The organism is Leclercia sp. UBA5076 (assembly GCF_002416465.1).
Lineage (GTDB): Bacteria > Pseudomonadota > Gammaproteobacteria > Enterobacterales > Enterobacteriaceae > Enterobacter.
Window position 1 is genome coordinate 1 of record NZ_DIAO01000002.1, and the last position, 56,032, is coordinate 56,032.

Sequence of the window (56,032 nt, forward strand, 5' to 3'; positions counted from 1 at the left end):
GAATGTTGAGCCTTATGAACAACTGGGACTTGATGAAGAGAAATTTAGTGATGAGCAGTTGATTGATTTCATGCTTCAACATCCGATCCTGATTAATCGGCCGATTGTCGTTACGCCGCTTGGCACTCGTCTTTGCCGTCCTTCAGAAATAGTGCTGGATATTCTACCGGAAGGCCAGAAAGGAGTGTTTACCAAAGAGGATGGCGAGAAGGTCATTGACGAAACGGGGAAGCGGGTTAAGTAATCTGCCCACTTCAAAATATCGGACGCCTGTTTACGCTATGCGGGCGTCCGCTTTTCGCTCTTAGCAGACCTCGCGACGCTTCAGGTGGTCAGCTTTGTATCACAAGAAGCCTAAACCACTTGTTTAGGCCAGCGCCTTTTGCGCGACGCTGGAAGGATGGAGCGCGTAGTAAGCCGGGTTCCGCATACAGAACATAACGCACCGTGTGGCAGATTTTGTATGGGATCGAAGGATGTGAAAAAGAACCGGTTACTTCTGCATACAGGACAGAGAAATTTCATAACAGGTATGACCCTCACGGCGCTGGCTGAACTGACATCATACATAGTTTCGTTATAAATAAAGGTGCAATGATTAACATTTCTTAATGTTTTTGTAGCCAGGCTTAAAAGCACTGACTAACAAACATGACCAAATGCAATGAACCAGCAGCGCTCGCAGTTTAGGGTAGAGCCACGCGTCATCCTGAACGAGTTAATGTTGCTCCGGACCGCACCAGATATTTAATAATGCCCGGGAAAGACCGATAAGACCCGACACGATAAGCACAAACAAAACGGCTAACAAAACAACTCCCGCCATCAGAGATTCCTTCTCAAAGTTGTAAAAAATGCCTGCCGATTAAGCAGGCAAATGAAATCAGCACAAACATATAGCTTACCCTGATACAGGTGCCGGGTGTCTCCCGGTGACTCGTTATCAGTCACACGAGCCGCAAGCATATCTGCATTCAGCAGTTAACTGGATTGCCCCGCCGCACAGGGGGATTCAACTTCATTAAATTTAGATGATTTTAAACGAAGCGCTAATGCTATCTACCTAAAGTAATGGCTTATGCTGCCGATACGTTAATAACCTGCGCCCTGAACGCGGGATTGATAACAACACTTAGGGAGTTACGCCCGCTCCCGTGCGGGCTTTTTTTCTATCTTGAGTTGTTCGCAGATACGGCTGATGATAATTATGGCTGAACATCCGGCTGTTCTTCTGGGACTGTTTCAGCCATAGCAGCCGCGGCCTCCAGCTGGCGCTCATTCCAGATGCTGTCCACCGGCATCTCCACGCGGATGGAGACATACTGATCCGCTGGAATGTCGATTGGGTCACCTTCGTTAAAACCTTCCCGTTCGTTACGGGCGAACTCCGGCGCGCCCGGGTGAGTCCGATGATACGTTTTCACCAGCACTGAACCGTCCGGGTTCACTTTGTAATCCAGCCAGATCAGCGGCTGGCGATTGCGGTCTTTGGGGATATCAAACCCGCCATCGATACCACCCCACGCTGCATCAGCATTCAGCCCGAGACAGCCCGTGATGAGATAAACGCCTTCCCCCTGGCGCGTTACGGTCACGCCTTCAGATTCATAGTTCGTTTCCGAAGAGCCATCGGCATAAACTTTGACGATTGGGGATGCTGACTTTAACGTGCCATCGGCTGCTTTGGTGGTATTGGAATCGGTATATACCTTACAGATTTTCCCGTCATACGTTGGAGATGAACTGAGCAGCCGCAGGTATAACTCAGGCGGCACATCAAGGCGTGCCGGGAAGCAAAACTGAAATGCGGTTGAGGCATCAAAGGGCATGCCCAGCACTGCAGTATTGTTGTCGATGCCGCCCAGCAGCATCTTGGCGTTATAAGCCCCAAATCCTTTACGATCACCCTGGTTGATGCTCGCCAAATTACTGCTGCCCAGTCCAAAAGCACCGACCTCCATCACGTTTCCTGAGGACGTTCCGACATCCCGCTGTGCAGCTGACTTCAGCCCAGAGATGTCCGCAGCGGCCAGGCTAATAGTATCTTTTCTGTTTGCCATGTTGTGCTCCTTATGCCCATACCCGGTACGGGCTGTCAGGGAAGACCCCAAAGGCATCTAACGATGCCAGTTCCAGCGAATCGTCTGTCACGCGCAAATTGGCGTGAAATCCGGGCAGGCTGACGTATTTGATAACTTCGTTTTCTTGTCCTGGATTTAGAATTTCTCCGGGCACGGTAATAACTCCAACCACATCCAGACTGATATTCGGGTGATGTAAACCACACTGCCCCTCATCATCCATAACCCCCGCCGCGCTTAATTGCGTTCGCATTTCGTTAGCGTCAGTAAAGCGCAGAAATAAGTCTCTCATTAGCGGAGTCCTTTAATTTGATTAAGGGTTAATAGTCGGTGCCAAATACGGAAGTTGCGAATGTGATAAACAAAAGTAGTGCCTGACGGGCCTGTTGTGTTTGAAATAGCCGATGCCGATGTTGTGTTGCTAACCGGGACTTGCGTTCTAGTAGCAGTACTCCCATTAAAGAACAAGGAATATTCGTCCCCATCTATTTTATGTACGAGAACGCCTGGGGTATTAGCGATGTAAGATACAAATGTCCCCCCTCCATCCCTATATGACGTAAGTCTATTTGCCGAGCTGAGTCGGCAAATAATGTCATTGTTGCTACCAGCCACACGAACTATATCAACGTAGTTACTTGCAGAAGGCCCAAAACCTTTTACTACAACTTCAAAAGCTACAGTACGTTTAAATTTAGTTGCTAACGTTTTATATCCCACATTCTCAGGTAGCAGATTCCAGTAATCTGCCCCTCTGGTGACTGTGGATCCCTCAGTTGGAATATACGAGGTAGGGACAGGTCCAGCTTCTAATTGAGCTCCCCAAATATATAAACCGGATACGCCATCACCGGCATAACTTGCCGTTACTCCATCTTTTGCTAATTGCAGACGGAAAACGCTACTCTGAGTCGCTCCAGCGGTGAGCGACATCCAGACACGATAAAGGCCATTCCCAAGATCATCAAATCCACGGTCCAGGTAATGGGCACCGACAGCACCGCCAACGAATGCTCCTGCAACGGGATCAAAGAAAACTCCAGCAGTGGTTCCAGTTGCAACCCGTAAGTATAAAAGACGAGAATTTGTATGAGCTTTAACAAATACAGAATAACAATATATCGTCCCGGACGTTAAGACGATATTACGGTCTTGCGCATAATGTTCCGCACTAGCCGTATCCTCAACCAATAGCGCCATCGTCTTGTCGCCGCGAGGAGAATCACCGCTGTTATTTGTCGTGGTGACTCGGGAACCCGTCCCCCACTGTTCGGAGTAGGTATATAAGTTAGTGCCAACCCCTTCCATTAACAAACCTTCTCGCTCAAATCGTGGCTCGTTAATAGCGGCGGTCTGCATTACACCGCATTTGTCGATATACGTTCCGGTGGTTAACCGAGTGAAGGTCGCTGACTTTGATGCCAGATCCAGAATCTGCCCGGAAATCGTCAGCCGGTCATAAGGCGCGTACCCCGCCAACAGGCGCATGTCATCATTGAGCGGCAACCAGACGTCAGGAAAAGGAGCCTCTTCGTAAGGTACAGAGGTCAGCAACTGCGCGGCGGCCAGTGATGTTGCGGCGTTAGTTTCGCTGGTTTTGGCGTTATTTTCTGAAGTCTTCGCGTTCGTCTCAGACGTTTTGGCGTTGGTTTCTGAGGTCTTGGTGGCATTCTTCGAAGCGAGTGCGTTACCCTCAGACGTTGCCGCGTTCGTGGCGCTTTGTGCTGCTGCATTTTTTGACGCCAGAGCATTCGTTTCACTGGTTTTGGCTGCAGCGGCGCTGGTTCCTGCCGCGTTAGCTGCGGTGATAAGCTTGGACCAGCTCGGGCCGGTCTTTTTCGAACCGTCAGCCAGCGTTACTGTGACGTCACCGGTACCCGATAAAATCAGGTCCTGGTTGACGATATCAATTTGCGCCTGGCGAAATCCTTCCGTGACGGATTTCGCTAAATCGTCATCAATCGTTGCCATTCGTGATGTCCTTAAAATGAAAAACCCAGCCGGAGCCGGGTTATTGAGGTGAAGTTATGAGGATCAGGAGGAGAAAGAGCCGGTGCCGCGCGTTACCGTCATTGTCGGGGCAGTAACACCGACCGACGCATTACTGGAAGTAACGGTGATGCTGGCGTCGATACGCTGGCCGCCCATGCCGGACGCCGCATGTCGGGCGGTGAGCCATACCCCACCAATGGGGACATCGTAGTTAATCGTGCGGATGTTGCCTGCAATGACCATCTGCACGGTGGCCGTGACCGCACCTGTAATCCCCCGCACGTAGATCATCGCCTCCACAACGGCGTTTTTGCCGAGTCCGTTATTGCTGGAATCGGTGTAATACATGTTCACGGTCGCAGTTGCGATGCCGTTTGATCTGCCGGTGGCGTCGGGGAATACCCCAGTGTTGGCTACATCTCCAATGAAAGATGTCGCTTCAACCGTGCCCCTGAAGCTCCCGCTGGTCGCCTCAACTCTGCCTTTAAAACTCCCGTCAGTGGCATAGATCGTCCCGCGAACGGTCACGCCGTTGAACGTGGCATACCCGGATTTATTGATATGCCAGCCAACGTTGCCGGTCCCGTCCCAGTTACTGGACTGGAGGTAATTGCCGATCTTGGCGTTATCCATAGAACCATCCTGGATGAACACCGATCGCAAAAACATCTGCCCGCCGGTCGCCGCAAACACCAGTTCCTGTCCGGTAGTCGTCGGGTTATACACCGCGAACGTGTCGGCGCTGACGAGGAAGTTAGAAGAGCCCGAGGCATCAATGCCCAACTGGATACCCGCGATACGTTTGATGCCGTTCGCTTCGACCTGGACTTTTACGCCCCACTGAGCACTCAGCTTACCGTTGATATCAGCAACAGCCTGACTTGTCGTCTGGACGTTGGCGTTGGTTTGCCCAATCGATGCCGTGACCTGCTGAATGCTGGTCGCCGTGGCGCTCTCCAGATCCGTAACGGCTTTATCAATGCGCGTAATGGCGGCAGCGTTGGTCTGGCCGTTCTGCTCAACCGTGGCCTTAAGCGAGGTGACCTGCTCCGCAACGGCGCTTGTGGCGTCTGCAGAGGTCTTCCTGACGTCGGTGATCTCGGCCATCGTTTTCGTTTCGCCAACAGCGAACGTGACGCGCTGATCCGAGAACGCTGTGAAGTTGGCGAGCGCATTGGTGACGTTGCCGATAATCCCGGCGTCCCGGCTGGCCGTGTTGCCGTCCACATCAACTTTCAGACTGTCAATACGGCGGCCCAGCGCGCTGTCACTATCCGTGCGGGCCGTGGTTTCCGTGCTGATATCCGTCTTATTCTGGTCAGTCGTGGCCTTAACCGCAGCCAGCGCGGTGGTCTGCGCCTTATTGTTATCAGCAACGGCTTTGGTGACCGTAGTGATATCAGCGGTGTTTTTGCCGACGGTAACCTGCAGTCCCGAAAGCGTAGTGGCCTGAGCATCCTGCTCAGTTGTCAGCGTCGCCAGCTCCTGTGTAACGGAAGCCTGGTTAGCGTTGACGGTCGACTCCAGCTTCTTCCGCTCTGTCACCTCTGCTTCCTGCGCGGTGATGCGCGCCTGGCGTTCGGTATACAGCAGCCCCGATGCCAGTTTTGACGGGTCGTCACCGGTATAGCCGCCCCGGATCTGCGTCGCCAGTGTCTCGCGCGCCGTGGCTTCCGCCTGGTCACCTGATACGCGCGCCGCCGTTTCCTGCTGCAGCGCCGCCATCCCGGCTCCCGGCGTTGGCCGCCCGACTGCCACCCAGTCAATCAGAAAGTAGTTCGTCGCGTCCTGTTTCGTGGACAGGTCCAGTCGAATCTGGTTGATCGTCGTGTCGGCCAGCCAGGGGATATCGTCACACTCAAGTGTGGCGACGCCGTCAGAGTTATAAGCGGGCTCCGCCACGGTGAACCGGTTAGTGTCGTTGAAACCAGCCGTGTTGCGCCAGCGAATTTCCCCCACCCAGGCGGGAGTACCCACTTTCTTGATGCGCAGCTTCAGAAAGCGATAAGCAGCAGCTGTTATGCCCAGCGAGCCCGGTGATGACACCCAAGGATCAGATGCATGGTTAGCAGGACGAAGCCAGCCATCGACAATGGTCGGTGTCCCGTTCCCGGACCAGCCCTCGACTGATGTATCGAAATACCAGATTTTGGCCGGATCGAACTGCGAGCCGGTGCCAGCTGATACCTGGGCGATCTGCTGCGCCAGCGATTCGGTGCTGGTCTGAATCGTCTGGTTGACGTTGCTGATATCCGCCAGACGCTCGTTCTTCTCGGTCAGCAGCGCCTGCCCGCGCGCGGCGGCCTCGTCGGTGATGGCTTTCTTTCGGTCCGTGACTTCCTGCGCCAGACCTGCTTTCGTCGTCGCCGATTCCGTCGTAACCGTCTTGATGTCGTCATGCGCAGACTTTAGATCATCACCCAGATCCGTGATGTCCGAAACAAGGTTCTTATAGGCGTCGGTCTGTTTGATCTGGTTATCGATATCCACCAGGTAATCAGCGGCAACCGAGCTGCTGCTGCCCTGAATGAAGTCAGTCCAGGCAGACTTGTTGCCGGTGCGATCGACCAGCCGCGCCCGGTACCAGAACCCTACCCCGGCTTTCAGGCCCAACTGCTGGTATATTTGCTGGGGATACGGCACGCCAGCCAGCAGCATGGGATTCGCACCGGTTGATGCCGTGGAATACTGAATTTCTGTCTGCAGCGTATCGCCGGTGCCCGCAGGGAAATCCCAATCCAGTTGCACGCCCCAGAGCAATGGCGTAGTGCGGAAATTCACTGGCTTTGGAACATCACCCACCCGGCCTTTGAGATGGGTCAGCGTTGACGTTGCCCACAGGCTGGACGCCCCGCCTGAGTTTATCGCCCGGACCCGCACCAGGTAATCACCTTCAAAAATGCCGGGTACCTCAATATTGCGAAGGCCTGTCTGAGGGACGTTTATCCACTCGCTGTCGTTCCGGCGCCACTGAGCCTGATAGGCGATCACATCGGCCTGAGGCTTACCTGCTTTATCCAGCGGAACATCCCAGGATGCGGTCAGCGTCGCTATGCGCTGGCCCTGGCGCACCGACTCGTAACTCGACACCACGATATTGCCGGGCTGTGATACAACCCCCGTGGGTATGAGGCTGATCGGCGGAATATCCAGCCGGGCATTGTGGTCCACAGCATCATATTTAGATGCGTTGTATTCTGCGCCGGTGATCGAATAGGTGTTCTCCTCGTCGTTAAAAGCCAGGTTCGTGACGCGGAAATACTGGAGGCGCAACTGACCGGCATCAATAACGAAGACGGCATTTGGCGCTGGCGCTGCTGTGAAGGCCCTATCCACAATCAACTGCGTACCGTTGACCGCCTGGATCACCCGGCTTTCAACAATGCCGCCCAGGGTGCGGATCATCAGTGTATCGCCCGCCACTGCGCTGGTACCGCGGTCAGTTGTTACCGCTTTTAGCCCGGCGTTATAGTCCATGACGCGCCCGCCATAAACCCGCCCTGAGACGCGCTCATCAGCAAAGGCAAACACCGTACCCGGCACATAGGCAAAGCCGTCCAGTCCGGTCTGCAGCGTGATGATGCGGTCCAGTGAATTAGAATAAACTGCCCATCCACCGCGGCGCTGAGCCTCGCTCTCACGTGTGCAGCCGATGGCCGTGAGCTGCGTCTGCTTGAATTTGAACTGCTTCACCAGGTCAGGAAACATTACCGCGGTAGTGCGGTCCTGATAATGGTTATCCGGGTCGCTGAAGTTAATCAGTGCGCTCGAGAATCGCGTCTTTTCGCTGCCGCTGGAATAGGTCGGCTTGCCCACCACTGATGCGCGGGTGAGGATCTGCAGTTTCGAGGTATCTGCCGGCATATCAGAGACAACATTGAACATGTTGTTGCCCCAGAACGTCATGCCGTTGAATCCAGCAGCGATATCCTTGATCACCTGCCAGGCGTCGGCCTGCGACTGGATATAGACGTCAAACATAAAGCGCGGCTCTGTACCGGTACCGCCCTTCCCGTCCGGTACCTGCTGGTCACAGCGCTGGGCGATGCGGTAGAGCTCCCATTTATCGAGCATATCCACCGTGACCCGGCGGCCAAGGCCAAAGCGCGGTTCAGTCAGCACGTCAAACCAGATCCACGCCGGGTTATTGGTCCAGCCCCATTTGAATGTGCCGTCCCATGTGCCGCTGTACGTCCGCGCGTCGGGATCGTAGTTCTGCGGAATGCGGATAACCCGGCCTTTCGGCTTGCAGGAAATCTTCGGGATGTTGCTGAACGCCTTGGCGTTGAATGAAACATACAGCAGCGCGGTATGCGGATAGCGCAGGCGAGCGTCGATGACCTCAGTGATGGCCTGCACCTGCGTTTTGTTCTGCAGCATCTGGCTGGTGCTGTCGGCAGTGTCCCGGACCACACGGATCTGCCAGCCAGTGGTGGCTTTCGGCAGGTTGATGCGGTGCGTCAGCTCGTACAGAGAACTGAGCTTTTCCGTTACCGTTTTGGTGAGCATTGTCTTATAGGCCCCGCCATCAACCGCAACATCAATGTGATACGCGACGGTAGTGCCGACGATATCGGCGTCGTTCTCCTGCTGCTGTAACCCAGGGATACCAATACGCACCAGCACCGCATCAATCTGGGTATTGCTGATAGCGCGGGTCCAGGGGGTGGCCTTCGTCAGCGATACGCCGATGCTGGTCTCGTTCTCAACCGCGGGAAAACCGGGGATCGGCATCTGGGTCTGTGTGCCGGGACGAAAATCCCAGGAGACGTTCTCAAAGTTCATTGAGCCGTCGGCATTGCCCAGCGGCGTGCCGTCGAGGAAAATCCGGGTCGCATCCAGCCCACCAGCAAACTCACCCTCGCCAAGCGCCAGCAGCATGCGGCAGCGCGCCATAGACTGAGCTGAATCAGGCTGCTCAACAGGCGTGTGCTGCTTCTGGCTGCCGCCCTTTGCACCAGTAATCGTTGCCATATTGCATCCATAAAAAAAGCACCCGATTGGGTGCTAATTGAAGAGTAAGAAGTCGTCAGATGTCCTCAGCCACGATCCCCGCACTGATAATGGCACCGCCGATCTCGCGCTCGCCATACAGCAGCGCGACCGGGTTACCCATTGCCAGGGTATTCACTGCGCCGCCGAAGGCATAGCTGGGTTTGTTATCGGGATCGTCGCGCCCCTGCAGGCCTTTGGGCTGCGGCGAGAGCATCTGGTAAATGCCGCCGGCCATCATGCCGATACCAGCGGATATCATCGCCCCACCAACTGGCCCAGCCCAACCAGCAGAGAGACCCGATACTACAATGCCCGCAACCACCATCACGGCACCAAGGATGGTTTGAAAAATGCCGGCTTTTTTGGCCCCCTCCATCACTGGTGCGATGCGGATATCGGTGTCCCCTGACAGCCCCTTGAAGTCATTCACGCCGATGTTGCGCTTACCGCGGAACACCGCAAAAGTCATTCCGTTCTTTTTGGCGTTCATCAGGTAGCTTTCCAGCCCGTCCAGGTTGATACAGAGCGCCTTCACTGCCTCTGCTGAAGTCTGGACTGCAAGCCTGTGAACGCGGCCAAACCGGGCTCCCAGCACGCCGTACAATCGAATAGTGGTTAAGCGCGCCATGGCTGTATCTCCTGCGGCAGGTCTTTGTGGCGAACGCAGATCATGGTCCGGTCTTTGAAGTAACCGCGGGCATATGGCGTGATGCAGGATGGCTGCCCGTACAGGTGGTGGAGCAGTTCGCCTTCTTCGGTGATGATCCCCGCGTGGTTCCACTTGGCAGACTCCACCTGCATGATGACCATGCAGCCGGGCGCCGGATCGCATTCGACAAACCCTTCCCGCTCCCAGTTCTCGAAATAAAGGTTGTCCGGGTACTGGCTTTCCCACCACGGGTAATCCACGCGAAAATCGTTAAGCATCACGCCCTGGGTGGCATGCCAGTCCATGACCAGCCCCCAGCAGTCGTGCGAGCCCAGAATGAACGGGCGGCCAATCAGCGGGATGGCGTCCGGCGTTATTTCTGCGTATTCATCGCAGTCCGGCGCATAGATGCCCCAGACCACGCCGGAGTTATTGCACTGCTGGCGATCGAGGTCTGACGGGATAGGTCGTGCGCCGTCGCCTGGGTGGGAGTGAATGACCCGGATGATGGTTCCGACATCCTCAGCGTTCGCCCAGTGCTCGCCGTCAATGCGGAAATGCTCCGTCGGGTTTTCGTGGCTGTTCGGTACCGGGATGTAACGCTGGCGTCGCCCCGACTGGATGACGAAGCCGCAGCACTCGCGCGGGGATTCCTCCAGCGCATGCGCACGGATCGCCGCCATAATGGTTTTGTTCATTTTGATGTCCATAAAAAAACCCGCCGAAGCGGGTTTGGATTTTTAGATGGTTATGGATAGGTCTGGCATAACTTTTTTTCTGAGAATATATTTGCTAATGCCAGTCCGCAGCACAGCTTCCTTGAACTGCATTTTTTCCCCATTCAAAATGACGTAAGGGATTCGGCTGCGTACAGGTTTTGCCAGGGCCTCGTCGACGCTCATCCCGAGGTTCAGCCTGTTATAAAAAGTTGATTCTTTCATGCCGCTTGATTGCCACGCGGCACTCATTGTTACCGACTCACCGTTAACTATAACGGTGTGGTTATTGCGCTTATTGCGACCTTGCTCTTTAGAGATGGCCCACCGGCAATTATATGGAGAATAACCTTTGTCGTTATTTATGCGCTCAATTGAGAATCCTTTAGGCTTCTCACCCATGTCATGCGCAAACTTAACGGGGTCAAGCCACCTATCGCAAACTGTTATTCCCCTTCCGCCGTATTGTCGATAATCCTTATCATTAATATTATTGCACCTATTAAGCATCGCTCTCCAGGAGCGATATCCCGAATATGATGCTATTCCCTTCCCATTGAAAATCTTAGATGCCTGCTCGCGATGGTAACAACCACACGAAACGGTGACGCCAGTTCGGAGAGAGTTCAGCATAATCACTTTTTCCGTTCCGCATTCACACTTGCATAACACGAATCGCCGATTCTTCGATTTGATATGCGAAGGGGGTTCGGTTTCATTAATTATTCTGAGCAGACCATATACATCACCAGGAGTAACGATAACTTTTGACATGCAAACCTCGTAGCAGGCTCCGTAGAAAATGGAGTCCGGCACACAGTCTACGTTCTGCGGATTCGCGAGCTACCCTAGCCGGACAGGTCCATTATAACCTACCTAACGAACAAAATTGTTCCTGGAAACCCGCCAAAGTCGAGGTTCGCCGCGTTAGGCTCTGCCAGCCCGGCACCGAAGCGTTTACGGCAGTCACTGAGGCAGCCGCCGCACACGTCCAGCGCCGGGTCAGCAACCGCATTGCCTTTCGCATCAAAATACGCCGTGCCGTTGTAGGTGCAGCCGTCACCGCTGCGGTATTGCCCGCGCAGCGCCCACTCGCAGAGCGAGGTTATCTGCCGGGTCGGGATCACCTGCCCCTGCAGGTCTGCCGGACTGCTCAGTGACCACGAAACAACCTCATCGTCTTCAGCCGTTTTGGTATCAAGCCAGAAGGTTTGCAGGGAGAAGGCGGTCGGGTCTGCTGTCGGGTTAACGCCGCCAGGGAAGTTCACCGCATCAAGGTATACGGCGTAGGTGTCAATGATGCTAACCTTTGCGTTAACCATATCTTTAAACTGAAGGCACAGTGCGGTGATATGTCCATCGAGATTGGAAACGCTGAGCGTCGGCTCTGCGGCCTGATCCGTTGACAGCTCCAGCCCGGTCATCTGGAAGGGCCAGAACTCATAAGCGTCACCAGCCCAGATTATCGGCTTCGGCCCCAGTCGGGCCTCGTCGCCGTTCGCTGCGTCGATTTCCGCTGGCGTGTGGGGGAAAGGTGCGTAGTGAAAGCGGTAGAGCCCGCCACTGAACTCGGAGGCGTCCACTTCGACCAGGCGGACCCTGCCACCTGGTGCCAGCATCGCCGCCTGATCGACAAGTGCCATTATGCGTAGACTCCGTAGGCCCGTTTGATGGTAAAAATCAGCTCGGCGGCATTGTTACTTAGCTGGTTCTTTCGAATCGAATTCGCAACAACGCGATAAAGCCCTTTTTCTTCTCCCGGCGGGGTGATGATGAAAGCTTTAATAGTGTGGGCCAGCAGGAAGGCGCGTATCTCGTTGACCTCATCGTCTTTACCTGCGTATTTCATCGGCACCTGTATGGCGGTGGAATTAATACCGTTCTCGGCGACCTGTTCGTACCCATCGCCAAACTGGGCTGAGCGGATCGTCTGGTCGTACTCAATAGCCCCGCCGCCCAGCTGGACGGGCCATTTATAAGTTTCGACTGCCATATTTACTCCATAAAAAAACCCACCTTACGGTGGGTTGATAATATAAAGGTGTAATTTAAGAACTGACTACCTCTTCAATTCTGAAGTCGGTTTTACCTTTTTTGTCTTCAATACAAATTGCCTTGAATTTCTGTTCAAGACCAAATTTGTTTTTAGCTTTAAACTCCTGCGTTGCGTACAGCTTTCCATCGCTCCCCTGCAATCTCTCCGCATCAAACATAGACATATCTAAGGTGCTTTTGTTGATGACTGACATTTTAACGTAGGCTTCGCATAGCCCTCTCAGATCATCTAGTTTTTTATCAGAAATCTCCTTTTGTTCTTTTTGCTTTCGCTCCGCTTCAGTTGGTCTATTAACTACAGAGGCAATAACAAGTACAACGAAAAGAAGAATGAGCAAACCAATGGTCTTGAAAATCTTAATACACATTTTTCTGAACACTAACATCCCCTTGATTATTGTTCTTTTAAACATGATAACGAAGGGACGGATGAAACACTAACGACCTTTAACGAAGTTATAAATAAGTCCACCGTTCTTGATGTGCTTCTGCACTATTTGGGTGGCTGCATTCTGCATCTCTGCCGCCAGCGCCCGGCCCATTGCATCGCCAGAGCCTTCTGATTGCGATGAAGCATTGCCGTTGGCATCGACGTGTACGGTGGTTTGTATCACTGGCGCCATACTGGCCGCACCTGCGTTATTGCCTAGGCCGAACATGGGTGCCCGACCGACAACCCCACCGCTGGCATAACCCTGGGCGTTGTGCATCAGGGCGTAGAGGTTATCGACGCCCAGCGCGCTGGTGGCCTCTTTTGTGAAAACAAACTCATCCTTATGGACGATGCCTGCAGGCTCAAATTTGCCGCCAGGTCCGGTATAACCACCAGAGTCATAGAGGCTTACGCCTGAGTTAGCGGCGCTGGTGTAGACACCTGATGGCGTGCTTCCTCCACTGGCGCCTCCGCTGATGCTGCCAGTGACCCATCCCAGTGCGGACTGTACGGCATAGGCCACCAGCAGACGATTGATGACATCAGCAATCATCTTCATCATCGAAGCTGCAAAGCTCTTGAAGCTCGCTTTCCCGGTAGTGACGAGGTTTGTCAGCATGTCAGAAATGCCGCCAAGCGTTGACTGCGCCACGCTTTGCATGGAGGCGTAGACATTCGTCGCGGAATCCAGATATTCAGCCCAGCCCTTTTTAAAGCCAGCCCGCCAGTCACCGCGAAGCTTATCCTCCGCTTCGTAGTAGTCGTTAGCAGCTTTAAGCTCCTTCTGGTAGCCCTCATCCTCAAGGCTGCCGCCAGCATTAATCCAGCCACTGCGCAGCTGAGAGAGCGCCGTCTGGCGGCCTGCCAGCCTGTCGCTCATCGTTGCGCCTGATTCAAGCCCGGCCCGCTTCTCTGCCATCTGCGTGACATATTTGCTGGCCGTGTCCATGCGCTTGTTCAGCTGCTCCTGGGCGGTGATCTGGTCACCCAGCAGCGCCTTCTGGCGCGCCAGCGCCAATACCTGGTCTTTGCTGGCCAGCAGGGATTGTTCCTGCTTGGAGAGCTTGCGCTTACCGGCGGCTTCCTCCAGTACGGCAAACTGCGCCTCGGTTTTCCATAAATCCTTACGCTGCTGACTGATAACGTCATTAATGCCCTGGTGCTCTTTCAGAACCCTGAGCTGCGCCTGAAGGGCCAGCAGATCAGCCTGCGCTTTGTCTTCTGCGCTGTCTCCAGCAGAAACCGCCGCCCCTCTGTTCTTTTTCTGTCGGTCTTTCAGTATTTGCTGCGCTCGGTCAGTAACCTTGCTTTGCTGGTTCGGGCCGCTGTCTACCGTTGTGCTCCTGTCACGGTTTACATAGCCCGTTTCACCTTTACGTACTCGCGCATCGCGTGCAGTGTAGGATTTCTCCAGCTCAGCAATGTCTTTTTTGGTCTGGGCAATAAATGCTTTATTGTCTGTAGCCATATCCCCGAACAAGGACTTCATGCCGGGAATATTTTTGGTTTTCTCATACGCGGAGTTGGCAAACTCGGCAATGAGGACATCACCCTGCTTCAGTAAAATCTGGACCTGCTCAACTGTTCCTGCGACGACATCGATGATCAGATTAAGAGCACCGATAGTATGATCTCCCACCCACTTCCAGGCGTCGGCAGACCATTTTTTTATGCTATCCCACATCTGTTCCAGAGGCGTGCTTGCATCATCAATTTGCTGCATACGCTTTTGCATCGTATCGGCAAAAATCCGCATGCCCTCGCTGACAGCTTCTTGTTTTTTATCTGAGTCCTCCAGCCCGGCGATATAATTTAATTGCGAGACCGACAGAAAGTTATACTGGGAGTTCAGTTCAGCCAGCGCCTTGACCGGCGATTTCATTATTTCGGCAAACGAGGCTTCAATTTTTTCGGCCCCACTACCCATTACCTGTGTCCATTGCTGGGAGGTCTGCGCCACGAGTTGCAGCTGGGCGGTGGTGAACTTCCCTGACTGGGCCAGGCGGGCCAGGGTTTCAGCAACTGAGTTGGTGCTGGCGGTCGTGTTCTCACCTATTTGTTCAGCCATTTTCCATAGCTGGGCTGTAGACGTCGCAGACGCTCCGCCGGTTAACACGATCGCCTGATAAAGCTCGCGATTAGCCTGCTCGGCCTGCCATGCGGCTATAGCCATACCGCCAAGGATCGCAGTAAAACCACCCACAGCCAGCCTGGCTGGTGTCAGAAACCGCAACAGGCCGCTGGCGTGCTCGGCATTCTCTGCCAGTGCGTTGGCATTTTCAGAAAGAGATTCTGAAGAATCATCAGACGCATCTTTAATTCCCAGCAACTCTTCCTTGATGACTTGAAACAACCCACCAATACCACCGAATGAGTCACTGATTTGCCCGCCCTGCTGGATCAGCACCATCCATAACGGCATGCCACCTGCAATGGAAGTGGCAATATCAGTGAACTGTGCGGGAAGCATCCTCAGGGCCTGCTGATATTGCCCGGCGCTGAGTGTGCCTTTATTGAACACCCTTTCCTGCTCGCCAAGCTTTGCGATGAACGGGGCGGCCTGCTCCGACACACCGAGCTGAGCGGCTCTCATCTCCAGCAGCTCGATCCGCGTCTTGCCCATTGCGCTCGCCTGGTCCTGAAGCGAAGAGATGAACGAATCGCGAATGTTCTGGTTACGCCTGAGTTCCGCAGCCTCAGCCCGCTCTGTTGCCTCCAGCTCGGCGATCGCTTCTTTCAGCATGCGCGACTGCTGGGCTGCAATCTGCCGCTGGGCAGCCTCCTGCTGGACGGCGCGCTCCTGCTCCCGCAGTCGAGCAATAACCGGGGCAGCTTCCTCGGCGATCCCCATTTGCGCTGCCCGGTACTCGGCCATATCCGCCTTACTGGCGCGGAAAGTCGCCGCCTGGTCAGTAATGGATCTGAGGAAGTTTTCCTGCGCGGCGGTGGCGCGCTGCGTCTCCTGCGCCTGCTTTAACCGTTCCTGCCCTTCAGCAGTCTCGGCCTCCATGACCCTGCCGAGTTTCTCTCGGGTAGTTTCCAGGACGCTGTTGTAGCGGGAGTAATCCTCATCAGGCACCAGTCCGCTCTTACGGAACCTGCTCAGGCTTTCCTGCAGGTTGTCCAGCTCACCCAGCGCCCTGTTCACCGGACTGATTTTATTCAGCAGGTTCTGCAGCTCCTGCTGCTGCTCTTTCAGGCTCTGGGTATTCTTTTTCTGATCGGATGCACCCGCGCGAAATACCGAGTTCAGATCATCGGCCTTATTTGCGGCGCCGCCAGCCGTCTGTTGGAAATCGTCCAGCGCCTTGTTGCCGCGCTCCAGCTCGGCGGTATTCACCCGGAGCGAAATCGTTGCAATATCAGACATTAAGCCCCCTGATGGACAATCTTCAGCGCCGCGCTTTCCATTACGCGGATATCCGTTAACGCGGTTGCCTCATCCTCCACACCATTAAGCTTCATCAGCCAGGGCAGCACGTTGTAATCCAGCCCGGTGATGCCGCCCATGCCCGTGCGCCACTGGGTGCCCATTGACTGGAAGACAGCGAACGCGGGCCAGACGTCCGGCCATACCTCAACGGTCTGCTCTTCTTCGGTGTAGTCATCAGCACTCAGGCCGAACGCGGCCAGGTCTTCGGTGGAGGGTTCAGGCGTATAAAATGCCGAGGCAACCGCTATTAGTTTTTTTCGCGGTTACCCGTCAGTTCGCGGTAATAGGTGCCGACGATCGCTTTCATTGCGCCCGGATAGTTGTCCAGCAGCACTTCAAGATTTTCCTGGCTGAACGCGTCAGGCAGTGCCCAGCCTTCGGTGATCTCCACCAGAAAATCGATGGCGGTCTTACCTTCCAGCGTCTCCAGTGCGGCCAGCTCCTTAAGCGGCTTGTGGCGGAAAGTAAACGTAAGCATGCCGTCATCTTCACCGGCGCGCGGGATCGTGACGTTGGCTTTAAACGTGGGTTTGGGCTGAAGCTGGAATTTAGTGGCCATGTGTTCCTCGGCAGAAAGAAAGGCCCGCTGACGGGCCTGTTAAAGGGTGAATCAGACAGCCGCCTGCGGAGCGGCGTCTTTGTAGAAGGTGATATCGCGGGACTGGATAGCAAATGCAGGCTGTACCGTTTCGACGTTGTTTACGGCAGTGGTCGGCTGTGGATCAAAAGAAGCTTTTCCGGACCAGTATCGCATCTCTTTTGCCTTTGGTACGTACATGCGCAGCGGCAGTGTATCGCCGGAACGATCGGCAGCTGACAGCACGCTGTAAATCGGCAGCGTGGAGTCGTGCGCCATGGTGAAGGTCTGCGACTTGGCCGCCTTGTAGGTCGCCAGGTTGCGCTGACGGTCATCGGCAAGGAACTGGATCTGCGTGTACTGCTGATCGCCGCCGGACTGTGCAACCTCGGTGATCTGCGGGATTTCAGTCCACTCGGATACTTTGCTGAGTGAACCAGCACCCGAGCCAGCCGGGAAGAAGTTGGTATCGGTGCTGTTAATCACCCCGATCGTCACGCTGGTGGTCGTCTGCGCGGTGACACGCGCCACCAGGCTGTCAATCAGTGCCCAGCCGCTGGAAACCAGCACCACATCGCCAACAGCGAGGCCGTGGCCGTTTGCAACGGTAAAGACGGCGCCTGCGGCATTGCTCACGCCCGTTACCGCCACAGGCGTGGCGAGTTTCGAGCCGACGAATACCGTGGCACCATTGGGTAATGCGAAGCCCATAGGGATTCTCCGTGTAGAAATATAAAACCGGCAGAGCCGGAGGGGATGATCAGGCTGAGATATCAGCCCGGTAGTTGATGCTGACGGGGATGGAGTAGGACACGCCGTCCGGTATGCCGGGGTAGATGGCGGGCGGTGATGTCACCCAGGCGGTAAAGCCGTCGCCGGGAATTTCCTTATTCTCCGGGAACAGCCCGGCGACGCGGCGGGCCAGCGCTCTGACCTGTGATTTGCCGCCACCCGCTGGCGCGACAACAGTGACCTGATACACGCCGGGGTAGACCCGGCAGCCACCAGCCATATCGATGCTGTACGGCTGCGCAGGCAGATCGTGGGAGATCAGATACAGTCCGTCGCCTGGCGGGTCGAACTGAATGTTATCCCACGCTACCGGCACGCCCTCGCCGTCAGACCACAGACCCAGCATCGCCTCAAGCGCCGTTGTGATGTCCGGTATCATTTTTAACCTCGCTGACTGCCTCGCTGAAGTACCGCTGGAACTCGGCGGCGGTGATTCGCACCATGCCGCCAGGCGCCTGACTCGAATGCCCCATCTCCAGCGGGTAGGCGTACGGGACGTTGTTGCAGAAATAGACCGCTGTGGTACCGACTTTGAACTGCTCCAGCACCAGGTTACCTGCGGCGATCGTCTCGTGGCCAGCCTTATCGATGCGCCCTGTCTCGCCCGTTGCCCGCTGGTCAAACGACACCTGCCAGTTGCCGCGAAAACGCCCGCCCGTATAGCCCGGCGGTGCCTTTAGGTCCATGCTGTCGTTAACCTTACGACCCGGCCGCAGCCGCCCTGCTTTAGTCAGGTTGCCCGGATTCTGCCGCAGTTGGCTGTTGTGCTCGGAGACCGCCGCGTTATAGGCCGCCGCCGTCTGGTTGACTGCCCACAGCTCTGGATTGCCGACAGGGGACATCTGCACCAGCCGCGCCAGGATTTTGATGCCGACCACGCGCACCACTTCCTCCTGTCGCTCCTTTGCCTGGCTAACGAACGCATTAATGGACACCATAAACGCCTGGTTATCTGACATGCTATGCCCTCAGCTGGGCCCGGTAGCACAGCAGCAGTTTGCCAGGCTTAACCGGGTTGGGCTTTTCAATGCGGTACCATTTGCCGTCCACATCCACCATGTCACCGGTGCGCAGCTCGGTATCAGCAGTAAACACAATGCGCGTGTCGCCGTTTATGATGACCGTGCCGTCAATTTCGCCGGGTTTATACTCAGTCCGCACGCCGATAGCAGTGAAGCTCTTATCCGGCTCGCGATGTTCAACTCCGCCGGTGACCGTCATGACGCCCTTGCGCTTTACCGGGTACGCCGCGCCGTTTTCAGTGAGCAGGCGCGTGCTGGTGGTTCTCATGCGGGTGTAGTTAACAGGCATGTTATGCACGCTCCGCAAAAGTATTTACTGCATAGCCACGACCACCCGCCAGATCGCCGAGCAGGGCCATCACCGCCGGGTAAGAAGGTCTGAACACCTCACCATCAGCGACGGCATAGGTCGTGGTTACGGCACCCTCCACGCGCTCGGACTTCACCGCAGCCTCACGCACACTGCCCAGCAGATCGCCATCCATCGCCTCGACCGCCAGCATGCACTGCGCAGTAACAACCTGACGCGGTACCTCACCGGCAGGCAGCTCGTACCCGTCAAGGATGATCCCGGCGCGCGGCCACGCCAGCGCCTGATTCGGTTTGATCCGCCAGCCAGACCAGTCCAGCCCTTCAAGGTAATCCATCGCTCTGATGAGCAACGGCGCGATCTTTTCCGGCAGCGTAATGTCGCGCAGTTCTGCAAAGGCTCTCAAATCCGCCTCGCCCGCGTAGCTGTTCATGGCTGGTGAAGTGGTATCGGTAATGATCATCGTTGCACCCAAAGAAACGGGGCTTTCGCCCCGTCAGTTACTCTCCGGCAGCGGCAGTGAAAGTGATTTCTTCACTGGTTTGTGCCACACCTTCGACCGTACCCGTTACGGTGAACGTTCCGGCAGTATCAGAGGTGAGTTTCACCGTGGCGCCACCGGCAGAGCCGGTCTGCGATCCCGCAGTGCTCAGCGTGCCGCCAGTAGACGACCAGGCGACAGCCGCTCCGGACACGCCCGCGCCGTTACGCGTATATTTCAGGGAAAGGGTAACCGCATCGGTACTGTCAGCAGTTGCGGAAGTTTTATCCGCTGACAGTGTTACTCCCCCGGGGCGGTTCCCAGCTTGATCAGCACGCCTGCAGTGGACTTGTTGCTGGTGAAATGCTTCTTCCAGTTACCGGCCGTGCCGATGGCGGTCAGATCCGGGTTCTCACCTTTGGCCGTATCCCAGCTGTAGCCCAGCAGTTCAACATTCACCGTACCCTCCGCACGGTAGCCAACCGCGAGGTTTTCCTGATCATTGATGTCGTAGGAGCGGAAGCCCGGCGCCTGCGATTCGGTCACGGTCACCGCACCGGCCACCAGCCCCAGAATGGCGGCGGCATCCATGGTATCGGTCACCAGCACCGGCTTACCCAGGGTGCCCGGCTGGCCGCCGTACACCACCACGCCCGCTTCTTCGTAAATCTTGCTGGCGATCGCCTCGTCCACGATGTCGAAGTAGGTAGCGGAGTGCATGACGAACAGCACCACGCGGTTAAATTTGTCGCCGTATTTGCGCAGCCCGCGCGTAAGGGTTTTCTTTCCGTCGGTTTCGATATCGGCGGTAACAACCATATCGGCATTAGCTCCGATTGCAGCCGTTAGCGCCTTCAGGCCATATTTCACGTAGCCTTCCAGGGTGGCATCAGCCACATCAACGCCGATCACCTCGGAGAACTCATCCACCGTGCGGCCACGGCGTTTGAATGCCTCTTCAGTGGTTTCGTACGGACCGTATTTCCACGGCGCCTTAACAGATACCGCTTCGCCTGCACCGATTTTTTTGCCGTTCACTTTGCCGACGGAGTTCACGTCACGCGACTCGATGGAGCCACCTACCTTGTAGAAAGCGCGCTTGCGGAAGTCGCCTTCAATCAGCTCGTTATCCAGCAGGATCGCACCATTGGAAGAGGTGTTAAACACTTCCAGATTATCCTGGCGGCGCTCGAGGAAAGCGGTCTGTGCCAAATCGTCATAGATGACCAGATCGTTATTAACAGTTGTAGCCATTGAGTAAGTCTCTTATTTCGGGAGTTTGAGGAAGGCCTGCTGGCCATGCTTGCGGATATAGTCCGCCTTTTCGCTGGCGCTCATTTCTGAACGTTTCTGGCTGCCACCACCGCCTGGTTTGTGTCCACCCGCACCGGTACCTTCTGCACGCGGGAACAGGTGCGGTGCCGTCTCCTTGAGCGACTCCGCCCATTCAAGCGGGCTTAGTGGGGTTTTGCCGTCCTTACCGAACAGAACGTCGCCATTCGCATCAACTGCTACGGCCTCGCCTTCGTCGTTGAGCTGGAATGTGCCTCTGGCACGCAGGATCAGGTCATCGGATGCTTCCGCCAGTGCGCCAGCTTTTGACGCTGCCGCCCGGATGGCATCACCCAGTACACGATCCCGGAACTTGCCGGAGAAGGCTTCGGCCTTTTCCGCGCGTTCATTGGCCGCTTTGATCTGCTTATCGACATCAGCGCGCAGGCGCTCGGTGCGCTTATCCAGCACCTCGTCAATTTTCCCGGCGGCGATCAGCTTTGCCTCTTCGTCGTCGGAAAAACGCTGCAGGATGCCGCGCACGGCATCAGGGTCGATGCCTTCATAGCGGGACAGGTTGTCTTTCTGCTGCTTGATCGTACCCAGCAGCTCAGAGTTTTTGGTTTTCAGGCCGGTCACCTGAGCTGCGACCTGATCATCAATCAGCTTCTGAATTTCTGGGGTGATTTCGGTACCGCCCCCCCCGCTGCCCTGGCCATCGTCTTCAGGTGCGTAGTATTTCAGGAGCATATTTCGGATTAACATGGTTTCCCCTTGGGATGTTATGGGCCTAGCCCAATAAAAAAGGCCGCCCGGAGGCAGCCATGTGTAAAAAGGTTTTGGGGTCAACTGAGCGCTTTCAGTCGGGCCAGGCTTATCCATTCGCCTTTGTCCGTGAACATCTCCCCGAACTTTACCTCGCCAGCGCGGTAAAGCGCGGCCCGCTCCGGCCCGAGGATCTCATCCTGTCGCTGCGGCGACTGCCGGGCCAGCCATTCAAGATAGGTGGTATCCGCCGGCACCTGCCCGTCCATGCTGGCGCGGATGCCTTCATCCAGCTCTTCGCTGTCGATCCCGAGCTCACGCCATGATTTGGTAATCAGCGTCTCCGTGGAACGGCAGCAAAAGTGAATTTTTCCCGGCCCCTGCAGGTAAGGCACCTTGTGACCAATCGGTTTGTTGTTCAGGGTGTAACGCAGGCGATCACGGATGATGCACGTCGGCGTGGTTTTATTGTCCAGCGTGGAGAGCCACTGCTTACCCTTCAGGATATCGCTGTTGGCCTCTGCAAAGTTAGTCCGTGCCGTGGCCGCCAGGTGATTCACAGCCGTTTTGGTAATGCTGGTGGCATTGGTCCGGCTGACCTGCAGCGCCCCGTCCTTATAGCCTTTGCTGGCGATCCCGCGCACCTGCCGGGCAATGGTCTCCGTGGTATCACCCATCAGGTAGCCGCGGCGCACTGCATTAACAACGCGTGCCATGCGGTCGGCTTCCAGATTATCGACCCACTCGCTCAGTAACCGCCCGTGAAAGGGCTGGGCCATGGCTGCCGCGTATAGCTGCTCAGGCGTGATACCCTGCAGCGGGTACCGCTCTTTCACCCGCTGCGGCAGCAGCGTATCAAAAAGGCTCAGCTGATAGCCCGCTTCGTGCCCGGCCAGTTGCAGAAGCTCATCCGCCAGGCTGGTCTGCATGCCCGCGATGGCCTGCTGGTTAAGCTCACGTACGCTGCCAAGCAAACTTTCGAGACGGGCCACGGTAAACTGACTGGTGGGCAGACTGTCCATCGCCACCAGCAGGCGCGCGGTGAGTTCGGCGTCACTGTCATTCAGCAGCTTCACCATGCGGTTTGCCAAGCCAGTGCTGTAGCGGCTGATCCAGACGGTGTGGGCTATGGCTTCGTCACGTAACCTTTCATTTACTGTTGCCATTGTTACCGCCGATCAGGGTGGGATTGGGGTTGTGCAGCTCGTCAATAATATCGTCGGGGCTGTCTGCCGGATTGATGAGGTCAAGCTTCTGCAGCGCACGAACCATATCAGTGTCGCGGATTGCACCGGACTGCCAGGCGTTCACAATAGCGGTAACCATGCCGGACTCGGCGACCTTAGCAATGAACTCCTGGTTGATCGCATAGGCCGCCTGCTGCTCGCCGACGCCCAGATATTTCGCGCACCAGCCGATGGCCAGTGAGTAGGCCTCTGATACGTTGGACACGCAGATACCCAGCACGGATGTGGATGATGTCTGCTCGCTGCTGGACTGGGTCGCAGTCTTCACCGCTGCGTTCTGCTCAATGAGCCGCGCACCCAGCTGCACCATGTAGTCGCGCTTGCTGTCCATCGCTTCTTTCGCCAGCATGTTGGGCTGAGCCTGGGCATAACCAAAACTGCCCTCACGGGGCAGAAGCAGTGGCGAGCGGGAGCCGATTTTGACCCCCTTCTTCTCCAGGTGATCGCGCCATCCTTCATCCAGCCCCGTCATGTACGGCTGAACCTGGCCGGAGAACCACACGCTGTCTTCGTAATCGGCGCTGTTCCGGAAGTGTCCATGGTTTATCTCCACCAGCGCAGCCAGCGGAGAGTCATCGATAGAAGGATCGTTGTTCTGCGCGCCGACGAAGGTGAACGGAATTTCGTCCCAGCTGTCTTTGCCTTTGGGCTTTGGCTGGTATTCGCTGGTAACAGCGAACGCGCCGGAACCGGCATCCCCGCTGCGACGCCACACACGACAGACGAAACGCCCCTCTTTGAGCGCCAGCTCGCGATACTGGACCTCATCCTTGAACGCATAACCATCTTCCTTCTCCACGCATTCCCGCAGCACCACCAGCACCAGTTGATCGCGTCCGTTGATACGCTTCGTGCGCCAGTTGATGATGTTCTCGGCCAGATAACGCAGGATGATGGCCTGGCCACTGCCCTCAGCGTAATCGACATAAAGCCCGTCACGGGCCACCTCCAGCACGTTCTCGGTCACCAGCTGCGACTGCTGGTAAATGCTGGTGCCAGCGCCGTCGGCGTTCTTCAGGAGATAGCTCAGTTTCTCCGGCGCGGAAAAGGTCGGATCCTTTCTGAAGGCCAGCCCGAGGAGGCCAATCTTGGTATTACCAGTAATCGCATAGAAGACCGCCCGCTGCAGGTAGTCTTCGTTGCGCTTGCGGTTGCGTAAGCTCTTGTCTGTGGGGTCGAGCAAAGGCAGATAGTTGTTGCCCGGATCTTTTACCGCCTCCGCCCCTTTGCAGAAGTCCCTGATTTTCTTCCAGGCAGCGCAAGCCGCCCGGTGTTCAGGACGAACCCAGGTGATGTCGTTATTAGCCATATCAGAAGGTGGTATCCATAGTGATTGAGTATGCCGGTTTGACGATGGGGTAATCCTTCACAATGAGGTACCCGCCAGCATCGTTGGGGTGGTCGTTATCTGCCTTTTTATCCGGCTCGCCGTTTTTATCCCATACCTGCTGCTCAAGGCTTTCCGTATAGACCGGGCAGCGCTGGACGTTGACCAGGTACCGCCGCTCACCCAGCGCATTGCAGAACATGGCGTTCATCGAGTTGATACGATCTTTCACCGGTGGGTTGGAAGCGTTAACCATCACGCTGAATCCCGCCTCCTTGAGTTGAGCAATATCGGTCAGGCTGGCGCAGTTAGATTTACGGCTGTCGCCGGAAGCATCCGGGTAGATGTAGATCTGGCGACTGGCAACATAGCGGCCGTTCTCATAGCGCCAGAACTCTTCCTGAATGCGTTTGATCATCGCCGGGGTGTCATAAACCTTCACAAGCTCCCGCACCGCACGTGGCAACCCTTCACGCTTCACATGGACGATGGCGGCCATCTTGCCAACGTTGAAGTCCATGCCGATAAAAAGCGGCTCACCCGGGTGTTCTTCGTCAGCGCAGTTATTCAGTTTGCGATCGAATTGGTGATAAATGGTGCCGCTGGTAAGGTTGGTGAAATGCCCGCGCAGGTAGGCTTTAATCAGCTCCGGCGGATAGCTCGCCAATAAGGACGGTATATAGTCATCCGGAAGGTTCGCTTCGTTATCAAATGTGGAGGCCTGCACCAGGCCATACAGGGTCGCCAGCTCAGGCTTATCGAGTAGTGCTTTGACAAACTGCTGGTAAACGAACTTATACCCTTCCGGCGTGGTGGTGACATCAATGCCGTTACGCAGTCCGGAGACCTTGTAGCGCATGCGGGCAATGATTTTTCGCCATGCCTGCTGTGCTTTGAGCGCGGGCATCACATCCAGTTCATCTACCAGCGCGTTGCCAATTTTAAACCCGACGATCGTGGCCGGTTTTTCCATCGAGCGGCAGATAGTGGTTCCCCGGTACTGCCGCCCGGCGTAGAAATGGACCTCTTTGTTGCTCTCGTTAATCTGGACCTTCAGCCCCCAGTCAAACGCCACCTCTTCCACTGTCGGATAGAAGATGTCACGAATCTGCGGATAGGTCGGGGCGAAGTAGCCCTGGTTGATTTTGGGAAACTCCCACATTCCCTTGCAGATGCCGCCGCAGCCAACCCACGTCTTACCAGAACCGAACCCTGCAACGTACGCTTTGAACTTATGCGGCATAGCGAGGAAACGCGCCTGGGGAACATTAAGCGTCGGCGCTATCATCACGAACCCTCGCGTCTACCACGTTAATATTGATTGCAACTGGTACGGGAACATCATCATCAGGATCGGTCGTAAGCTCTTTGCGGAGCTTCTCCACCTCCAACTGCCGGCGCTCAATTTCAATTTGCTGTAGTCGCTGCGCAAACTCGCTATCAGCCAGCCCAAGGCGCTTCATCACTGCCTCATACATGCGCTCGCGGCTTATAGCTGTTATCTCAACACCATTCTTACCCAGCTTTACGCCGGAATAAGCCAGGGCAGCATCAGGAGAAAGTTTCCGGGTATCCGCGAAGTATGGCTTCCCTATTCCATCGCCATTACAGCGTGGGCAATCAGGGTTAGGTTCCCGGTTGTGGTCGTAGCCATAGCCACCCACATCGACTGGCTCACGCTTATCGCGTTCTGTTGCTTCCAGCCTCTTCTCTTCAAACTCCACCATATCGCGCCACTGATATTGATGACCGAAGCCCCAGCAATATCGGCAGGCACCGCGACGATACTGTGAAAGCTGGTTTGCGTCGAAGGTGGCGAGTTGCCACATCTGGGAGAGAACTTCATCGGCACTACCAAGCGTGCGCTCAATAGACGCTTTCTGCTGGCGCTCTATGGCCTGCGCAACTGAAGTTTTCTTAAGTAGCTGATGACCTATTTGATCTGCGGTCTTTGTACTGTATCCCGCCCGGATAGCTGCCTGTGTAGCATTGCGATCCTTCAGGTATTCTGCGACGAAAAGTCTTTGCTGGGCCGTCAAGCCATCATCATCTACCAGCTCATCTGCGCACTTTTTCTTTTGCGCAGTGCGCACTTTCTTCTGCGCAGTTTTTTGCGCAGTTTGCGCATTAGGCTTTTTGATATGTCGGCGTGCGGTTGCATAATTCAGTCCCTGCGCTTCACACCACTCCTTCGGTGATACGCCGGTTACGGCATGGTCGGACAGGAACCGTTGCTGAAGCACGCCCCAGTCCGGTTTTGCCATAATTTTGCTCTCAGGATTAAAATCATTAAAAAAGCCACTCGGAAGTGGCTTTTACAATGACATAATTAACATACCAATAAAGTTAGTTCAGACTTACCCAAACGTGGATTATCAATAGCACCAAACATCAATGTGCTTAACGGCACTTATAAGACACTTTTCGTTCTTAACTTGCTACGAATCAACCCTGCTAATCTCATCACGCAATCATCAAAAGGCTTCCTAATTATAGTTGTATTTATTTGCTTCCGATTAAGCTCACCAATCAATTCTTCATCAGGTTTTGGATCAACAACAATAACATCCGCCTTTGAATCTAAAATCGCATCCCAAATATGATGATCATGTTGAACGTATTTAACACCTACAATAACAACCGTTTCGGACTCAGTTACTGCCTTATTAAAATCGCTTTTTAAAGTCTCAAGCATCTCTTTATTTATCACCGCTCTTTTTTCTTTGTTGTACATGCACATCATCGGACTTAAAAAGGCGGACTTAGGACTATCACACCAGTGCTGGATATCATTGTGATTATTTAGAAAATCCATGCGATCTGTTCTAATGAAAGAACCGCAATTAACTGCTGTCATCCCCCCTAAAAAATTCTCACCCACGTCTGGAACAAAGTTAGAGGAACCATGAACCTTCAATAAAGAAACTTCTCCCTCATGTACTCCATAACGCACATATTTGGCTCCAGAAATTGCAAGTGATTGCTCTATCAACAAATCATAATTTAATGTCATCAGATGAATTTCATTAACTAAACCACCTAACATCCTAAACAACTTGACGTAAACATTCTTTTCGCTTGGTTTAAACGCAGATAAATATAAAGCTAACTCTTTTTGCAAAGGATTAATTATCGAACTGTCGTTTGGTACAACAAGCATGCCTTGCTCAAAACCCTTCTCACGAAATTCATGCTTTATTTCTTCGGGCAGCCTTGAATAAGCCCCATTTAGCTTTTCAAGTTCACCGAATAAGTAATCACCTTGAGGAGGGGTAGGAACACCTTTAGCTTCTGAGCCGTAACTTGCACCAGCACCAAATATTAATGACAGCATGTGAATATCCATTTGTGGAGAGTGATATTTGAACAATACCAATCTTTTTCACTAACATCTATGATTTAGATCTAGCTACTCAATAACTTATTTCCTGACTATAAGCTCTCCAGAATGAGCTTAGAACTAATATTGCGAGGCACGCAATGCTTCAACCTTCCTGATACTGGCCTTATCGATGTTGCACTGGCCCAGCGCCGACAGAAGGCTCACATTCAAATCCAGGCTGGCCCCGTAGGTCAGCGGTTCGGGAATGGCTGGCTGTTGCGTCTCAGCTGTCAGGTTTGCCGGAAGCGGCACCACCGGAACTTGCACGTAAACTGTCCGCGAACTGCCGCAGCCGGTCAGCAGCTGCAGGAGGGACAGGCCGATGAGCGCAGTCATCATTCGCAATAGCCGCTTTGACATCTGCCTGGGCTCCCTGTGACTCCAGTGCGATCTGGTTCTTGGCATCCTGATTGGCCTCTGAAATAGCGTTGATGATGTTCACGGCCTGAATCACGTTGGCGGTGACGATGTTTGCCGATTCGGCCTGTTGTTCTGCGCTATCCGCCCGCGCCTTTTCCCGGCTGGCCTTATCGCTGTAATGCCAGGCTGACCAGCATGCCCCGCCGAACAGGCAGAGAATGAATATTGCGATCGCAATGAGATAGTGGAGTTTCATCAGAACACTCCCGGGGCTGATGGTGGAGTACCCGGGTTAAGCGGCCCGGCGCCACCGTCAAACAGCTGCGGCTTTTGCTGCCACTCGCAGACTGAGCGCTCTATCTCGCGTCGGGTGATCAAGCCTTTCCACTGTTGCCCGCCAGCGTACGTCCAGCGCTGCAGCTCTTTGCAGGCACCAGCTACATCACCGGAGTTCAGCTTTTTCAGCAGCGTTGATTTGCCAAACGCGCCAGCGCCCACGTTATAGGTGAACGAGTAAAGCGCCGCTCTGGTGGTCTCAGGGATACGAACCTTAATCAACGGATCGATGGCCGCTGCCACCTTGCGCAGGTCTGACTGCAATAGGGCATCGCATTCCCGGTTGGTATAGCGGTAACCGCGCCGAACGTCAGCTCCAGTGTGTCCGTCGCATACGGTCCATATGCCAACCACATCCTGGTATGCGTAATACCTTCGCCCTTCCAGTCCGCCAGCATTGCCCAGCATAACCGCTGCAATCGTGATGGCTCCCGAACCGCCAGCAATCGCGGCCATCAGCTTATTCCTCAATGTCGGGTTCATGCCGGCTCCTGTTGCGACGGTTTTCTTCGCGGATTTTGAAGTACAAATTTGTCAGGTACGTAAGAACAGCAACTACTATGCCCACCAGCACGCCGATGGCGTTCCACTGCTCAGGGCTGTATGCGTTAAGAATGCCGTTCAACACGCTCCCCGCAGAGGCGCCATAAGCTGCGCCGGTGGTTATTTTGTCCATTCGAAACATCTCTCACCTCCGATAATTCCGGGGTGCTGTGTGTAGTTGGGATCAGGCTCTCCGGACGAATTAACGACAAGACGAGTGATGGGAGTTCCGGGAGCCTGAGATAAAAAAAGGCCCGCATTTTCAGCGGGCCTAACTGAGTTTAAATCTAAGTAGGTAGGTATGTTCCCCAGCCACCATCCGTATTGCAACTGTGTCGAGCAGCATTACTGACCGGTCAGGAGCTCCGGTTAATGGTTATGACTTGGTTACGATTAAATAATAGCACTACTAACGAAGCGCATATAAAAAAAGCCTGCTTTTGCAAGCAGGTAATACTAAACCCAGGTATTGATACTAAGACAGGTGCCGGGTGCCTCCCGGTGACTCGCTACCAGTTATACGAGCCGCAAGCATATCTGCACTTAGCAGTTAACTGGATTGCCCCGCCGCACAGGGGGATTCACCTGACTCTTAACAATAGCAAAAGTTTGTCAGAATTCTAAAGTGTCGATGCTCAAACAGAAAACTGGAAGCAAGTTCCATTAAGCCATCGAGCGGCACGCTTCTGCGCAACGAAGGCAAGCTTCAGAGCATTTCTGACAATGTTCTGCTTCGTGCTTCCCACATTCTTCACCGCATTTCTGACAGACTTCTGCGCAGACACGGCATAGCGATTTGGCAAATTCACTATCAAAGGTCATAAATTGCGCTGCGAGCCGACAAATATTCGCGCACTGCATATCGAGTCTTATGCACTCACGCATCATATCCACTTGTTCTTCTTTCAGACATGAAGCAGCACAATAATCACAGGCAGCCGCGCATTTGTAGCAGGCCTCGATGCATTCAGCATGGTTAATTGGCATATTTCGCTCCTTTCAGTCGTAAGCAGAAAACTAAGTCTGGTTACAGAAGTGCGATGATGCCAGTTAATAGGAGCGTTATTCCAAATTCGCCTAAATTGTAATTACAGGGAACGCATTCGAATAACGACTACCTTCATCAAATTCCGAAACGACTAACGATCTCATGATGGTGTAAGAGGACCTTCCAGAACTTCTGCTTCACCATTATCACAAATGGGATCCCCCTGCGTCAGATGCCAGATACCGGTTACGGTCTTACCCGTTTCAAGGTCTTCGGTTTCTCCGTGGGTGTAGTAGGCAACCTGGACCTTCCCTTGGTGCTGTATCCAGTAAAATCCTTCCTCCATAATCATTGTCCTCTGCAAGCTCTGACAGAACTCATCAAGATGACATTATCTGATATGTAAACCGGAATCCAGGCTTGCTGTGCGCCACATAACTTACATCAGGGCCGGACAAAGAAGTGCATGAGTGGGTGTGATGCCGGGTGCCTCCCGGTGACTCTGCGCCAGACCACAGAACCGCGTTTACAAACCCGACTCGTTTTGCCTAGCCGCCCCACCGCTGAGGGGGATTCACCACCCGGGCACTCTACGTTGCTTGCGCCTTAAAAGATACATTTAACTTACAAGTTACTTAATAATAAAAAACCCCGCCATAGCGAGGTTCAGGATTTTTAACTCTGGACATATAAAGCCCATCGTTAGTAAGAAATTAACACAGATTCCGGAAAAGTAAATAGCCCTCGCTTGAAACGTAAGCTATTTCCGTGAGCGCTATCGCGTTATCTGTTTCAGCTGCGCCTCTGCCCACGCCTCTTCAATGTCGAATTTAGTGATCAGCTGATCGTAGAATGGCTTGACCGACTTTTCCCAGGTGGCGACAGTGATCGCATCGGTGAGCCGGCAAATAGCCGCATATGCCTCAGTTGAAGGGATTCGCTCATAACCACGCCCGCTGCAGCGCTTGCAGGTGCCAAACACCGGTACGCCCTGCTTCTTCGTTTCTTTCTGGTTTACGGCTGTGCCGCGCCCCCGGCAATCGTTACAGGCACAGCTGATAACCTTCTTCCCTTTGCAGGCTGAGCACAGCACCCGGGTCACCTCTTTCACCTCACGCCGATTCTGATGCTGCGATGGGATAACCTTCAGTCCCCATTTTTTTGATTTTTGGATGATGTCCTTTGCACATCCAGAGATGCTGGTTTTCATACTAAACACATCAGCCTCAATGAACCCCCGCCCCGCGCAGCAATCGCACGGCTTCACGCTGGCGGCACTGCGGGAATAGTCCTCAAAGGCGAACGCGGCCAGCTGGCGCATCACCAGTGGCTTAACCGCGGCATCCAGCTTGCGCAGCGCGGCGACCTTATCGCATTTGCTCAGCGCGTAATCGGCCAACAGCGCGATCGCCCGCTCCCTGTCGTTATTGCTGATCCCCATCTTTCCGAGGAAAGCGCTGTACCCCATGGCGGCGCGTTCCTGCGTCATGCCCATGGCAGCCATGATATCTGTACAGGTCAGTGCATCTGATGCAGTGGCGCGCGGGGAGTCGCTGATCATCGTGGACTTTGCGAAGTGATATTTCACGGTGTTTTCGAGGTTCATGCTGCAGCTCCTGCAATCTGGTAGATGCGAATAAAGTTACGAAGGATGCGATAGTCCACCAGCACCGTACCCGGACGGCGATAAATGCGGAGGCGCAGCCAGCGCATGCGAAGCGATTCGATCAGTTCTGGTTTCATGCGGCCACCTGCTGCTTAAGTTGTTTGAGTTTTGAGCGATACTCGTCGCGGATCCGGATGTAGTCGTCGCGCTTCCATTTCGGTAATTCGTGCGGGCCCATAAGGGCATCAAAGCGGGCCTGGCCGATTTTAGCGATAAGCGCCGGACGGTAGGCGGTAAGGTTGCCAGAAAGATGGTTATTGCATGGGGCGCACTGGCGATGGCAGTTGTCCTCGTTGAAGCGCAGCTCCGGATTGGCACCAGTCGTGCGGTAATGCCCGGCGTGATACTGACCGTAGTGATATCGACCACAGCTGATGCATGGCTGATGCCGATCCCGGTATCGGATGAACTCGTTAAAAGCCTGTTGGGCCAGGTCGCGGAAGTAACTCAATGGCTTCACCGCCTGGCGGCGTTCAGCCTGCCGCGCACGCTTCGCCTTCTCCTCTTCGCGCTGGCGCTTCTTCTCCGCACGCAGAGCCTCAGCCCGGTTCTTAGCTGTCTGCGCTTTGGCAACGGCGGTGGCGCACTCGTAGCAGCAGACCACCTGGCCGTCACGCACGGGGTGGAACCACTCACGACAGATCTGGTTTACGCACTTACGGCGGGGTTTCTTAGCCATGCTCACCCCCAGACCTTTTGGCGGAACGTACGCGGCGTGGGCTCGAGGTAAGTAACCTCCTGCCGCTCCACGCTGACGGTCCAGGTGAGGTAATCAGGATTGAGGCTGCGCTCTACGGCAACGCCGCGACGCTGATACTGCCGCTGAAGCTCATCGGCCTGCTCGGTTGTGCATTCGGTGTGGTGGAACCATGATTTCGCCATCTGGTCAGCCCCCGAAGCTCATCAGCTGCGCAGCGGCGTTCTCGGCCTCGCGCTGGTCCCTGAATGCGCGCGACAATATCCAGCGCCACAGGACATCAAGCGCGGCTTTGTAGAGCTGCTGAAACTCGGTCTCGTCCATGTTTGCGAAAGCGATACTGCGGGGATGTTTCCGGAGGGTGCCGTCAGGCAGCTGGATGGCGTCGTAATGCCCGGATTCGATGGTCACCCAGGCGCGATACGCGTCGAAGGATTTGCAGGCGCTGATGCTGCCAGTGCGCTTATCAGCGATGCGTTCGAGATACTGCTCAGCAGCATCCAGCAGCGCGGTTTCACTCCCGCCGAACGATGCCAGGTATTTGGCATAGCCGGTCACCAGCTTGCGTTCGTTGGATGAGATAGCGCCGCCGGTTGGTTCCCAGTATTCGAAGCCGAGATTCAGCAGAGCGAAGAAACGACGATGGAAGGCCGGATTACGGACCTGTTTGAAGTCGGCCACCAGCACGGCGCCGAGCTTGATTTTTGATTGCAGAAAGTCGCTGGTCTCCGGCGTGGCCGGGATCAGGATTCCTGAGGACTGTTTGATGAGTTGTAACTGCGCCATGGTGTTCTCCGTGGCGCATCAGGTCAACGGGTGTTCAGTCCGTTGATATCATAATATCAGAGGGTTGATTGACGCGGTAGCCGAGGCGGCGAAGAAAACGGGTTCCGGACGACAGATTGAAGATCCCTTCGTCCTCCAGCAGCGGGCGGCACGACACCAGACCATTCCTGGTGTAGACGAGACATCGGCTTTCAAACGGCATAGATCCAATAAGCTTGCCGTCTGAACGCCTGATAATGTCGTACCAGTCACCCTGCTCCTGCTTTTCTTTCACATCGACCTCCTCACTTTGCTATCACCAAATACCCTCTCCCGGCGGGGAGAACTCCACTCCACAGAGCCAAAATACCAAATGGCGCAAATTTCCTAATAGGTTCGCCGGAAGAAAAATTCATTTTTCTCTGTAGCATCTTAACCATACAACAAAATACTGTATGTATAAACAGTATTTATTCGTTTGGCTTAAGTATGCACATGAAATACATGCCTGTGCAAGTCCATTCATCTGATTGATTTAAATAAATTTTTACGCTACTTCCGTGTAAAAACCGACCTTATTTTTTAACACTTTGGCGGCACAGAGAGCACCGGGGTAAATACCTGATTAAAAAACTCTCACCTCCTCTGGGCGAGGGGTGAAGCAGCTTTTATGGATAATTTAATGGGGTGACACTTTTTGTCAGGTTGATAATTTGTTGCCGGTCGCCGGTTATTAACTGATCGATTTCATAGATCAATATTCTTGTATCGATCGGTATTATCAATCAGACGTTACAGCAGCAACTTTCTGGGATGCCGACGGGTGAGAAAAAGGCCTCCGGAGAGGCCCTGGCTGTCGATATGGGGATTCGCATATCGCTTGTATGGTAGGTTATGCGGCCTGTTCTCGCTGTTCGCATAACTCTGGCAGATTGGCACGCACCTGAACTTCGACAAACGGAGGGGGCTTATATTGCCATATACTCCTTAATTTGGGAAGATGAGCCTGAGAATCTCTGTGGGATCAAGCAAATTAAATTGAGGATATGTCTATGGGTTTCTGGGGAAAAGGTAATAATCCATTTTTTAACCACGACTTCGATGCCGCGCAAAGGGATAGAGAAGCACATAGAGCAAGCGAAACTGCTCATAAAGAAAAACTCGCTTATGAGCTTGATTTACAAAAGCAGCGCTTGGACGCGGATGCCGCTCTTTCAAAACTGAGGATTCAAAAAAATGCAATGGAAGCTCAGTATAAAGGGAAGATTAAAGCATATGAGGCACAATTAGCAGAAATGCGAAAAGTATTCTATTGCATGGTTATTCGTTCTTGTATTTTTGAAAAAAACCTCAACGATTTCATTAAAATACACCCTGAACTGAGTGAAGAATTATTAGATAACCTTCAGGATGCTGAAGAGCACTGTTTTGCTGCTGATTATAGAGATAAGTGGTGGAAATGGGTCAATGAAGTAGAAATTAACTATGACATGGAATATTTGAAGCTTCCCTTTCCAAAAAGGGAAACAAAAAAATAATCTGATTACTAATATAATCCCCTCAGCATTGAGGGGATTATAGGTCAGGTGCAATTTGCTTTGACTGACATAGCTCCGGCAAATTTTCCCGCACCAGCGCCTCAACGATCACCGGCATGTTCAGGCGCTCTTTGTACGCAACTACGGAAGCTGCAAGGTCAATGTTCCCCTTGTCGAAGTCTTCCTGTGGTTTTTCTGCAATGTTGTGATTAATCATCGATTACTTCGTAATCATTCAGAATACGTCCCAAGACAACCCTTGAAGTGCGCTCTGTCGAGAAACGAAACCCATCGCTAATCTGTGTTAAGATTGGGCCACTAAATAAAACGTTTCCTAAATATGAAACATCCATCATGCCACCCATATTTTCCTTAGAAATGGATCGAATCCTATTCGCACAATAATCGGTAAAGTTGATGGATAAACTTTCTCCCTCATCCTTTCCCGTATAATTAATTTCCTTTATGCAATCAGGCATGAATGCGTAATTTTTCCCGTTTACAGCAAATTCCAAGCCACTGCGTGCAGCGCTCGCACTCAAGGAGACAAGCGCTGCTGATATCAAAATACATACCTTTAATTTCATATCCCCTCCATATTGAAGAGGATTATACATCACACCTGCTGAGGTGCTGCTGCAATCATCGCAGCCCAGCACCACTTAGCCCGGTGCGCCGCCTGTTCGCAGCCACTCATTGCCTCGAATGCCTCCCACGCTTCTGAATCGCGTAACTCTTCGCGTAGTTCTGCTTCGAAACCAGCAATGATCATGCTCTCTGTCGGCTCAACAGGCACAGCAATCCACCCATCAGGAATGGCCTGCTGCATGATTTTCTGGTATGCAGCAACCTGCGGATCTACTGGATACGATAAGTCGCGCTGGTTGCCCTGAGGCATGACAACTCGAAGTACTGCATCATGAAGAGCCATTGCGCCTACTTCTCGCTGAGCAGCATCTTCGTAGCTAATGCCATTCGTCTCCATGACGCAGTCCCTGTCGAGATATTCGGAACATTCATCCAGGGCTTTACGGATACCCTGCTGCTGCATGGCCGCCAGCGCATCCCGCTGCTTCGTCATCTCGCGCAGCGCCGCGGTGGTGCAGTCCAGACGTTCGGCCAGGCGCGAAACAATCTTCGCAATGTCCATGATCGGCGTGTCGCTGCTCATCGCCTTCGCAAACTGATGACCCACGGCCACCAGCTCTTTGTTGTTCAGTGAATCACTCATGCCCGTGCACTCCCGATAATTTTGTGGATCTGATAGCCCTGCCAGTTCTGGCGGCAAACGTCTGCAATGCTGGGTTTCTGGCGCGCCACCGGCATTGGCTTAATGCGAGTCTCCCCGCCCGGCTCCATGACGTAGACCGGGTGGCGGCGCTGGCCAATGTTCTTCACAGCACCAGCAGAAACGAGGTGCTCCAGCAGGCGACAAGCCTTTTTGCTGTCGCAGCCCAGCAGCTGGCGAACCTGGCGCGGGGTGATCTCCCCGCTGCGCTGGATGGCGCGGATGATTGTCCAGAGGTTGCTACTGGCCATCTGCAACCCCCTTGCTACCCACGGCACGCAGGTGTGACACTTTCCCGCGGTAGCTGGCCCAGTCGAAATTGACCCAAATGCCGCTGTCCATCCGGAGACGGTCCACGACGCGCGCGCCGAGTGTGGCAACCAACTCTTCGTAATTCAGGTTGCTCAGGATGCCTACTGGCTTCATGGCGGAAAGCCGGCGGTCGATTACCTGGTTGATGATCACCTTCTCACCGCTGGAACCACGCTGGATCCCGACTTCGTCCAGCACCAGCAGATCGACGTTGCACAGGTCATTCAGCAGGGAGGATTCGGACTGGCCGTCGTCGTAGCATTCGCGCACACGGAGCATCAGGTCAGGGATGGTCACCACCAGAACGGAGTGGCCAGCGGCCAGCAAGTAGTTACCGATCGCCGCAGCAAGATGGTTCTTTCCGGTCCCCGGCGCGCCGCTGAAGACGAAGCTTGCGAATCCGCCGCCGCCAAAATTCTGCGCGTAGCTCTTCGCCATGCTGTACGCCTGGCGCTGCTCCGGGCTCGACACCTGGTAGTTTGCGAACGAGCAGCTGCGGTGCAGAGCCTGGATGCCAGCACGACCAAAAATCTTCTCCGAGCGTGCACGCTGATTCTGCTTGTCGATCTCCTCAGAACGCTTGCGGCCCTCAGCTTCCTGCCATGCCTGCCACTCTTCGACGCTGTTAAATTTCGGCTGTACGCTGGCCGGGATGAACTTCTTCAGGCGCTCAAGTGCGCTGCCAGTTCCGATTAGGCTTTTCATCGCTACCCCCTGAAACCCGTTGGAATTTTCTTGTCGGGCTGGGATATGTGATTTACATCCCGGCCCGCATTGCGGCTGCTCAGTCCGAATTTAGGCTTGAACAGCCCCTGATACCCGTTGGCGATACTGGCGTTGATTACGGCTACCGGATCGTGGCCTTCGTCCAGGCACTGCTTCAGCAGGCTGAAAGCCTTGGTGACGGTCAGTTCGGTTTTGATGGCTTTGCCAGACTGCTTGCGATAGGCAACCCACTCACTCCAGGACGACGCATCCAGCCATTCAGGAACCGGGATACTCAGCGGGTCAAACTTCACCTTCCCCCCTGGGGGATTAGAGGGGGTTAGATCTGTATTTATATTTGTCTTTGGAATAATGTCTTTGGTGTTCCCTGTTTTCAGGGATACCTCTCCCTGTTTTTGGGGATGGTTATCCCCGTTTTCAGGGATGGTTGAGGGGGTAAAACTGCTATCCCTGTTTTCGGGGATGGTTATCCCTTTTTTCAGGGATGATTCTCCCTGTTTTTGGGGATGGTTATTTCCGCTTTCGGGGAGGGTAATAACCCATGAGACAACTTCAGCAGCAGGGAAAGCCGCTGGACATTTCATGCAATTCGGCTTGGCGTAAGCCCATTTATCCAGGTTGGTGTTGATCCCTATGTATCTGGTTTGCCCAATCCGGCGCAGGATGATGATGTTCCGGTAAGCCAGGCTAAGCACAGCTTCAGAGACATGCTTCACCTTCAGCGTCGTTTTGTCTGCAATGAGGCTGTTGGCGATCCGGTCTGATTTCTTCGACCAGCCATACGTCAGACGAACGATAGCGTTCAGCACACGGAACTCACGTCCTGATAACTCGACGATACACAGGGCATCCTGAATCTGGTTGGCTAAACGCAAATAGCCGTTCTCCAGTTCAGCCATGCGGCTCTCCTGTTTTCCCTGCTGCGCGGGGAATTTGTATATTTCAGCGGTATTTGACATACTGATCTCTGCAATTACGCAGTGTTTTTGCATCAGAAAGCCGTTGGTGTTCGAGCACCGCGGCTTTCGCCTTTTTAGATCCCGTCATACAGTCCCCAGCATCGTTGTGACCTGTGCCATGATCAGCGCGAATGACTCAATGCCCACCAGGTGAATTTTGGCAACGATGTCTTCGCTTATTTCCTTGCAAAGTACAGGCACTGGAGCGTCCATCGATGCAGCCTGATGGACATCACTCGATTCTTTGATGGAATCCGCAAGTCGCTGACCCTTAGTCTTGCCTGTCACCAGGCAAAACTCACGCGCCACCTTCTCGTTATCGCGAGCCATCACCGCCACGATTGCCGGAGTCAGCATCTCCAGATACTTGTCATACTTCGGCCCGGTGTTATTAATCATCCGGAAGAAATTAACTTTGGTGCCGTGCACCGAACCGGCCAGCAACAGGCCACGACCACCACTGGCAAACCACTCTTTCGCAACAAGTTGCGAGATGTAGTTTTGCGCATCGCCGGGCGTTGCCCTGTTCCAGGCTTTTACAGCCGCCCGAATGTTCGAGAGTTTGTACGATTGACGCGGAAGCTCCTGATATTTCGATGTCACCCGCCCTGGGACCGGGCTGCTATCATGGTTAAAAATTAGTGTTTGCATTGTCAGTGCTCCTACTTAGGTAAACCATCAGTGGGGTTCGGGTAGAGATCAGGGCGCAGTTCGTGGGGAGTTACGCCTGTAGCCTCGAACACTGGCAGCACACGTTCGGCAGGAATGCCGTTGCGGCGCCACAGCGAAACGGCCATTTTTGAAACGCCGATCAGGGCGCCAAGCGCGCTGGCTGAGCCGGATCGGAGAATTGCATTTTCAATACCAGTCATAGGACCTCCTTAAGTGAGCAAAGTAAAGCACCAATTTACCATTGAGTCAATACACGCCTGCCTATCAACTGGTAAAGCTATTGTTTACAATCCATGCATGAATAAAAAAGATCCCAACCAGAGCCTTATTTCCAGGCTGACTGAATTGAATGGCAAAGGCTTCTCCAAAACAGAGATGGCCAAGGTTGCCAACGTCAGTAAGCAAGCGGTAACCGGGTGGTTTCGAACCGGTAAAATCAGCAAAGAATCAGCCTTGGCTGTTGCAGACGCAGCTGGCGTATCGGTGCCATGGTTACTCGGTGAGGACGTTGGTGAGAAAGACGGACTCAAGCCGGACGAACAGCGCTTACTGGAGCTCTACCGCCAGCTGCCGGAAGAAGAGCAACAGAACATGCTCCGCATTTTTGCGCTTCGCCTGAAGGAGTTGGACGAGTTGTATGAGAAGTACATGAGTCGCAGAATCAAAGGCGACAAAACCGAATCAAATACTAACTAGACTTAACCGTAAGAAGGGGCAAGGATGGATAGCTTAAGGTATGAAAAATTTAGTGAATTTGATCATGACGATTCTTTTTTCGACTCTCTTAAGGCTGATTATACTGAGTTCCCGGTATGGCTGAAGAAAAAGGCCAATAATGGTGAGTCTGCTTATGTCCTCTATGATGATGCCCATCAGATTGAAGGATTCATGTATTTGAAAGAGGATGATGATGCCGAGGACATCTCCCCCTCCCTGCCTGACGGAAAACACCTTAAAATAGGCACATTCAAATTTGAATCAAAAGGAACGCTTCGCGGGCAGCGCTTTTTAAAAAAAGCATTTGATCATGCCATATCATCTGGGTCAGACGATATTTATGTTACTGTTTTCGAAAAGCATGAACACTTAATCAGGCTATTCCAGACTTATGGTTTTTATAAGCATGGAGATAAAGAGTCTGCTAATGGTAAAGAGTATGTCTACGCGCGCTCTATGCACGATATTAATGGGGATGTGCTCCTAGACTATCCCTTGGTGTTATCATCACAGGGAAGAAAATTTCTGCTGGCAATCTATCCAGAATTCCACACAAGATTATTCCCCGATTCAAAACTTGTTACTGAGTCGCCTGACATGCTTCAAGATGTCTCCCATGCAAATAGTATCCACAAAATATATATCTGCGGAATGCGTAGCGTTGCAGGTATGAAGCGCGGGGACATAATTGTTATATACAGAACTGGTGATAATCAAGGTCCGGCATATTATAGGGCAGTAGCTAGCTCTATTTGTGTTGTAGAAAACGTAAGACATATGGATGATTTCCCGGATGAAGAATCATTTGTAAAATACTGTTCAAAATTTAGCGTTTTTTCTGAAGAGGAATTACGTGAGTACTATTCAAAAAGACAATATCCTTACGTACTGAGATTTACCTATAACTTAGCTTTACCAAAGCGTCCTAATCGTGCTACCTTAATAGATCAAGTTGGGTTAAACGGCACTAGAGGTTTTCGCTGGAGCCATTTTGAATTGTCTGATGTGCAATTCAATAAAATTCTTGAACTGGGTAAGGTAGATGAAAGTTTTATTGTCAATCAAACCTGAATTCGCTGAAAAAATTCTTAATGGCACAAAGAAATTTGAATTCAGGAAGGGTATTTTTAAAAACAACAACATAACTACAGTTGTGATTTACGCAACCATGCCAGTTGGTAAGATAGTTGGCCAGTTCAGTATTGATGAAATACTGAAAAACGATCCAGAATCTTTATGGATTAAGACAAAAAAATACGCCGGCATCTCCAAGAATTTTTTTGATAGTTACTACTCAGGCAGAGAGACCGCTTACGCCATAAAAGTTGGTGAAGTCGAAAGATTTGAAGTTCCTCTACCACTATCTTCTTTGGGAGAGGGCATAAAAGCCCCACAATCTTTTCTCTACCTCTAAATCATGTTGATAAACCCGGCCATCGCGCCGGGTATTTTATGCCCTCTCCCACGAACTCCGCAGCCGCGCCATCTCCCCAAACTTCAAGATCCCGACCTTGCGTCGGGATTTTTTTTGCCTTCTATCACGCAATTTCACACACCAAATCCACCAAGTAAAGCATTGCTGTACTTTTTATCGCTTCACTGCTTGACCATTTAGTAAAGTGGTGATTTACTAGTATCACCAAGACGCACCACGAACCACCCAGGCATGGAGCCCACGAAGTAGCCGCCGACGGCATACGAATAGTCGGATGAGGTGGAGTGATTAACGCGCATCAGGTTAAAGAAACGTTCCGCCAGCCTGGCGACAAGGGCAAAAGAGGGTGACCATGATTGACTACGCACGTAAGCCAGTACGGCAGCAGGCCGTAAAACTGAGTTCTTTTGGGGCGTTTATTCGCCGCCTCTGTTACCTCTTGGCACAGAAGGGGAATCCTGATGCGTAACTCGAAAGAATGCGCGTACTGCCGCAAACCAATCGAGCAAGGGAAAGAAGTTAAAAACGTATTGCTCTTCATTCGCGGCGCCCAGCTGGCGCGCGAAGAACTCGATTACTGCTCTAAGCGTTGCGCTTCGTACGACCAGATGGCCCACGAAGCATAACGTAAAACCCGCGCAAGGCGGGGTCTACGTCCGGTGCCACCGACCAAAGTTACACCGGAATTTTTACCAAAACCAAAAACACACCCAATGGGCGCTATCTCTGGCCCGGGGATCTTACATCCAAAAATGAGGATCTGACATGGAATTTTTCTACGTGGTTAAGGCCACTCAGAAATCTGGTAAGCAAGATGCAGTGATCTGGTTCACTGCGAAAAGCGAAGCCCGCGCCGCCCTGACGCTCGATGTTGAGCTGGAAGATGCAGGCATCGAAACTGGCCGCGGTAAGGACTACGCCAAGCCTGTACGTACCGACATGCCTGTTGTTGACGACCTGCCTGAAGAAAGCACCATCGATTACACCTGGTGCGAACGCTACGAACTGGCCGACGACCAGCGCACCTGGAAAATGATCCCCGGCGCCGCATCTCAGGGTGAAACCACCCTCACCCCGGCCAGCACCACCAGCGATGCGGAACTGCCTGCCGCGCCGGTAACTACCGTTGAAACTCCAGAAGTCGGCAATGCCGCCAAGGATGAGGCCCCAAAACCTCTGTATGAGTATGGCCTGAAGATAAGCGAGCACGACGATGGCGGTGCCCACTACCCAGTTTGCAAAATGCCATTCCGCAAACAGCTGCTTGCCCAGCTGACGGTGGACGAACTGCGCCACCACATCACCCGCAGCGAGAATGCGGAACTGCACGCGCTGGAAATGGATACCGACAATGGTTATGTCCAGGATCTTCTGCTCGCTGCTGAAAATTTCCCGGAAGTTAAGGCTTTCGATACCAAAGACCTGTGGCGTTACACGAACGCAATTCGCAAAGTGTTCAGCATGGATAAGCGCCATGAGCTGGGCCTGCTTTTGCACTTCACAAAGGCCTGGGTAGCCACCCCATATATCGACCGTGGGATCCTTACGCGCGAATGGGCCGCCGGCAACCGCATCAATCACGTGCAGCGCACCGACGCTGGCACTAATGCTGACGGCGGGTACGTAACTGACCGTGGAGAAGGCGCGTATCACACACTGGACACTCTCGATTCCGAGATTGCCTGCGCTCTGCTGCCGATGGATTTCAACTATCGGGAAATCCCCGGCGGCATCGCGCGCCGCGCCAAAGAAATCATCGAGAAAAAAGAAGATCCATGGAAATCGTGGAGCAAAATTCTGCGCAATCAGCCTGGCATTCTGGCAGTGAACCGCGCAGCCATCTTCAACCTGGTGCGCATCGCGCCTGAGGATATCCACCTTAACCCGGTTGCTCACCTTGAGTTCGTTAACCGGACGATGACGGCTGAATTCAACGCTGCAACTGAGTTGCTGACGCTGCCTGTGCCATCTGCTGAACCTGGGATGCCAGCAGCACAACCGGGCGGCTGCGGAAAAACCGATCGCAATCCTAACTACAAACCCGACTTTGACGGGCTCGATACTGAAATTGCACTGGCAACGCTGTCAGCAGATTTCAATATTTACGACATTCCTGGTGATGTTTTCCGCCAGGCTAAGGCTATCGTCGCCGCGAACGAAAGTCCGTTCAAAGAATGGTCTGAAGCTTTGCGCGCAACGCCCGGCGTTCTGGATTATTCCCGCGCTGCAATTTTTGCGCTGATCCGTAGCGCTCACCCTGAATATTACAAACAGCCAGGGCGTCTTGCCGGATACATCCACGCGAACCTGACCGAAACCGACCACGAAAATCCTACTACGGAAACGCTGGCTGCGGCGCGCCACACCCCAGAAGTGAGTTGGGAAAGTGAAGTTAACCAACAACTGGCGGCAGATCGCGGGGAATTCGTTGAAGGCGTCAGCGACCCAGCCGATCCGAAGTGGGTTAAAGAAGACCTGACCGCCACCAGCCAGCCACAGGTCGCGAACCTCGGCGGCGGCATGTTCTCCATCGAAGGCCTGATGAACGAAAACCAACCACAAACAGATGACCGTTCACCGGTTACAGAGGAGACCACCAGCGATGTGCAGATGGAAGAGACTGACCCGGCGGAAAGAGAAGCTGGTAACCCGGTTCAACCAGGCGAAAGCACTGATGCAACTGATCCGCAAACAGTTGCCCTGAGCCCGGCTGAGATTCTGGCCGCCGCGGCGCCGGAGCTGGCGAACGCCACGCAGCTGGAAGTAACCACCGAAGCGCCGGAGGAAACCGCCAGCGCGCCGGAATACCCAGCGTACTTCGAACCGGGCCGCTATGAGGGTTTGCCGAACAACGTTTACCACGCAGCGAACGGGATAAGCAGCACCCAGGTGAAGGATGCCCGGGTCAGCCTGATGTACTTCAACGCGCGCCACGTTGCTAAGACCATCCCGCGCGAAGGCTCCAAGGTGCTGGATATGGGCAACCTGGTGCATGCGCTAGCGCTGCAGCCAGAAAACCTTGATGAAGAGTTCAGCGTGGAACCGGTGATCCCGAAAGGGGCATTCACTACCGCGGCGACCCTGCGCGCCTTTATCGACGAACACAACGCCAGCCTGCCGGCACCGCTGAGCGCTGACGATATCAAAGCGCTGCTGGAAGAGCACAACGCCACCCTGCCCGCGCAGGTGCCGATGGGCGGCAGCCTGGAAGAAACAGCGCAGAGCTATATGACGCTGCCAGCTGAGTTCCAGCGTATCGAGCCAGACCAGAAACAGACTGCTGCCGCGATGAAGGCCTGCATCAAAGAGTACAACGCCACCCTACCCGCGCCGGTGAAAACCAGCGGCAGCCGTGACGCGCTGCTGGAGCAGCTGGCAATCATCAATCCTGACCTGGTGGCGCAGGAAGCGCAGAAACCGGCACCACTGAAAGTGTCCGGCACCAAAGCGGAGATGATCCAGGCGGTTAAGTCCGTTAAGCCGGATGCCGTGTTTGCTGACGAACTGCTGGATGCATGGCGCGAGAACCCGGGCGACAAAATCCTGGTGACCCACCAGCAGATGCAAACGGCGCTGGCCATTCAGAAAGCGCTGCATGAGCACCCGACCGCCGGAAAACTGCTACTGCACCCTGAGCGCGCCGTTGAGACAAGCTATTTCGGCATCGACGAAGAGACCGGTCTGGAAATCCGCGTGCGCCCGGATCTGGAAATCGACATCGAGGCGGTGCGCGTGGGTGCCGATCTGAAAACCATCAGCATGTGGAACGTGAAGCAGTCCGGCCTGCGTGCTCGCCTCCACCGGGAAATCATCGACCGCGATTATCACCTCAGCGCGGCCATGTACATGCATACCGCCGCACTGGACCAGTTCTTCTGGATTTTCGTCAACAAAGACGAGGGTTATCACTGGATCGCCATCGTTGAGGCCAGCGAAGAGCTGATTGAGCTTGGCATGCTCGAGTATCGCCAGACGATGAACCGCATCGCCAACGCTTTCGACACTGGCGTGTGGCCAGCGCCGATCACCGAAGACTACACCGACGAACTGAACGACTTCGACCTGCGCCGCCTTGAAGCGCTGCGTACTCAGGCATAAGGGGAATGACGATGGAAAACATGAATATCGTAACCGCGGAGCAGCAAGCTCCAAACACTATCTCTGCTACTAATTCCATTTTTAACGTGCAGGCGCTGGGGCAGCTCCAGGCGTTCGCCGGATTAATGGCGCAGTCCGCCGTCACCGTTCCTGAGCACCTTCGTGGCAATCCCGCCGACTGTATGGCGATCGTCATGCAGGCCATGCAGTGGGGCATGAACCCTTACGCTGTGGCGCAGAAAACGCACCTGGTCAACGGCGTGCTGGGGTATGAAGCACAGCTGGTAAACGCGGTTATCTCCAGCTCCAACGCCATTGTGGGCCGTTTCCATTATGAGTACGAAGGCGACTGGTCCAAGTGCGCCAGTAGCCGCGAAGAGATCGTGAAGAAGCCAGCAAAAGGCGGCGGGACGTACGACAAGAAAGAAATGGTACGCGGCTGGACCAGCGCCGACGAGCAGGGCCTGTCGGTTCGTGTGGGTGCCGTCATTCGCGGCGAAAGCGAGATTACCTGGGGCGAACCGGTATTCCTGTCCAGCGTAATTACCCGTAACTCTCCGCTATGGGTATCGAACCCTAAACAGCAGATCGCGTATCTGGCCCTCAAGTACTGGGCGCGCCTGTACTGCCCTGCGGTCGTCCTCGGCGTGTACACCCTGGATGAAGTCGAGCAGCGCACCGAGAAGGAGATCAACCCGGCACCCGCCCAGCGCGTTAGCCTGGCTGATATCAAAGGTGACACCGTAACACACACCCACAGCGCGCAGGAATCGGCCGCCAACATCGATGGTCTGGCCGATGATTTCCGGGATCGCATTGATGCTGCTGAAACGCTGGAAACCGCCACCACCGTCGGCAATGAAATCAACGAGGCAAAGGCTGCTCTCGGGACCACCCTGTTCACCGAACTGAAGAACAAGGCTACGCGCCGCTACCACCTGGTGAAGCACCGTAATGCGGTCGAGGCGGTGATCAACTCCCTGCCACAACCAGGCGAACCGGGCGCTGCTGAGCAATTCGCAGAAGCCGAGCGCGTGCTGGCGGCGGCCAAACGTCATATGGGCGACGAGCTGCACGATAAGTTCAGCATCACCCTGGCGGATATGAAACCGGAATACTTGGCCTAAGGGAGGCGGGAGGGTTCGCCCTCCCGGTAGAAAACTTATGCGATTAATCAACCGCAGCACACAGTCCCCACTGGCTCGCCAGGCATGCGACATCGCACTGGCGGCTCATCAGGAACGCTACGGCAACTACGGGCGAAGCCGGATGAAAGAGACGTACACGGTGCGGGTGGAAGGAGTGAAGGTCTGGGTGGAGGTGGTGAACCGTAAGGCGAGCTACGTGGCCACGGCGATGACCGGCATGCGCCGCCTGCGATCCTTACCCGGTCAGATCGCCTGATATTGAAATATCACCGAGAAACCTAAAACAGCTGATGGCTGTGCCGGGTGCGGAGAAATAGCCAGTTCGCCCCGGCGTTCAGTTTAAGTGGAGAAAGGTATGAGTGAAGTAATCATGATGGTATCGCCCGGGAAATGGGTGTCTGAGGAGCAGTTGATAGCTCTGAAGGGGATTAAAAAAGGGACGCTGAAAAAGGCGCGGGAGAAGACTTTTCTGGAGGGGAAGGAATACAAACACGTCTCTTTTGACTGTAGTCCATGGGATAACAGCCCTTGTTTTTACAACCTGGATGAGATCGACCGCTGGATTGAGCGTCAGGCCTCAGCGAAACCGCGGCGACAATCTGCTTAAATACTCTGACCATCAACCAACGAGGAATCGTTATGAAATACCCAACAGGAGTGGAAAACCACGGCGGCACGCTAAGGCTGTGGTTCATCTATAAAGGGGTCAGAGTGCGTGAAAGCCTGGGGGTGGCTGACACCCCCAAAAACAGAAAGGTGGCCGGCGAGTTACGGACGTCGATCTGCTATGCCATCAAAACCGGTACCTTCAACTATGCCCAGCAGTTCCCCTCCTCCCAGAACCTGGCGCGGTTCGGGGAGGCAAGGCAAGAGGTAACGATTGGGGAGCTGTCCGGGAGATGGCTTGCACTGAAGGAAATGGAGGTGGCAGAATCCTCGCTCAACACTTACGGTCGAGTCATTGCAAATGTCATGGCTATTATTGGGCCTGACACCCTCCTCACCTCAATCACCAAAGAGAGCATGCTTGAAGTCCGGAAGGAATTGCTGACCGGTTTCCAGGTCATGAAGCAGGGACATAAAACACCGAAGTGGGGTCGATCCGCAGTTACTGTGAACAACTACATGACCGTATTGTTCGGTATCTTCCAGTTTGCGGTCGAAAATGGCTACATTTCAAAGTCACCAATGAACGGTGTGACCCCTCTGCGAGAGTCCCGCCCGGATCCTGACCCCATCACCCGGGAGGAGTTTCCTCGCCTGATTGACGCCTGCCACCATCAGCAGAGCAAGAATCTGTGGGCTATCGCCGTTTACACCGGATTGCGACCGGGTGAACTGTGCGGACTTGCCTGGGAGGATGTGGACCTGAAAGCGGGAACAATCACCGTCAGAAGAAGCCTGACGCAGAAAGGGATCTTCACGCTACCAAAAACCAATGCCGGCACTAACCGGGTTGTGCACCTGATCGAGCCAGCACTCGAGGCATTCAAAAGCCAGTATGAAATGACCCGCCTCTCTCAGGAGCATAACGTAGCTGTTAAGCTGAGGGAGTACGGAAAGAAAGAGTTCAATAAGTGCACGTTTGTCTTCCTGCCGTCACTGACAGCCAGGGCCGGGAACTACGGCAAGCACTTCTCCATCAACTCCATAGGGAACTCGTGGGATGCGGCAATGAAAAGAGCCGGGCTTCGCCACCGGAAATCATATCAGTCGAGACACACCTATGCGTGCTGGTCGCTGTCTGCAGGAGCAAACCCGAACTTCATTGCTAACCAGATGGGTCATGCCGATGCGCAGATGGTTTTTCAGGTTTACGGGAAGTGGATGGAGGAAAACAACCTGGACCAGATCGCCATGTTGAGTTCAAAATTAAGCGACTTTGCCCCAACCATGCCCCACAGCGACAGGACTGCTGCATAATATCTTTAAATATCCTCGACATACCCCTCTTAGCGCTGAAAATCCATAAACTCTAACGCGGTACCCAGCCATCCGGAGACGGCGGCTCTTATCAGGTCAGATGTGGATCTTTCATGTTGTACTTGAGTCATATTGGCAATCTCAAAAGGGTAAGATGCGTACCGCTAAACCGCATTCAGTATTATTATTCAGAGAACGTCAGTAATACCTTGCAGCACTGCCGCTGGTCTTTCTCAAACAGTTCAATGGCGTCTTTAACGTGTTGATACGCAAAGCGATGCGTAATGAGTTTGTCAGGGTCGATAAGCCCTTTCTCCAGCCAGTCGATGACCACCGGGAATTTATTGGCGTTCAGACGTGACGAGAATATAGAAAGCTCTTTACCGGTGATCCCCTGCTGCGCAACCTGGCTCGGCTCGCTGGAGAAGCCCATAAGCACAATGCGCGCGCCCGGCGAAGCCAGATTGACCGCTTCCTGCAAAATAGAAGGGTGGCAGGCCGCATCAATAATCAGCGTGGGTTTAATGCCCTTCTCTTCCAGCACCGCCTGCAGAGACTGGTTGCCGTTGTTAATCACCCAGTCCGCCCCGCTACGCTGAGCCATCGCCAGACGCTCGTCGATGCGATCGACCACAATGACCTGTTTCACCTTGTAGACGCCCTTCAGCGCCTGGACGGTGACCAGCCCCATCGGTCCGGCGCCGTAAATGAGCGCCACATCCTGCCCGGTCGGGCTGACGTGGCCGGTGACGTTGGCCGCGATAGTGAATGGCTCAACCATCACCGCATGTTCATCGCTGACGGCATCCGGAATGACCCAGGCATTTTTAGCGGGTACCACGGCGTATTCGCTGAAGCCGCCGTCGCGATGCACACCCAGCACCACCAGCGAGGTGCAGACGTTCGGTTTGCCTACCGAGCATGGGTAGCAGTGGCCGCAGCTGATCACCGGATCAACCGAGACGCGCTGGCCCAGGCGTGCGGTGTCGACGCCCTCGCCGACAGCATCGATGACGCCGAAGAACTCATGGCCGATCACCCGGGGATATTTGGCGAACGGATTGTGGCCGCGATAGATATGGCTGTCGGAACCGCAGATCCCGGCCAGCTTCACTTTGACGCGTACTTCGCCTGCCGCAGGGGCGGGTAGCGGACGCTCTTCGAGAGCCAGAGAATTCGGTTGTTGAATAACGATACTTTTCATTTTTTGCTCCTTTACCAGTTCCACAGCGTGCCATCCTCAAGACGTGCAACGGGCAGATAAGCGGGATCGTAGGGATATTTCGCTGCCCGTTTTTCATCAAACTCAATGCCCAGGCCCGGCTTATCGCCCGGATGCATATAGCCGTCTTCAAAGGTCCAGTTGGTGTTAAAGACCTCCAGCATCTGCTCGGAATAGCCCATGTACTCTTGTACGCCAAAGTTGGGTACCCACAGGTCGAAGTGCAGCGCCGCCGCGTGGCAAATCGGCGACAGATCGGAAGGACCGTGAGAGCCGGTGCGTACCTGATAGAGCGAGGCAAAATCGGCGATCCGACGCATTCCGGTAATACCGCCCGCATGGGTGATGGTGGTGCGGATATAGTCGATCAGCTGCTCTTCGATCAGCTGCTTGCAGTCCCAGATGCTGTTGAACACTTCGCCCACCGCAATCGGAGTGACGGTGTGCTGACGAATCAGACGGAAGCACTCCTGGTTCTCTGCCGGGGTTGGGTCTTCCATCCAGAACATGCGGTACTGCTCAATGCTCTTACCGAAACGCGCGGCTTCGATCGGCGTCAGGCGGTGGTGCATGTCGTGCAGCAGATGTTCATTAAAACCATATTTGTTGCGCACGGCGTCAAACAGTTTTGGCGTAAAATCGAGGTACTTTTCTGTTGACCAGAGCTGCTCTTCCGGCCAGTTGCCTTTGGTGGCGGGTTCATACGCCAGCCCCTTCCCTTTTGACATGCCGTAGGTGGTTTTCATTCCCGGCACGCCGCACTGTACGCGGATGGCCTTGAATCCCATCTCTTTATGGCGGGCGTAATCTTCCAGTACATCATCAATGGTGTGACCGGTGGTATGGCAATAGACCATCACCCCTTCACGGGAGGCGCCGCCCAGCAGCTGATACAGCGGCATATTGGCGGCTTTGGCTTTGATGTCCCACAGCGCCATGTCGATGGCTGAAATCGCCGACATGGTGACCGGACCGCGACGCCAGTACGCGCCTTTATAGAAGAACTGCCAGATATCTTCGATACGATGGGCATCCCGGCCAATCAGCTGCGGACAGAGATGATCTTTCAGATATGACGCGACAGAAAGCTCGCGGCCATTGAGGGTAGCGTCACCCAGGCCGACAATCCCCTCGTCGGTGGTAATTTTCAGCGTGACAAAGTTACGCCCTGGACAGGTGACAAATACTTCAGCCCCTACAATCTTCATTTTCCGGTTCCTTACATCTTTTACTGTGATGCCGGAAATCTACGCAATTACCCTACTACCATACAAGTATAAAGATCAAAAAACCGTCGCTGGATCACATATTGGGCGCTCATGCGCGCCCCCAACCTACCACGATAATGAGCATGCCGCACAGCGCCACCAGCGCCCCAACCCAGTCGTAGAGGCTTAGTTTTACGCCATCGACCACCCGCAACCACAACAGCGCTGTGCAGACATAGACGCCGCCATAAGCGGCATAGACGCGCCCGCTTGCTGCGGGATGCAGGGTGAGTAACCAGACAAACAGCACCAAGGCAGCGCCCGCGGGAATCAACAGCAGCACCGAGGCGCCTTTCTTCAGCCAGAGCCACGGCAGAAAACAGCCGAGAATTTCGCAGAGCGCGGTGGCAAAAAAGAGCAAAGTTGTTTTAAACATATTTAACGTTGTCTGATGTGTGATGAGGTATCATACCCGAATGTGAAAGGAACCCTTCCACACGCCTGATGTGGGTATGCCCTCAAAATGGACTGATGTAAAAACTCCGGTGGAGTCGTCGAACGTCCACCGTCTACAAGGAAATCGCTATGCGTAAAATGAGCACACGCCTCTGCCTGGCTGCCCTGCTGGCTGCTGTTTTCATCGCGCCAGTATCCGCCAACACCAGCAAACTGATTATTGAATCCGGCGACAGCGCCCAGAGCCGTCAAAATGCCGCCATGGATAAAGAGCAGTGGAACGATACCCGCAGCCTGCGCCATAAGGTGAACAGCCGCGTGGAAAAAGAGTGGGATAAAGAGGATGTCGCTTTTGACGCCCGGGATAAATGCCAGCAGAGCGCCAATGTGAACGCCTACTGGGAGCCCAACACCCTGCGCTGCCTTGACCGCCGCACTGGCCGCGCCCTGGCCCCCTGATTCTGCCTGAAAGCACCGCGCAGCCTCCTGCGCGGTGTTTAATAGTACTCAATCGTGTTTTTGATGGTGTACTTGCGCGAGACTGCCGGCTTGACGCTCTCATCGACCACTACCAGCTCGCACGCCACCGGGTTGTCGTGGCGATCGTAATCGCAGGTCTGTTTCACCTTGCCCAGCCGCTTATCATTTAGCTGGCTCACCGAGGTGTAGTCCAGTTTCTTGCGCTTGTCCGCCGCCGGTGTGGCCGTAATGGAGAGCTGCTGCTCCCCGGAGACGGTGGTTTTACCGAGTGGATAACCCTCTGCATCGTAGCGATAGTTCACTTCCATATCTTTGCCGTGGGCGCTGACGATAAAACCGTTGTCATCGGTATCCCATGAAATCCCCGATGCGGGCAGTTCCGCCAGCTGGCATTTGCCCTGCAGCCGCAGCTTTTTCTGCTGGGTTTGCGCATCCAGATAGTAGTTGGCGTCCAGCACCAGGGCGATGCCGGTGTTCGCCTCCAGATCGTGCAGCTCCAGACTGTCGAAGCAGCCCTCCGTAGAGAGCGTGCCGCTGACGCGCTTGGCCACTTCCCCTTTATCATTGAAGAGCGTCTGGCTGAAATCTTTCACCGGCCCGCGCAGGGGATCAAAATCAAATTCGTTAGAAAAGCTCGCCATCTCTGGCGTAAACGACAGCGGCGCGGCGGTGTTATCACACCCCGTCAACAGAGCCGCCAGGAGAACCATAAGCGCGTGTTTATTCACATGACCTACCAATAGCAGAAGAGGATCCCGGGCAGTGTAGCAAATACAAACGTTTACACTATCCCTGCTACTATTATAGTCACACACAGTCGTAAGGAGGCAGATATGAAACGGTTACCCTGGATTACTGCACTTTTGCTGGCGGGCATTGCCCCGGCCGCGCTGGCGGCACCCGATAACTGCGAGCGCATCAAAAGCGATATTCAGCAGCGGATCATCAATAATGGCGTGCCGGAGAGCGGTTTTATACTGAACATTGTGCCAAACGATCAGGCCGACAAACCCGACGCCGAAGTGGTAGGCCACTGCGCCAATGACACCCTCAAAATCCTCTATACCCGCACCAGCAGCGGCAACTATCCGGTAAGCGGAGGCGGTAATCAGGCCCCTGCACCGCGCGAGCCACAGTGAATATTCCCCCCCGTTTGCGCGGGGGAATTTCGTTTGTTTTGATGTACATTAATATTACCTCCCCCTTAATGGGTAACACTCCCTTTCATTAGCCCGATCGTCATCACGGCTGAAATCAGTTTTCAAACGACGAACGTAATGGAGTGAGTCATGTCAGATAGTGAGCATAGCGGCGGGATCAGCCGCCGTACCCTCGTCAAATCGACCGCCATCGGATCCCTTGCGCTTGCCGCAGGCGGCCTGTCATTACCCTTTGGTTTACGCCCCGCAGCCGCGGCAGTACAGCAGACACGCGCAGATAAAGTGGTCTGGGGCGCTTGCTCAGTCAACTGCGGCAGCCGCTGCGCGCTGCGGCTGCACGTGCGAGACGATGAAGTGTACTGGGTTGAAACGGACAACACCGGCGACGACACCTATGGCAACCATCAGGTGCGCGCCTGCCTGCGCGGACGCTCGATTCGTCGACGCATCAATCATCCCGATCGCCTGAACTATCCCATGAAACGCGTGGGCAAACGCGGTGAAGGGAAATTTGAACGCATCTCCTGGGATGACGCTCTGGATCTGCTCACCACCAGCCTGCGCGACGTGGTCGCTAAATACGGCAACGAAGCGGTCTACATTAATTACTCTTCCGGTATTGTCGGCGGCAATATCACCCGCTCCTCGCCTTACGCCTCTCTGGTGGCCCGACTGATGAACTGCTATGGCGGTTTTTTGAGCCATTATGGTACCTACAGCACGGCGCAGATCGCCTGCGCGATGCCCTACACCTACGGCAGCAACGAGGGCAACAGCACCTCGGATATCGAAAACAGCAAGCTGGTGGTGATGTTTGGCAATAACCCGGCGGAAACCCGCATGAGCGGCGGGGGGATCACCTATTACCTCGAACAGGCGCGCGAACGTTCGAATGCGCGCATGATCGTCATCGATCCCCGCTACACCGACACCGCCGCCGGGCGTGAGGATGAATGGATCCCGATTCGTCCGGGAACCGATGCCGCACTGGTGGCGGGCATCGCCTGGGTGCTGATTAACGAAAATCTCGTCGACCAGCCCTTCCTCGATAAATACTGCGTCGGTTACGACGAAACCACCCTGCCGGAAGGCGCGCCTGCCAACGGCCACTATAAGGCCTATATCCTTGGTGAGGGCGACGATGCCACCGCCAAAACCCCGGAGTGGGCCTCGCGCATCACCGGCATTCCCGCCGATCGTATCATTAAGCTGGCCCGGGAAATTGGCACCGCGAAACCGGCCTATATCTGCCAGGGCTGGGGGCCGCAGCGCCAGGCCAACGGCGAGCTCATCTCACGCGCCATCGCCATGCTCCCTATCCTCACCGGCAACGTCGGCATAAATGGCGGCAACAGCGGCGCGCGTGAATCCACCTACACCATCACCATTGAGCGGATGCCGCTGCCGGAGAATCCGGTCAAAACGCAAATCTCCTGCTTCAGCTGGACCGACGCCATCGCCCGCGGGCCGGAGATGACCGCCACCCGCGACGGGGTGCGCGGCAAAGATAAGCTCGACGTGCCGATCAAGTTCATCTGGAACTATGCCGGTAACACCCTCATTAACCAGCATTCGGACATCAATAAAACCCACGACATTTTGCAGGATGAAAGTAAATGCGAAATGATTGTAGTCATTGACAATTTTATGACCTCGTCGGCGAAATATGCCGATCTGCTGCTGCCGGATCTGATGACCGTCGAGCAGGAGGATATCATTCCCAACGACTATGCCGGGAACATGGGTTATCTCATCTTCCTCCAGCCGGTGACCGCGCCAAAATTCGAACGTAAGCCTATCTACTGGATCATGAGCGAGGTGGCGAAGCGCCTCGGCCCGGATGTCTATCAGCGCTTTACCGAAGGCCGGACCCAGGCCGAATGGTTACAATATCTCTACGCGAAGATGGTGGCGAAAGATCCGCAGCTTCCCTCTTATGAGGAATTAAAAGCGATGGGCATCTACAAGCGTAAAGATCCGAACGGGCATTTCATCGCCTATAAAAAATTCCGCGACGACCCGGCGGCTAATCCGCTTAAAACGCCGTCAGGCAAAATCGAGATCTACTCCAGCAGGCTGGCCGATATTGCCCGCACCTGGTAGCTGGAAAAAGATGAAATCATCAGTCCGCTGCCGATCTACGCCTCCACCTTCGAAGGCTGGGACGATCCTGACCGCAGCCAATTTCCGTTACAGCTGTTTGGCTTCCACTTCAAAGCCCGCACCCACTCCAGCTACGGCAACGTCGATGTGCTGCAGGCCGCCTGCCGTCAGGAGGTGTGGCTCAATCCGGTGGATGCCAAAACGCGTGGGATCAAAAACGGCGACATGGTGCGGGTTTATAATGCCCGCGGTGAGTTGCGTATTCCGGCGAAAGTCACGCCGCGCATTATGCCGGGCGTCAGCGCAATGGGCCAGGGTGCCTGGCACGATGCCAACATGACCGGGGATCGCATTGACCACGGCTCATGCATTAACACGCTGACCACCCATCGTCCGTCTCCTCTGGCGAAGGGCAATCCGCAGCACACCAATCTGGTGCAAATTGAAAAGGCGTAGCCAATTACTGTGTCAGCGCGGGGCAACCCGCGCAAATGAAGGATGAAGTCATGAGAGAGTCGTTTGCCTTTACTGCCCGTGTGTTGGGCGCGCTGTTTTACTACGCTCCGGATAGCCCCGAAGCCGCGCCGCTGGTCACGGCCTTAACCCACAACGACTGGCAGCAGGACTGGCCGCTGGATGAGTGCCTGTTGGCCCCCATTGCCGACGAGCTTTGCCAGCCTGCCGATGAACCCTTGCGTACCGCCTGGCAACGGCTGTTTCTGGGTCCGTGGGCGCTGCCCGCGCCGCCTTGGGGCTCGGTCTGGCTGGATCGAGAGAGCGTGCTGTTCGGGGATTCCACCCTGGCGCTGCGCCAGTGGATGCGGGAAAACGGCATCGTGTTTGAGATGGCGAACAACGAGCCGGAAGATCACTTTGGCACCCTGCTGCTGATGGCGGCATGGCTGGCAGAAACGGGCCGGGATGCAGAGCTCGACCAACTGCTGGCCTGGCATCTGCTGCCCTGGAGCACGCGCTTTCTTTCCGTGTTTGTCGAAAACGCAGGCCACCCGTTCTACCGCGCGCTGGGCAAACTGGCACAGTTGACGCTGGCTGAGTGGCAATCCGGCCTGCTGACCCCGGTCGCCGAAAAACCACTTTTCCGTTAATCCTCCCCTGGCTTACTGCTGGTGAGTAAGCCAGGCTCTCCAGCCGCCGAAAGCGGTAATATCCTCTGCCCCCTGCAAGCCGTACTCCTCACAGATAAACCCGGTTAACCAGCGCCCGTCCTCCAGCTCTACTTTCCCCAGTCCCAGCGGAGCCGGGATGCCCGCCAGAAACGATCCCACCTCGGCATGGGGCAGATCCCACACTTCCAAGGCAATCGCTGCCCCCTGTTCGCGGTCGCGCACCATGCCAGGCCGTTTCCCGTCGGCGAGGGCAAAAAGGCGATAGTGCGGTGCGCTGCGGGTGGTTTCACGTAAGGTTGCCCCGCGCTGGCGCAGCTGGTGATTCAGCGCCAGCCCGTCCAGATGAGCCCCGCAAACCACCACCGGCAGGCGATCGTGGCTGGCCGTGGTCGTGGGTGCCGTCGCCTGTAACGCACGATCGCCGGGTAACAGCAGATTCTGGTAACGTTGTAACGCCCCGGCAAGGCTCAGCAGATACTGGTCGGTAAAGGCCCGGCCAAACAGCGTCACGCCTGAGGGCAGGCCATTCGCCATGAACCCGGCAGGCACCGCCACGGCGGCATAGTCCAGCAGGTT

64 protein-coding genes and 2 pseudogenes (1 of these 66 cut by a window edge) are annotated in these 56,032 nt (G+C 54.5%); 15 read left to right on the forward strand and 51 right to left on the reverse strand.

The window, feature by feature from the left end; translation table 11 throughout:
* Positions 1–244 (forward strand): ArsC/Spx/MgsR family protein (locus B3X29_RS01140; protein ID WP_290503213.1); only part of this gene is annotated, 244 nt, incomplete at its 5' end.
* 961 nt (positions 245–1,205) lie between these two features.
* Here B3X29_RS01140 and B3X29_RS22555 read toward each other — a convergent pair.
* The 37 genes from B3X29_RS22555 to B3X29_RS01330 all read right to left on the reverse strand — a co-directional run bounded on the left by B3X29_RS22555 (position 1,206) and on the right by B3X29_RS01330 (position 33,179).
* Entirely contained in the window at positions 1,206–2,060 is an 855-nt protein-coding gene (locus B3X29_RS22555) for a hypothetical protein (protein ID WP_414672017.1), read from the reverse strand.
* Positions 2,061–2,070: 10 nt separating this feature from the next.
* Positions 2,071–2,373, reverse strand: a complete 303-nt coding sequence (locus tag B3X29_RS01150; protein WP_290503214.1) for a hypothetical protein — start codon at positions 2,371–2,373, stop codon at positions 2,071–2,073.
* Positions 2,373–4,052 carry a phage head spike fiber domain-containing protein gene (locus B3X29_RS01155; RefSeq protein ID WP_290503215.1) on the reverse strand — a complete coding sequence of 560 codons (1,680 nt, stop codon included), beginning with the start codon at positions 4,050–4,052 and terminating at the stop codon, positions 2,373–2,375. Before B3X29_RS01155 ends, B3X29_RS01150 begins: the two co-directional genes overlap by 1 nt.
* A gap of 63 nt (positions 4,053–4,115) precedes the next feature.
* Positions 4,116–9,047, reverse strand: coding sequence for a TipJ family phage tail tip protein (gene gpJ, locus B3X29_RS01160; RefSeq protein WP_290503217.1), 4,932 nt, complete (start codon positions 9,045–9,047; stop codon positions 4,116–4,118).
* 55 nt (positions 9,048–9,102) lie between these two features.
* Entirely contained in the window at positions 9,103–9,696 is a 594-nt protein-coding gene (locus tag B3X29_RS01165; protein WP_290503218.1) for a tail assembly protein, read from the reverse strand.
* Positions 9,684–10,415 carry a C40 family peptidase gene (locus tag B3X29_RS01170; RefSeq protein WP_290503219.1) on the reverse strand — a complete coding sequence of 244 codons (732 nt, stop codon included), beginning with the start codon at positions 10,413–10,415 and terminating at the stop codon, positions 9,684–9,686. Before B3X29_RS01170 ends, B3X29_RS01165 begins: the two co-directional genes overlap by 13 nt.
* Positions 10,416–10,457: 42 nt before the next feature.
* Positions 10,458–11,207, reverse strand: coding sequence for a hypothetical protein (locus B3X29_RS01175; protein ID WP_290503220.1), 750 nt, complete (start codon positions 11,205–11,207; stop codon positions 10,458–10,460).
* Between the two features lie 98 nt (positions 11,208–11,305).
* Positions 11,306–12,076, reverse strand: coding sequence for a phage minor tail protein L (locus B3X29_RS01180; protein ID WP_290503223.1), 771 nt, complete (start codon positions 12,074–12,076; stop codon positions 11,306–11,308).
* Positions 12,076–12,426 (reverse strand): phage tail protein, encoded by a 351-nt coding sequence (locus tag B3X29_RS01185; protein WP_290503225.1) that lies wholly within the window; start codon positions 12,424–12,426, stop codon positions 12,076–12,078. Before B3X29_RS01185 ends, B3X29_RS01180 begins: the two co-directional genes overlap by 1 nt.
* A gap of 55 nt (positions 12,427–12,481) precedes the next feature.
* The gene (locus B3X29_RS01190) at positions 12,482–12,868 is read right to left on the reverse strand and encodes a hypothetical protein (protein WP_290503226.1); all 387 of its coding nucleotides are present in this window, start codon (positions 12,866–12,868) and stop codon (positions 12,482–12,484) included.
* A 57-nt stretch (positions 12,869–12,925) separates the two neighbouring features.
* Positions 12,926–16,291 (reverse strand): phage tail tape measure protein, encoded by a 3,366-nt coding sequence (locus B3X29_RS01195; protein ID WP_290503228.1) that lies wholly within the window; start codon positions 16,289–16,291, stop codon positions 12,926–12,928.
* Positions 16,291–16,602 carry a DUF1799 domain-containing protein gene (locus B3X29_RS01200; protein WP_349679525.1) on the reverse strand — a complete coding sequence of 104 codons (312 nt, stop codon included), beginning with the start codon at positions 16,600–16,602 and terminating at the stop codon, positions 16,291–16,293. The genes B3X29_RS01195 and B3X29_RS01200 overlap by 1 nt, the downstream gene beginning before the upstream one ends.
* Positions 16,602–16,913, reverse strand: a complete 312-nt coding sequence (locus tag B3X29_RS01205; RefSeq protein ID WP_290503229.1) for a phage tail assembly chaperone — start codon at positions 16,911–16,913, stop codon at positions 16,602–16,604. The genes B3X29_RS01200 and B3X29_RS01205 overlap by 1 nt, the downstream gene beginning before the upstream one ends.
* 51 nt (positions 16,914–16,964) lie before the next feature.
* Entirely contained in the window at positions 16,965–17,642 is a 678-nt protein-coding gene (locus B3X29_RS01210; protein ID WP_103179522.1) for a phage tail protein, read from the reverse strand.
* A gap of 49 nt (positions 17,643–17,691) precedes the next feature.
* Positions 17,692–18,102, reverse strand: a complete 411-nt coding sequence (locus tag B3X29_RS01215) for a phage tail terminator-like protein (protein ID WP_103179521.1) — start codon at positions 18,100–18,102, stop codon at positions 17,692–17,694.
* Positions 18,074–18,682 carry a hypothetical protein gene (locus B3X29_RS01220; RefSeq protein ID WP_290503231.1) on the reverse strand — a complete coding sequence of 203 codons (609 nt, stop codon included), beginning with the start codon at positions 18,680–18,682 and terminating at the stop codon, positions 18,074–18,076. Before B3X29_RS01220 ends, B3X29_RS01215 begins: the two co-directional genes overlap by 29 nt.
* A gap of 1 nt (position 18,683) precedes the next feature.
* Positions 18,684–19,034 (reverse strand): hypothetical protein, encoded by a 351-nt coding sequence (locus tag B3X29_RS01225; RefSeq protein ID WP_103179519.1) that lies wholly within the window; start codon positions 19,032–19,034, stop codon positions 18,684–18,686.
* A gap of 1 nt (position 19,035) precedes the next feature.
* Positions 19,036–19,518, reverse strand: a complete 483-nt coding sequence (locus B3X29_RS01230) for a DnaT-like ssDNA-binding protein (RefSeq protein ID WP_290503232.1) — start codon at positions 19,516–19,518, stop codon at positions 19,036–19,038.
* 37 nt (positions 19,519–19,555) lie between these two features.
* The gene (locus tag B3X29_RS01235; RefSeq protein ID WP_158251047.1) at positions 19,556–19,912 is read right to left on the reverse strand and encodes an Ig-like domain-containing protein; all 357 of its coding nucleotides are present in this window, start codon (positions 19,910–19,912) and stop codon (positions 19,556–19,558) included.
* Complete coding sequence (locus tag B3X29_RS01240) at positions 19,837–20,790, reverse strand: major capsid protein (RefSeq protein ID WP_103179517.1); 954 nt, start codon at positions 20,788–20,790, stop codon at positions 19,837–19,839. The genes B3X29_RS01235 and B3X29_RS01240 overlap by 76 nt, the downstream gene beginning before the upstream one ends.
* Positions 20,791–20,802: 12 nt before the next feature.
* Positions 20,803–21,573: a hypothetical protein gene (locus tag B3X29_RS01245; protein ID WP_103179516.1), complete on the reverse strand. Its 771-nt coding sequence runs from the start codon at positions 21,571–21,573 to the stop codon at positions 20,803–20,805.
* Positions 21,574–21,653: 80 nt separating this feature from the next.
* Complete coding sequence (locus tag B3X29_RS01250; RefSeq protein WP_290503233.1) at positions 21,654–22,739, reverse strand: hypothetical protein; 1,086 nt, start codon at positions 22,737–22,739, stop codon at positions 21,654–21,656.
* Positions 22,723–24,129 carry a DUF4055 domain-containing protein gene (locus B3X29_RS01255; protein WP_290503234.1) on the reverse strand — a complete coding sequence of 469 codons (1,407 nt, stop codon included), beginning with the start codon at positions 24,127–24,129 and terminating at the stop codon, positions 22,723–22,725. The genes B3X29_RS01250 and B3X29_RS01255 overlap by 17 nt, the downstream gene beginning before the upstream one ends.
* 1 nt (position 24,130) lies before the next feature.
* Positions 24,131–25,438, reverse strand: coding sequence for a terminase large subunit domain-containing protein (locus B3X29_RS01260; RefSeq protein ID WP_290503235.1), 1,308 nt, complete (start codon positions 25,436–25,438; stop codon positions 24,131–24,133).
* Positions 25,416–26,411, reverse strand: a complete 996-nt coding sequence (locus tag B3X29_RS01265; protein WP_290503236.1) for a terminase small subunit — start codon at positions 26,409–26,411, stop codon at positions 25,416–25,418. Before B3X29_RS01265 ends, B3X29_RS01260 begins: the two co-directional genes overlap by 23 nt.
* A gap of 146 nt (positions 26,412–26,557) precedes the next feature.
* Positions 26,558–27,481, reverse strand: a complete 924-nt coding sequence (locus B3X29_RS01270; RefSeq protein ID WP_103179511.1) for a hypothetical protein — start codon at positions 27,479–27,481, stop codon at positions 26,558–26,560.
* Positions 27,482–27,607: 126 nt separating this feature from the next.
* Positions 27,608–27,934 (reverse strand): Rz1-like lysis system protein LysC, encoded by a 327-nt coding sequence (gene lysC, locus B3X29_RS01275; RefSeq protein ID WP_422655508.1) that lies wholly within the window; start codon positions 27,932–27,934, stop codon positions 27,608–27,610.
* Positions 27,935–28,144: 210 nt separating this feature from the next.
* Positions 28,145–28,708, reverse strand: a complete 564-nt coding sequence (locus tag B3X29_RS01285) for a lysozyme (RefSeq protein WP_103179509.1) — start codon at positions 28,706–28,708, stop codon at positions 28,145–28,147.
* Positions 28,686–28,910, reverse strand: a complete 225-nt coding sequence (locus B3X29_RS01290) for a class II holin family protein (protein WP_103179508.1) — start codon at positions 28,908–28,910, stop codon at positions 28,686–28,688. Before B3X29_RS01290 ends, B3X29_RS01285 begins: the two co-directional genes overlap by 23 nt.
* Before the next feature lie 521 nt (positions 28,911–29,431).
* Positions 29,432–29,755, reverse strand: a complete 324-nt coding sequence (locus B3X29_RS01295) for a four-helix bundle copper-binding protein (RefSeq protein WP_103179202.1) — start codon at positions 29,753–29,755, stop codon at positions 29,432–29,434.
* A 161-nt stretch (positions 29,756–29,916) separates the two neighbouring features.
* Positions 29,917–30,102, reverse strand: a complete 186-nt coding sequence (locus tag B3X29_RS01300; protein ID WP_103179507.1) for a hypothetical protein — start codon at positions 30,100–30,102, stop codon at positions 29,917–29,919.
* Between the two features lie 429 nt (positions 30,103–30,531).
* Positions 30,532–31,362: an antitermination protein gene (locus B3X29_RS01305; protein WP_290503243.1), complete on the reverse strand. Its 831-nt coding sequence runs from the start codon at positions 31,360–31,362 to the stop codon at positions 30,532–30,534.
* Entirely contained in the window at positions 31,359–31,499 is a 141-nt protein-coding gene (locus tag B3X29_RS01310) for a YlcG family protein (RefSeq protein WP_057107415.1), read from the reverse strand. Before B3X29_RS01310 ends, B3X29_RS01305 begins: the two co-directional genes overlap by 4 nt.
* On the reverse strand, positions 31,496–32,101 hold the full coding sequence (locus B3X29_RS01315; protein WP_290503244.1) for a recombination protein NinG: 606 nt from the start codon (positions 32,099–32,101) through the stop codon (positions 31,496–31,498). The genes B3X29_RS01310 and B3X29_RS01315 overlap by 4 nt, the downstream gene beginning before the upstream one ends.
* Before the next feature lie 2 nt (positions 32,102–32,103).
* Positions 32,104–32,304: a hypothetical protein gene (locus B3X29_RS01320; RefSeq protein ID WP_290503246.1), complete on the reverse strand. Its 201-nt coding sequence runs from the start codon at positions 32,302–32,304 to the stop codon at positions 32,104–32,106.
* A gap of 4 nt (positions 32,305–32,308) precedes the next feature.
* Positions 32,309–32,905: a DUF1367 family protein gene (locus B3X29_RS01325; protein WP_290503247.1), complete on the reverse strand. Its 597-nt coding sequence runs from the start codon at positions 32,903–32,905 to the stop codon at positions 32,309–32,311.
* Between the two features lie 34 nt (positions 32,906–32,939).
* Positions 32,940–33,179, reverse strand: coding sequence for a hypothetical protein (locus B3X29_RS01330; protein ID WP_103179500.1), 240 nt, complete (start codon positions 33,177–33,179; stop codon positions 32,940–32,942).
* Positions 33,180–33,936: 757 nt separating this feature from the next.
* Between B3X29_RS01330 and B3X29_RS01335 the strand changes: the two genes are divergently transcribed.
* Positions 33,937–34,422 carry a hypothetical protein gene (locus tag B3X29_RS01335; protein ID WP_290503249.1) on the forward strand — a complete coding sequence of 162 codons (486 nt, stop codon included), beginning with the start codon at positions 33,937–33,939 and terminating at the stop codon, positions 34,420–34,422.
* Between the two features lie 85 nt (positions 34,423–34,507).
* On the opposite strand, the pseudogene B3X29_RS01340 reads toward B3X29_RS01335, so the two are convergent.
* From B3X29_RS01340 to B3X29_RS01375, 8 genes and pseudogenes are all read right to left on the reverse strand, one after another.
* Positions 34,508–34,639, reverse strand: a pseudogene (locus tag B3X29_RS01340) (DNA polymerase III subunit theta); the annotation flags it as partial.
* Complete coding sequence (locus tag B3X29_RS01345; protein ID WP_290503253.1) at positions 34,632–35,009, reverse strand: Insecticidal toxin complex protein tccz; 378 nt, start codon at positions 35,007–35,009, stop codon at positions 34,632–34,634. The pseudogene B3X29_RS01340 and the gene B3X29_RS01345, both read right to left, overlap by 8 nt.
* A 29-nt stretch (positions 35,010–35,038) precedes the next feature.
* On the reverse strand, positions 35,039–35,653 hold the full coding sequence (locus tag B3X29_RS01350) for a hypothetical protein (RefSeq protein WP_290503254.1): 615 nt from the start codon (positions 35,651–35,653) through the stop codon (positions 35,039–35,041).
* Positions 35,650–35,961, reverse strand: coding sequence for a hypothetical protein (locus tag B3X29_RS01355; RefSeq protein ID WP_290503256.1), 312 nt, complete (start codon positions 35,959–35,961; stop codon positions 35,650–35,652). The genes B3X29_RS01350 and B3X29_RS01355 overlap by 4 nt, the downstream gene beginning before the upstream one ends.
* On the reverse strand, positions 35,951–36,727 hold the full coding sequence (locus B3X29_RS01360; protein WP_290503257.1) for an ATP-binding protein: 777 nt from the start codon (positions 36,725–36,727) through the stop codon (positions 35,951–35,953). The genes B3X29_RS01355 and B3X29_RS01360 overlap by 11 nt, the downstream gene beginning before the upstream one ends.
* A gap of 2 nt (positions 36,728–36,729) precedes the next feature.
* Complete coding sequence (locus B3X29_RS01365; protein WP_290503281.1) at positions 36,730–37,713, reverse strand: replication protein; 984 nt, start codon at positions 37,711–37,713, stop codon at positions 36,730–36,732.
* 78 nt (positions 37,714–37,791) lie between these two features.
* Positions 37,792–38,358: a toxin YdaT family protein gene (locus B3X29_RS01370; protein WP_290503258.1), complete on the reverse strand. Its 567-nt coding sequence runs from the start codon at positions 38,356–38,358 to the stop codon at positions 37,792–37,794.
* An 11-nt stretch (positions 38,359–38,369) separates the two neighbouring features.
* On the reverse strand, positions 38,370–38,579 hold the full coding sequence (locus B3X29_RS01375; RefSeq protein ID WP_290503259.1) for a transcriptional regulator: 210 nt from the start codon (positions 38,577–38,579) through the stop codon (positions 38,370–38,372).
* A gap of 13 nt (positions 38,580–38,592) precedes the next feature.
* On the opposite strand from B3X29_RS01375, the gene B3X29_RS01380 reads away from it, so the two are divergent.
* Genes B3X29_RS01380 through B3X29_RS01390 form a run of 3 tightly spaced genes read left to right on the forward strand, consistent with a single transcriptional unit; the run spans position 38,593 to position 40,510 of the window.
* Positions 38,593–39,075 carry a helix-turn-helix domain-containing protein gene (locus B3X29_RS01380; protein WP_290503260.1) on the forward strand — a complete coding sequence of 161 codons (483 nt, stop codon included), beginning with the start codon at positions 38,593–38,595 and terminating at the stop codon, positions 39,073–39,075.
* 24 nt (positions 39,076–39,099) lie between these two features.
* The gene (locus B3X29_RS01385; protein WP_290503261.1) at positions 39,100–40,167 is read left to right on the forward strand and encodes an N-acetyltransferase; all 1,068 of its coding nucleotides are present in this window, start codon (positions 39,100–39,102) and stop codon (positions 40,165–40,167) included.
* Entirely contained in the window at positions 40,139–40,510 is a 372-nt protein-coding gene (locus tag B3X29_RS01390; protein ID WP_290503262.1) for an ASCH domain-containing protein, read from the forward strand. Before B3X29_RS01385 ends, B3X29_RS01390 begins: the two co-directional genes overlap by 29 nt.
* Positions 40,511–40,707: 197 nt before the next feature.
* Here B3X29_RS01390 and B3X29_RS01395 read toward each other — a convergent pair whose 3' ends face one another.
* Entirely contained in the window at positions 40,708–40,899 is a 192-nt protein-coding gene (locus B3X29_RS01395) for a hypothetical protein (RefSeq protein WP_290503282.1), read from the reverse strand.
* A 93-nt stretch (positions 40,900–40,992) separates the two neighbouring features.
* Between B3X29_RS01395 and B3X29_RS01400 the strand changes: the two genes are divergently transcribed.
* From B3X29_RS01400 to B3X29_RS01425, 6 genes are all read left to right on the forward strand, one after another.
* Complete coding sequence (locus B3X29_RS01400) at positions 40,993–41,157, forward strand: YdaE family protein (RefSeq protein ID WP_290503263.1); 165 nt, start codon at positions 40,993–40,995, stop codon at positions 41,155–41,157.
* Positions 41,158–41,296: 139 nt separating this feature from the next.
* Entirely contained in the window at positions 41,297–44,629 is a 3,333-nt protein-coding gene (locus B3X29_RS01405) for a RecE family exodeoxyribonuclease (RefSeq protein WP_290503264.1), read from the forward strand.
* An 11-nt stretch (positions 44,630–44,640) separates the two neighbouring features.
* Positions 44,641–45,756: a RecT family recombinase gene (locus B3X29_RS01410; RefSeq protein ID WP_290503265.1), complete on the forward strand. Its 1,116-nt coding sequence runs from the start codon at positions 44,641–44,643 to the stop codon at positions 45,754–45,756.
* A gap of 37 nt (positions 45,757–45,793) precedes the next feature.
* A complete protein-coding gene (locus B3X29_RS01415; RefSeq protein WP_164529772.1) occupies positions 45,794–46,033 on the forward strand; it encodes a DUF4060 family protein in 240 nt (79 codons plus the stop codon).
* A 99-nt stretch (positions 46,034–46,132) separates the two neighbouring features.
* The gene (gene xisR, locus B3X29_RS01420; protein WP_032617963.1) at positions 46,133–46,384 is read left to right on the forward strand and encodes an excisionase family protein; all 252 of its coding nucleotides are present in this window, start codon (positions 46,133–46,135) and stop codon (positions 46,382–46,384) included.
* 32 nt (positions 46,385–46,416) lie between these two features.
* Positions 46,417–47,700, forward strand: a complete 1,284-nt coding sequence (locus B3X29_RS01425; protein WP_290503266.1) for a tyrosine-type recombinase/integrase — start codon at positions 46,417–46,419, stop codon at positions 47,698–47,700.
* Positions 47,701–47,884: 184 nt separating this feature from the next.
* Here the strand turns inward: B3X29_RS01425 and B3X29_RS01430 are convergent, their stop codons facing one another.
* From B3X29_RS01430 to B3X29_RS01440, 3 genes are all read right to left on the reverse strand, one after another.
* The gene (locus B3X29_RS01430) at positions 47,885–48,904 is read right to left on the reverse strand and encodes a Zn-dependent oxidoreductase (RefSeq protein ID WP_159338958.1); all 1,020 of its coding nucleotides are present in this window, start codon (positions 48,902–48,904) and stop codon (positions 47,885–47,887) included.
* A gap of 11 nt (positions 48,905–48,915) precedes the next feature.
* On the reverse strand, positions 48,916–50,130 hold the full coding sequence (manD, locus tag B3X29_RS01435; RefSeq protein ID WP_103179481.1) for a D-mannonate dehydratase ManD: 1,215 nt from the start codon (positions 50,128–50,130) through the stop codon (positions 48,916–48,918).
* Positions 50,131–50,239: 109 nt separating this feature from the next.
* Positions 50,240–50,566 (reverse strand): YnfA family protein, encoded by a 327-nt coding sequence (locus tag B3X29_RS01440; RefSeq protein WP_290503267.1) that lies wholly within the window; start codon positions 50,564–50,566, stop codon positions 50,240–50,242.
* 149 nt (positions 50,567–50,715) lie between these two features.
* Between B3X29_RS01440 and B3X29_RS01445 the strand changes: the two genes are divergently transcribed.
* On the forward strand, positions 50,716–51,045 hold the full coding sequence (locus B3X29_RS01445) for a DUF1283 family protein (protein ID WP_103179479.1): 330 nt from the start codon (positions 50,716–50,718) through the stop codon (positions 51,043–51,045).
* Positions 51,046–51,083: 38 nt separating this feature from the next.
* Here B3X29_RS01445 and B3X29_RS01450 read toward each other — a convergent pair whose 3' ends face one another.
* The gene (locus B3X29_RS01450; protein ID WP_159338960.1) at positions 51,084–51,794 is read right to left on the reverse strand and encodes a YnfC family lipoprotein; all 711 of its coding nucleotides are present in this window, start codon (positions 51,792–51,794) and stop codon (positions 51,084–51,086) included.
* 105 nt (positions 51,795–51,899) lie between these two features.
* Between B3X29_RS01450 and B3X29_RS01455 the strand changes: the two genes are divergently transcribed.
* The 3 genes and pseudogenes from B3X29_RS01455 (at position 51,900) to dmsD (ending at position 55,435) form a co-directional block, all read left to right on the forward strand.
* Entirely contained in the window at positions 51,900–52,205 is a 306-nt protein-coding gene (locus B3X29_RS01455; protein ID WP_159338962.1) for a DUF1161 domain-containing protein, read from the forward strand.
* Between the two features lie 150 nt (positions 52,206–52,355).
* A pseudogene (ynfE, locus tag B3X29_RS01460) lies at positions 52,356–54,785 on the forward strand (selenate/tellurate reductase subunit YnfE).
* Between the two features lie 35 nt (positions 54,786–54,820).
* Positions 54,821–55,435: a Tat proofreading chaperone DmsD gene (gene dmsD / locus B3X29_RS01465; protein ID WP_103179475.1), complete on the forward strand. Its 615-nt coding sequence runs from the start codon at positions 54,821–54,823 to the stop codon at positions 55,433–55,435.
* Between the two features lie 12 nt (positions 55,436–55,447).
* Here the strand turns inward: dmsD and atzF are convergent, their stop codons facing one another.
* Positions 55,448–56,032, reverse strand: partial view of an allophanate hydrolase gene (gene atzF, locus B3X29_RS01470; protein WP_159338966.1) — the final stretch only. Its footprint extends 1,215 nt past the window's final position; the window shows 585 of its 1,800 coding nt (coding positions 1,216–1,800); its start codon lies off the right edge, out of view; the stop codon is at positions 55,448–55,450.

Coding starts and splice junctions, on each gene's coding strand:
- B3X29_RS01150 (WP_290503214.1), bottom strand. CDS start 2,373: ATGAGAGACTTATTTCTGCGCTTTACTGACGCTAACGAAATGCGAACG.
- B3X29_RS01175 (WP_290503220.1), bottom strand. CDS start 11,207: ATGTCAAAAGTTATCGTTACTCCTGGTGATGTATATGGTCTGCTCAGA.
- B3X29_RS01170 (WP_290503219.1), bottom strand. CDS start 10,415: ATGAACAAAACCATTATGGCGGCGATCCGTGCGCATGCGCTGGAGGAA.
- B3X29_RS01220 (WP_290503231.1), bottom strand. CDS start 18,682: ATGTCAGATAACCAGGCGTTTATGGTGTCCATTAATGCGTTCGTTAGC.
- B3X29_RS01210 (WP_103179522.1), bottom strand. CDS start 17,642: ATGGGCTTCGCATTACCCAATGGTGCCACGGTATTCGTCGGCTCGAAA.
- B3X29_RS01265 (WP_290503236.1), bottom strand. CDS start 26,411: ATGGCAAAACCGGACTGGGGCGTGCTTCAGCAACGGTTCCTGTCCGAC.
- B3X29_RS01185 (WP_290503225.1), bottom strand. CDS start 12,426: ATGGCAGTCGAAACTTATAAATGGCCCGTCCAGCTGGGCGGCGGGGCT.
- B3X29_RS01325 (WP_290503247.1), bottom strand. CDS start 32,905: ATGGCGCAGTTACAACTCATCAAACAGTCCTCAGGAATCCTGATCCCG.
- B3X29_RS01205 (WP_290503229.1), bottom strand. CDS start 16,913: ATGGCCACTAAATTCCAGCTTCAGCCCAAACCCACGTTTAAAGCCAAC.
- B3X29_RS01355 (WP_290503256.1), bottom strand. CDS start 35,961: ATGGCCAGTAGCAACCTCTGGACAATCATCCGCGCCATCCAGCGCAGC.
- B3X29_RS01440 (WP_290503267.1), bottom strand. CDS start 50,566: ATGTTTAAAACAACTTTGCTCTTTTTTGCCACCGCGCTCTGCGAAATT.
- B3X29_RS01370 (WP_290503258.1), bottom strand. CDS start 38,358: ATGCAAACACTAATTTTTAACCATGATAGCAGCCCGGTCCCAGGGCGG.
- dmsD (WP_103179475.1), top strand. CDS start 54,821: ATGAAGGATGAAGTCATGAGAGAGTCGTTTGCCTTTACTGCCCGTGTG.
- xisR (WP_032617963.1), top strand. CDS start 46,133: ATGAGTGAAGTAATCATGATGGTATCGCCCGGGAAATGGGTGTCTGAG.
- B3X29_RS01385 (WP_290503261.1), top strand. CDS start 39,100: ATGGATAGCTTAAGGTATGAAAAATTTAGTGAATTTGATCATGACGAT.
- B3X29_RS01335 (WP_290503249.1), top strand. CDS start 33,937: ATGGGTTTCTGGGGAAAAGGTAATAATCCATTTTTTAACCACGACTTC.
- lysC (WP_422655508.1), bottom strand. CDS start 27,934: ATGCCAAGAACCAGATCGCACTGGAGTCACAGGGAGCCCAGGCAGATG.
- B3X29_RS01285 (WP_103179509.1), bottom strand. CDS start 28,708: ATGAACCCGACATTGAGGAATAAGCTGATGGCCGCGATTGCTGGCGGT.
- B3X29_RS01270 (WP_103179511.1), bottom strand. CDS start 27,481: ATGCTGTCATTAATATTTGGTGCTGGTGCAAGTTACGGCTCAGAAGCT.
- B3X29_RS01165 (WP_290503218.1), bottom strand. CDS start 9,696: ATGGCGCGCTTAACCACTATTCGATTGTACGGCGTGCTGGGAGCCCGG.
- B3X29_RS01245 (WP_103179516.1), bottom strand. CDS start 21,573: ATGTTAATCCGAAATATGCTCCTGAAATACTACGCACCTGAAGACGAT.
- B3X29_RS22555 (WP_414672017.1), bottom strand. CDS start 2,060: ATGGCAAACAGAAAAGATACTATTAGCCTGGCCGCTGCGGACATCTCT.
- B3X29_RS01255 (WP_290503234.1), bottom strand. CDS start 24,129: ATGGCTAATAACGACATCACCTGGGTTCGTCCTGAACACCGGGCGGCT.
- B3X29_RS01375 (WP_290503259.1), bottom strand. CDS start 38,579: ATGACTGGTATTGAAAATGCAATTCTCCGATCCGGCTCAGCCAGCGCG.
- manD (WP_103179481.1), bottom strand. CDS start 50,130: ATGAAGATTGTAGGGGCTGAAGTATTTGTCACCTGTCCAGGGCGTAAC.
- B3X29_RS01455 (WP_159338962.1), top strand. CDS start 51,900: ATGAAACGGTTACCCTGGATTACTGCACTTTTGCTGGCGGGCATTGCC.
- B3X29_RS01350 (WP_290503254.1), bottom strand. CDS start 35,653: ATGAGTGATTCACTGAACAACAAAGAGCTGGTGGCCGTGGGTCATCAG.
- B3X29_RS01225 (WP_103179519.1), bottom strand. CDS start 19,034: ATGCCTGTTAACTACACCCGCATGAGAACCACCAGCACGCGCCTGCTC.
- B3X29_RS01215 (WP_103179521.1), bottom strand. CDS start 18,102: ATGATACCGGACATCACAACGGCGCTTGAGGCGATGCTGGGTCTGTGG.
- B3X29_RS01295 (WP_103179202.1), bottom strand. CDS start 29,755: ATGCCAATTAACCATGCTGAATGCATCGAGGCCTGCTACAAATGCGCG.
- B3X29_RS01445 (WP_103179479.1), top strand. CDS start 50,716: ATGCGTAAAATGAGCACACGCCTCTGCCTGGCTGCCCTGCTGGCTGCT.
- B3X29_RS01320 (WP_290503246.1), bottom strand. CDS start 32,304: ATGGCGAAATCATGGTTCCACCACACCGAATGCACAACCGAGCAGGCC.
- B3X29_RS01410 (WP_290503265.1), top strand. CDS start 44,641: ATGGAAAACATGAATATCGTAACCGCGGAGCAGCAAGCTCCAAACACT.
- B3X29_RS01290 (WP_103179508.1), bottom strand. CDS start 28,910: ATGTTTCGAATGGACAAAATAACCACCGGCGCAGCTTATGGCGCCTCT.
- B3X29_RS01230 (WP_290503232.1), bottom strand. CDS start 19,518: ATGATCATTACCGATACCACTTCACCAGCCATGAACAGCTACGCGGGC.
- B3X29_RS01155 (WP_290503215.1), bottom strand. CDS start 4,052: ATGGCAACGATTGATGACGATTTAGCGAAATCCGTCACGGAAGGATTT.
- B3X29_RS01405 (WP_290503264.1), top strand. CDS start 41,297: ATGGAATTTTTCTACGTGGTTAAGGCCACTCAGAAATCTGGTAAGCAA.
- B3X29_RS01390 (WP_290503262.1), top strand. CDS start 40,139: ATGAAAGTTTTATTGTCAATCAAACCTGAATTCGCTGAAAAAATTCTT.
- B3X29_RS01195 (WP_290503228.1), bottom strand. CDS start 16,291: ATGTCTGATATTGCAACGATTTCGCTCCGGGTGAATACCGCCGAGCTG.
- B3X29_RS01415 (WP_164529772.1), top strand. CDS start 45,794: ATGCGATTAATCAACCGCAGCACACAGTCCCCACTGGCTCGCCAGGCA.
- B3X29_RS01345 (WP_290503253.1), bottom strand. CDS start 35,009: ATGAAATTAAAGGTATGTATTTTGATATCAGCAGCGCTTGTCTCCTTG.
- B3X29_RS01315 (WP_290503244.1), bottom strand. CDS start 32,101: ATGGCTAAGAAACCCCGCCGTAAGTGCGTAAACCAGATCTGTCGTGAG.
- B3X29_RS01360 (WP_290503257.1), bottom strand. CDS start 36,727: ATGAAAAGCCTAATCGGAACTGGCAGCGCACTTGAGCGCCTGAAGAAG.
- B3X29_RS01310 (WP_057107415.1), bottom strand. CDS start 31,499: ATGAAACCAGAACTGATCGAATCGCTTCGCATGCGCTGGCTGCGCCTC.
- B3X29_RS01300 (WP_103179507.1), bottom strand. CDS start 30,102: ATGGAGGAAGGATTTTACTGGATACAGCACCAAGGGAAGGTCCAGGTT.
- B3X29_RS01240 (WP_103179517.1), bottom strand. CDS start 20,790: ATGGCTACAACTGTTAATAACGATCTGGTCATCTATGACGATTTGGCA.
- B3X29_RS01425 (WP_290503266.1), top strand. CDS start 46,417: ATGAAATACCCAACAGGAGTGGAAAACCACGGCGGCACGCTAAGGCTG.
- B3X29_RS01430 (WP_159338958.1), bottom strand. CDS start 48,904: ATGAAAAGTATCGTTATTCAACAACCGAATTCTCTGGCTCTCGAAGAG.
- B3X29_RS01305 (WP_290503243.1), bottom strand. CDS start 31,362: ATGAACCTCGAAAACACCGTGAAATATCACTTCGCAAAGTCCACGATG.
- gpJ (WP_290503217.1), bottom strand. CDS start 9,047: ATGGCAACGATTACTGGTGCAAAGGGCGGCAGCCAGAAGCAGCACACG.
- B3X29_RS01250 (WP_290503233.1), bottom strand. CDS start 22,739: ATGGCAACAGTAAATGAAAGGTTACGTGACGAAGCCATAGCCCACACC.
- B3X29_RS01180 (WP_290503223.1), bottom strand. CDS start 12,076: ATGGCACTTGTCGATCAGGCGGCGATGCTGGCACCAGGTGGCAGGGTC.
- B3X29_RS01400 (WP_290503263.1), top strand. CDS start 40,993: ATGCGTAACTCGAAAGAATGCGCGTACTGCCGCAAACCAATCGAGCAA.